The sequence below is a fragment of the Bradyrhizobium sp. 61 genome (assembly GCF_023073075.1).
GTDB lineage: Bacteria > Pseudomonadota > Alphaproteobacteria > Rhizobiales > Xanthobacteraceae > Bradyrhizobium > Bradyrhizobium barranii.
Window position 1 is genome coordinate 345229 of record NZ_JADPIU010000064.1, and the last position, 56288, is coordinate 401516.

The 56288-nt window shown below is 64.6% G+C and carries 55 protein-coding genes (2 of these 55 only partly in view); 14 read left to right on the forward strand and 41 right to left on the reverse strand.

Features of this window, described 5'->3' with window-relative positions; genetic code table 11:
• On the reverse strand, window positions 1–868 hold the 5' portion of the coding sequence (locus IVB46_RS23320; RefSeq protein ID WP_247308683.1) for an amidase family protein. 554 nt of this gene lie to the left of the window's left edge; the window shows 868 of its 1422 coding nt (coding positions 1–868); its start codon is at window positions 866–868; the stop codon falls past the left edge of the window.
• 124 nt (window positions 869–992) lie between these two features.
• Between IVB46_RS23320 and IVB46_RS23325 the strand changes: the two genes are divergently transcribed.
• Window positions 993–1880, forward strand: coding sequence for a LysR substrate-binding domain-containing protein (locus tag IVB46_RS23325; RefSeq protein WP_063984460.1), 888 nt, complete (start codon window positions 993–995; stop codon window positions 1878–1880).
• Window positions 1881–1892: 12 nt separating this feature from the next.
• Here IVB46_RS23325 and IVB46_RS23330 read toward each other — a convergent pair whose 3' ends face one another.
• From IVB46_RS23330 to IVB46_RS23400, 15 genes are all read right to left on the reverse strand, one after another.
• Complete coding sequence (locus IVB46_RS23330; protein WP_247308681.1) at window positions 1893–2828, reverse strand: carbohydrate kinase; 936 nt, start codon at window positions 2826–2828, stop codon at window positions 1893–1895.
• 5 nt (window positions 2829–2833) lie between these two features.
• Window positions 2834–4480 (reverse strand): FGGY-family carbohydrate kinase, encoded by a 1647-nt coding sequence (locus IVB46_RS23335; protein WP_247308679.1) that lies wholly within the window; start codon window positions 4478–4480, stop codon window positions 2834–2836.
• 38 nt (window positions 4481–4518) lie between these two features.
• On the reverse strand, window positions 4519–5292 hold the full coding sequence (locus tag IVB46_RS23340; protein ID WP_247308677.1) for an SDR family oxidoreductase: 774 nt from the start codon (window positions 5290–5292) through the stop codon (window positions 4519–4521).
• A 60-nt stretch (window positions 5293–5352) separates the two neighbouring features.
• Complete coding sequence (locus tag IVB46_RS23345) at window positions 5353–6360, reverse strand: ABC transporter ATP-binding protein (protein ID WP_071915494.1); 1008 nt, start codon at window positions 6358–6360, stop codon at window positions 5353–5355.
• Window positions 6361–6375: 15 nt separating this feature from the next.
• The gene (locus tag IVB46_RS23350; RefSeq protein ID WP_247308675.1) at window positions 6376–7206 is read right to left on the reverse strand and encodes a carbohydrate ABC transporter permease; all 831 of its coding nucleotides are present in this window, start codon (window positions 7204–7206) and stop codon (window positions 6376–6378) included.
• Window positions 7207–7210: 4 nt separating this feature from the next.
• A complete protein-coding gene (locus IVB46_RS23355; RefSeq protein ID WP_063984466.1) occupies window positions 7211–8083 on the reverse strand; it encodes a sugar ABC transporter permease in 873 nt (290 codons plus the stop codon).
• Between the two features lie 91 nt (window positions 8084–8174).
• Window positions 8175–9488 carry a sugar ABC transporter substrate-binding protein gene (locus IVB46_RS23360; protein ID WP_166351586.1) on the reverse strand — a complete coding sequence of 438 codons (1314 nt, stop codon included), beginning with the start codon at window positions 9486–9488 and terminating at the stop codon, window positions 8175–8177.
• A gap of 289 nt (window positions 9489–9777) precedes the next feature.
• Entirely contained in the window at window positions 9778–10728 is a 951-nt protein-coding gene (locus tag IVB46_RS23365) for a sugar-binding domain-containing protein (RefSeq protein WP_014496591.1), read from the reverse strand.
• A 6-nt stretch (window positions 10729–10734) separates the two neighbouring features.
• On the reverse strand, window positions 10735–11397 hold the full coding sequence (locus IVB46_RS23370; protein WP_247343534.1) for an HAD family hydrolase: 663 nt from the start codon (window positions 11395–11397) through the stop codon (window positions 10735–10737).
• A 74-nt stretch (window positions 11398–11471) separates the two neighbouring features.
• A complete protein-coding gene (locus tag IVB46_RS23375; protein ID WP_247308670.1) occupies window positions 11472–13391 on the reverse strand; it encodes a VWA domain-containing protein in 1920 nt (639 codons plus the stop codon).
• Window positions 13392–13401: 10 nt separating this feature from the next.
• Entirely contained in the window at window positions 13402–14214 is an 813-nt protein-coding gene (locus IVB46_RS23380) for a CbbQ/NirQ/NorQ/GpvN family protein (RefSeq protein WP_247308668.1), read from the reverse strand.
• A gap of 59 nt (window positions 14215–14273) precedes the next feature.
• Window positions 14274–15620, reverse strand: a complete 1347-nt coding sequence (locus IVB46_RS23385; RefSeq protein ID WP_247343536.1) for a cbb3-type cytochrome c oxidase subunit I — start codon at window positions 15618–15620, stop codon at window positions 14274–14276.
• A gap of 67 nt (window positions 15621–15687) precedes the next feature.
• Window positions 15688–16140: a cytochrome c gene (locus tag IVB46_RS23390; protein ID WP_247308666.1), complete on the reverse strand. Its 453-nt coding sequence runs from the start codon at window positions 16138–16140 to the stop codon at window positions 15688–15690.
• 111 nt (window positions 16141–16251) lie between these two features.
• Window positions 16252–16512, reverse strand: a complete 261-nt coding sequence (locus IVB46_RS23395; RefSeq protein ID WP_247308664.1) for a cytochrome C oxidase subunit IV family protein — start codon at window positions 16510–16512, stop codon at window positions 16252–16254.
• A 2-nt stretch (window positions 16513–16514) separates the two neighbouring features.
• The gene (locus IVB46_RS23400) at window positions 16515–17090 is read right to left on the reverse strand and encodes a cytochrome c oxidase subunit 3 family protein (protein ID WP_247308662.1); all 576 of its coding nucleotides are present in this window, start codon (window positions 17088–17090) and stop codon (window positions 16515–16517) included.
• A gap of 172 nt (window positions 17091–17262) precedes the next feature.
• Here IVB46_RS23400 and IVB46_RS23405 point away from each other — a divergent pair, with 172 nt between their 5' ends.
• On the forward strand, window positions 17263–17418 hold the full coding sequence (locus IVB46_RS23405; RefSeq protein WP_085965373.1) for a hypothetical protein: 156 nt from the start codon (window positions 17263–17265) through the stop codon (window positions 17416–17418).
• Between the two features lie 29 nt (window positions 17419–17447).
• Here the strand turns inward: IVB46_RS23405 and IVB46_RS23410 are convergent, their stop codons facing one another.
• From IVB46_RS23410 to IVB46_RS23490, 17 genes are all read right to left on the reverse strand, one after another.
• A complete protein-coding gene (locus IVB46_RS23410; RefSeq protein WP_247308660.1) occupies window positions 17448–18653 on the reverse strand; it encodes an ATP-binding protein in 1206 nt (401 codons plus the stop codon).
• 472 nt (window positions 18654–19125) lie between these two features.
• Window positions 19126–20316 (reverse strand): multiple monosaccharide ABC transporter permease, encoded by a 1191-nt coding sequence (mmsB, locus tag IVB46_RS23415; RefSeq protein ID WP_085399414.1) that lies wholly within the window; start codon window positions 20314–20316, stop codon window positions 19126–19128.
• Window positions 20313–21890 (reverse strand): multiple monosaccharide ABC transporter ATP-binding protein, encoded by a 1578-nt coding sequence (gene mmsA / locus IVB46_RS23420; RefSeq protein ID WP_247308658.1) that lies wholly within the window; start codon window positions 21888–21890, stop codon window positions 20313–20315. Before mmsA ends, mmsB begins: the two co-directional genes overlap by 4 nt.
• Window positions 21891–21991: 101 nt before the next feature.
• Window positions 21992–23065 carry a multiple monosaccharide ABC transporter substrate-binding protein gene (gene chvE, locus IVB46_RS23425; RefSeq protein ID WP_063984479.1) on the reverse strand — a complete coding sequence of 358 codons (1074 nt, stop codon included), beginning with the start codon at window positions 23063–23065 and terminating at the stop codon, window positions 21992–21994.
• 73 nt (window positions 23066–23138) lie between these two features.
• A complete protein-coding gene (locus tag IVB46_RS23430) occupies window positions 23139–24017 on the reverse strand; it encodes an SMP-30/gluconolactonase/LRE family protein (RefSeq protein WP_247309115.1) in 879 nt (292 codons plus the stop codon).
• Complete coding sequence (locus IVB46_RS23435) at window positions 24017–25093, reverse strand: aldose epimerase family protein (RefSeq protein ID WP_247308656.1); 1077 nt, start codon at window positions 25091–25093, stop codon at window positions 24017–24019. Before IVB46_RS23435 ends, IVB46_RS23430 begins: the two co-directional genes overlap by 1 nt.
• A gap of 2 nt (window positions 25094–25095) precedes the next feature.
• Window positions 25096–26022 carry a Gfo/Idh/MocA family oxidoreductase gene (locus IVB46_RS23440; protein ID WP_247308653.1) on the reverse strand — a complete coding sequence of 309 codons (927 nt, stop codon included), beginning with the start codon at window positions 26020–26022 and terminating at the stop codon, window positions 25096–25098.
• Entirely contained in the window at window positions 26019–26771 is a 753-nt protein-coding gene (locus IVB46_RS23445; protein ID WP_028150313.1) for a FadR/GntR family transcriptional regulator, read from the reverse strand. Before IVB46_RS23445 ends, IVB46_RS23440 begins: the two co-directional genes overlap by 4 nt.
• Window positions 26768–27748: a galactofuranose ABC transporter, permease protein YjfF gene (yjfF, locus tag IVB46_RS23450; protein WP_247308651.1), complete on the reverse strand. Its 981-nt coding sequence runs from the start codon at window positions 27746–27748 to the stop codon at window positions 26768–26770. The genes IVB46_RS23445 and yjfF overlap by 4 nt, the downstream gene beginning before the upstream one ends.
• A complete protein-coding gene (locus tag IVB46_RS23455) occupies window positions 27745–28737 on the reverse strand; it encodes an ABC transporter permease (RefSeq protein WP_071915511.1) in 993 nt (330 codons plus the stop codon). The genes yjfF and IVB46_RS23455 overlap by 4 nt, the downstream gene beginning before the upstream one ends.
• Window positions 28734–30278, reverse strand: a complete 1545-nt coding sequence (locus IVB46_RS23460; RefSeq protein WP_247308649.1) for a sugar ABC transporter ATP-binding protein — start codon at window positions 30276–30278, stop codon at window positions 28734–28736. Before IVB46_RS23460 ends, IVB46_RS23455 begins: the two co-directional genes overlap by 4 nt.
• Before the next feature lie 117 nt (window positions 30279–30395).
• Window positions 30396–31361: a galactofuranose ABC transporter, galactofuranose-binding protein YtfQ gene (gene ytfQ / locus IVB46_RS23465; protein WP_247308647.1), complete on the reverse strand. Its 966-nt coding sequence runs from the start codon at window positions 31359–31361 to the stop codon at window positions 30396–30398.
• 372 nt (window positions 31362–31733) lie between these two features.
• The gene (locus tag IVB46_RS23470) at window positions 31734–32906 is read right to left on the reverse strand and encodes a fumarylacetoacetate hydrolase family protein (RefSeq protein WP_247308645.1); all 1173 of its coding nucleotides are present in this window, start codon (window positions 32904–32906) and stop codon (window positions 31734–31736) included.
• 131 nt (window positions 32907–33037) lie between these two features.
• Entirely contained in the window at window positions 33038–34015 is a 978-nt protein-coding gene (locus tag IVB46_RS23475) for a HEAT repeat domain-containing protein (RefSeq protein WP_247308643.1), read from the reverse strand.
• A gap of 2 nt (window positions 34016–34017) precedes the next feature.
• Complete coding sequence (locus IVB46_RS23480) at window positions 34018–34251, reverse strand: ferredoxin family protein (protein WP_008141081.1); 234 nt, start codon at window positions 34249–34251, stop codon at window positions 34018–34020.
• 31 nt (window positions 34252–34282) lie between these two features.
• Complete coding sequence (locus IVB46_RS23485) at window positions 34283–36025, reverse strand: fumarate reductase/succinate dehydrogenase flavoprotein subunit (RefSeq protein ID WP_247308641.1); 1743 nt, start codon at window positions 36023–36025, stop codon at window positions 34283–34285.
• Between the two features lie 100 nt (window positions 36026–36125).
• The gene (locus tag IVB46_RS23490) at window positions 36126–36899 is read right to left on the reverse strand and encodes a ferredoxin--NADP reductase (RefSeq protein ID WP_247308639.1); all 774 of its coding nucleotides are present in this window, start codon (window positions 36897–36899) and stop codon (window positions 36126–36128) included.
• Between the two features lie 207 nt (window positions 36900–37106).
• Here IVB46_RS23490 and IVB46_RS23495 point away from each other — a divergent pair, with 207 nt between their 5' ends.
• The 5 genes from IVB46_RS23495 (at window position 37107) to IVB46_RS23515 (ending at window position 41735) form a co-directional block, all read left to right on the forward strand.
• Complete coding sequence (locus IVB46_RS23495; RefSeq protein WP_247309114.1) at window positions 37107–37403, forward strand: gamma-butyrobetaine hydroxylase-like domain-containing protein; 297 nt, start codon at window positions 37107–37109, stop codon at window positions 37401–37403.
• A 194-nt stretch (window positions 37404–37597) separates the two neighbouring features.
• On the forward strand, window positions 37598–38371 hold the full coding sequence (locus IVB46_RS23500) for a Crp/Fnr family transcriptional regulator (RefSeq protein ID WP_247343539.1): 774 nt from the start codon (window positions 37598–37600) through the stop codon (window positions 38369–38371).
• Between the two features lie 165 nt (window positions 38372–38536).
• Window positions 38537–39958: an ABC transporter substrate-binding protein gene (locus IVB46_RS23505; RefSeq protein ID WP_247308634.1), complete on the forward strand. Its 1422-nt coding sequence runs from the start codon at window positions 38537–38539 to the stop codon at window positions 39956–39958.
• Window positions 39955–40866: an ABC transporter permease gene (locus IVB46_RS23510; RefSeq protein ID WP_014496619.1), complete on the forward strand. Its 912-nt coding sequence runs from the start codon at window positions 39955–39957 to the stop codon at window positions 40864–40866. The genes IVB46_RS23505 and IVB46_RS23510 overlap by 4 nt, the downstream gene beginning before the upstream one ends.
• Window positions 40863–41735 (forward strand): ABC transporter ATP-binding protein, encoded by an 873-nt coding sequence (locus tag IVB46_RS23515; RefSeq protein WP_247308632.1) that lies wholly within the window; start codon window positions 40863–40865, stop codon window positions 41733–41735. Before IVB46_RS23510 ends, IVB46_RS23515 begins: the two co-directional genes overlap by 4 nt.
• Before the next feature lie 141 nt (window positions 41736–41876).
• Here IVB46_RS23515 and IVB46_RS23520 read toward each other — a convergent pair whose 3' ends face one another.
• The 7 genes from IVB46_RS23520 to IVB46_RS23550 all read right to left on the reverse strand — a co-directional run bounded on the left by IVB46_RS23520 (window position 41877) and on the right by IVB46_RS23550 (window position 48164).
• On the reverse strand, window positions 41877–42935 hold the full coding sequence (locus IVB46_RS23520; RefSeq protein WP_038941923.1) for a putative sulfate exporter family transporter: 1059 nt from the start codon (window positions 42933–42935) through the stop codon (window positions 41877–41879).
• 110 nt (window positions 42936–43045) lie between these two features.
• The gene (locus tag IVB46_RS23525; protein WP_063984492.1) at window positions 43046–43264 is read right to left on the reverse strand and encodes a hypothetical protein; all 219 of its coding nucleotides are present in this window, start codon (window positions 43262–43264) and stop codon (window positions 43046–43048) included.
• A 163-nt stretch (window positions 43265–43427) separates the two neighbouring features.
• Window positions 43428–44141, reverse strand: coding sequence for an ABC transporter ATP-binding protein (locus IVB46_RS23530; protein ID WP_247308630.1), 714 nt, complete (start codon window positions 44139–44141; stop codon window positions 43428–43430).
• A complete protein-coding gene (locus IVB46_RS23535; protein WP_247308627.1) occupies window positions 44138–44893 on the reverse strand; it encodes an ABC transporter ATP-binding protein in 756 nt (251 codons plus the stop codon). The genes IVB46_RS23530 and IVB46_RS23535 overlap by 4 nt, the downstream gene beginning before the upstream one ends.
• A gap of 2 nt (window positions 44894–44895) precedes the next feature.
• A complete protein-coding gene (locus tag IVB46_RS23540; RefSeq protein WP_247343541.1) occupies window positions 44896–45915 on the reverse strand; it encodes a branched-chain amino acid ABC transporter permease in 1020 nt (339 codons plus the stop codon).
• Entirely contained in the window at window positions 45912–46814 is a 903-nt protein-coding gene (locus tag IVB46_RS23545; RefSeq protein ID WP_063984496.1) for a branched-chain amino acid ABC transporter permease, read from the reverse strand. Before IVB46_RS23545 ends, IVB46_RS23540 begins: the two co-directional genes overlap by 4 nt.
• A gap of 90 nt (window positions 46815–46904) precedes the next feature.
• The gene (locus IVB46_RS23550) at window positions 46905–48164 is read right to left on the reverse strand and encodes an ABC transporter substrate-binding protein (RefSeq protein ID WP_247308623.1); all 1260 of its coding nucleotides are present in this window, start codon (window positions 48162–48164) and stop codon (window positions 46905–46907) included.
• A 173-nt stretch (window positions 48165–48337) separates the two neighbouring features.
• Here IVB46_RS23550 and IVB46_RS23555 point away from each other — a divergent pair, with 173 nt between their 5' ends.
• The 4 genes from IVB46_RS23555 (at window position 48338) to IVB46_RS23570 (ending at window position 53087) form a co-directional block, all read left to right on the forward strand.
• Window positions 48338–49831: an AMP-binding protein gene (locus IVB46_RS23555; protein WP_247308621.1), complete on the forward strand. Its 1494-nt coding sequence runs from the start codon at window positions 48338–48340 to the stop codon at window positions 49829–49831.
• Window positions 49828–50469: a TetR/AcrR family transcriptional regulator gene (locus IVB46_RS23560; protein WP_071915527.1), complete on the forward strand. Its 642-nt coding sequence runs from the start codon at window positions 49828–49830 to the stop codon at window positions 50467–50469. The genes IVB46_RS23555 and IVB46_RS23560 overlap by 4 nt, the downstream gene beginning before the upstream one ends.
• A complete protein-coding gene (locus IVB46_RS23565) occupies window positions 50466–52376 on the forward strand; it encodes an NAD(P)/FAD-dependent oxidoreductase (RefSeq protein WP_247308619.1) in 1911 nt (636 codons plus the stop codon). The genes IVB46_RS23560 and IVB46_RS23565 overlap by 4 nt, the downstream gene beginning before the upstream one ends.
• A gap of 75 nt (window positions 52377–52451) precedes the next feature.
• On the forward strand, window positions 52452–53087 hold the full coding sequence (locus IVB46_RS23570) for a DsbA family protein (RefSeq protein WP_247308616.1): 636 nt from the start codon (window positions 52452–52454) through the stop codon (window positions 53085–53087).
• Window positions 53088–53090: 3 nt separating this feature from the next.
• On the opposite strand, the gene ald is transcribed toward IVB46_RS23570, so the two are convergent.
• The gene (gene ald, locus IVB46_RS23575; protein ID WP_247308614.1) at window positions 53091–54206 is read right to left on the reverse strand and encodes an alanine dehydrogenase; all 1116 of its coding nucleotides are present in this window, start codon (window positions 54204–54206) and stop codon (window positions 53091–53093) included.
• 133 nt (window positions 54207–54339) lie between these two features.
• Here ald and IVB46_RS23580 point away from each other — a divergent pair, with 133 nt between their 5' ends.
• From IVB46_RS23580 to IVB46_RS23590, 3 genes are all read left to right on the forward strand, one after another.
• The gene (locus tag IVB46_RS23580; RefSeq protein WP_014496633.1) at window positions 54340–54819 is read left to right on the forward strand and encodes an Lrp/AsnC family transcriptional regulator; all 480 of its coding nucleotides are present in this window, start codon (window positions 54340–54342) and stop codon (window positions 54817–54819) included.
• Window positions 54820–54958: 139 nt separating this feature from the next.
• A complete protein-coding gene (locus tag IVB46_RS23585) occupies window positions 54959–55450 on the forward strand; it encodes a (2Fe-2S)-binding protein (RefSeq protein ID WP_247308612.1) in 492 nt (163 codons plus the stop codon).
• Window positions 55447–56288, forward strand: the 5' portion of a protein-coding gene (locus tag IVB46_RS23590) for a xanthine dehydrogenase family protein subunit M (RefSeq protein ID WP_247308610.1). It continues 175 nt past the right edge of the window; the window shows 842 of its 1017 coding nt (coding positions 1–842); it begins with the start codon at window positions 55447–55449; its stop codon lies beyond the right edge, outside the window. The genes IVB46_RS23585 and IVB46_RS23590 overlap by 4 nt, the downstream gene beginning before the upstream one ends.

A 56288-nucleotide genomic window follows, 5' to 3' on the forward strand; every position in this document is an offset into this window, starting at 1 on the left:
GGTCGAGGCTCGCCTTGAAGCTGGCCGCGACATCTGACGACACCGGGCGGCCGGGCGGCGACGCACAGAACAAGATCCTTTGCCCGCGCAGATCGCCGCGCGGCGCGGCGGTGCCGATGAAATCGGGCACGGGCACGCCGATCGACCAGGGATCGCAGGAGTCCTCACCGGCCATCGCCTGCATCATCAGCGCGGTATCGGCGACCGTGCGCGTGGTCGGCGTGACATAGGTCTGGTTACCGAAGGCGTCGAGCGCCTGGCTGTGCGCGATCACGCCGTTGCTCTGCTTCAGCCCGACCACGCCATTGCAAGCGGCGGGAATTCGCGTCGATCCGCCGCCATCGGTCGCAATCGCAAGGGGCGCGATGCCGCTCGCCACCGCCACGGCCGCGCCGCCGCTGGAGCCGCCGGAGGACCGCTCTGCACTCCAAGCGTTGCGGGTGCGACCGAACAAGGGCGAGTCGGTCAGGCATTTGCTGCCGAACTCGGGCGTCGTGGTCTTGCCGATCAGGATCGCACCTTCCGCGCGGAGTTTTGCTACCGCAACGGCATCCTCGGCCGGCACATTGTCCTTGTAGGGAACGGCGCCGAAAGTGGTCTTCACGCCGCCAGTGTTGACGATGTCCTTGACGGTGACGGGAAGGCCATGCAGCAGGCCAAGCGGCTCGCCCGCCATCACCTTACGCTCAGCCGCACGCGCCTGCGCCATCGCCTCGTCGCCGCAGAGCGTGATGAAACAGTTCAGCTCGGGCTGAAGCGCCTCGGCGCGCGCGAGCACGGCGCGGGCGATCTCGACGGGCGAAATCTTCTTCGTGGCAACGAGGCCGCGCAGCTCGGTTGCGGACAGCAGGCAGGGATCGCCGTTCATCGTCAAATCATCGCTCCGAAGCCGGCCCTCGTTGGCCGATGGCATTGACAGCGAGAATGACACTTCTGTTAACTCAGCGTCCAATACCATTTTAGTGGTCAACCCATACGTTTTCGGTATGCCAATGGATCTTCACCGGCTTCGCTACTTCGTCGCCGTGGCCGAGGCGCGCAGCGTCGGCAAGGCCGCCGAACGGCTGCGGATGGCGCAGCCGCCGCTGTCGGTCCAGATCCGCAAGTTGGAGGCCGAGGTTGGCGCGCCGCTGTTCCGCCGCGGCACGCGCGGCATGGATCTGACGGAAGCGGGCCAGGCCCTGCTGGTGCGCGCCGGCGAGGCGCTGGCGCTTGCGGCCGACGGGGTCGAAGCCGCGCGCGCAGTCGCAGCCGGCAGCCGCGGGCGGATTTCGGTCGGATACATGTTCGTGCTGGCGAACGCCATGCTGCCGCGCCTGATCCCCGAGCTGCGGCGATCCATTCCCGGCGTCGACCTCGACTTCGCCGAGCTCAGCGCCTCGACACGCGAGGCGCGGCTGCTCGACCGCAGCGTCACCGTCGCGCTGTGCATGCCGGCGATCCACCATCCCGAGATCCAGGTGGCGCGGATTGGCGCACAACCGTTCATGCTGGCGATGCCGAAGCGCTCGCCGCTTGCGCGCCTGAGCGCAGTGCCGATGGCACGACTCCAGGGCCGCCCGCTGATCGCGCTGCCGCCGCCGGAGCAAGACCCCGCCTCCTCCGCGGTCGCAGCCTTGCTGCGGCGGCATCAGATCGTGATGCCGATCGCGAGCCGGGTGGAGACGGTGCATTCGGCGATGAGCCTCGTTCTCGCCGGCGAGGGGCTTGCGATCCTGCCGGCCTGCGCGAAGCTCGGCGCGCCGCAGGGCATCGTGTTCAGGCCGCTGCGGGATGCCGCCGACTCCATCGATATCGCCGTGTGCTGGCGGCGGGATTCGCAGAGCCCGCTGATCCGCACCTTCCTCAAATGCGCCGAGAAGGTCGTTGCACGGCTGTGATGCGGACCCGGGCTAGACGCTCCAGGTGACTTCATGGCTCCACGGCGGATCGGCGCCCGGGCGGGTACAGGTCAGGCCGGCGCAATTGGCGGCAAAGGACAGCGCGCGGCGAAGCTCATCCGCGCCGATGTCTTTCAGCTGCTGCCGGCTGATGCGGCCCTGCTTGTGCAGGGCGAACAGGAGCGCAGCCTGAAAACTGTCGCCAGCGCCGATGGTGTCGGCGATCTCGACCTTCGGCGCCTGAACTTCGATCTGCCCTGCGCTCGCGTGCCAGGCAATGGCCCCGTTGTTGCCGCGGGTGATGACGACGAGGCTCGTGCCCTGCCCCAGCAACGCGTTCGCGCGCTGCTGATATGACTCCTCGCCGAAGAGATACGCGAAATCGATATCCGACATCTTGATGAGATCGGCTTGGCCTGCGAACTCGGCCATGCGCGCGAGATAGGCCGGCTTGTTCTTGACCAGATTGGGGCGGCAGTTCGGATCGAAGGAGATCGTCGACGACGCGCGCGCGTCCGCGATCAGGGCTTTCGTCTCGGCGGCGCCCTGGTCGTTCACCAGCGTGGTCGAGCCGACATGAACGGCCTCGATATTCGCGAACGGAATTGTGCCACGCCGGTAGGTCCAGTTCCGTGTCGCGGTTTCGGCATCGTAGAACGCATAGTGCGACTCGCCCGCGACGATGCGCACGAAGGCGAGCGTGGTCTGGCGGTCGCTGCGGGTGGCCAGCCCCAGCTCGACGTTCGACGCCGTCGCATGATCTGCGATCATTCGTCCGAACATGTCGGTCGAGACGCCGCCGACAAATCCTGTCGGCGCGCCCAGCCGCGCCATGCCGATCGCGACGTTGAGGCAGGAGCCGCCGACCGCGGGCATCACCGCCTCGCGCCCCTCGGTGTTTCGCGTCGGCACGAAATCGATCAGCGCATCGCCGCAGGCAATCAACATCCGCTTCAACCTCCGGCACCCTCGCGCATCGCTTCACGGCTGCCGCGATCGACCTCGCGCAGCAGCTTGTAGACCTCGCGCTTGCGGGCATGAAACGCGGCCATGCCGGGCGCGGTCGGCTCGCTCTTCCGTCCCAGCGCCGACATCTTCGCCATGGTCTCGCCGATCGAGGCATAGGCGCCGCCGGCCACCGCGCCGAGCATCGCGGCGCCCAGCAGCACGGGTTCTTTCGTTTGCGGCAGCGCGACGGTGAGACCGGTGGTGTCCGCCATGATCTGCCGCACCAGCGGGCTGCGGCTCGCGCCGCCGCCCATGATCATGATGCTGGAATGGACGCCGTGCGCGGCAAAGGCCTCGATCACCTCGGCGAGGCCATAAGCCAGACCGCAGAGGCCGGCGACGAACAGCCGCTCCATCGCACCAACGTCGCTGTCGAGATCGAGGCCCGCGATCACCGCGCGGGTGTCGGGGTCGGCGTAGGGCGAGCGGTTGCCGATGAATTCGGGAAGCACATGGACGTCGCGCGCGAGCAGCGCGGCGCGGCTGGCGTCACCGGCGCGCGCGATGATGCGCCGCTCGAGGTACTCGATGAGGTCGACGCCCTCGCTCCGCGCCGCCGCGCTCGCCTCGACATGGCCGGGATGCGACTTGAGGAGATGGTCGATCGCCGCGCCCGCAGCCGACTGGCCGCCTTCGTTGAGCCAGAAGTCCGGCACCATGCCGGAATAATAAGGGCCCCATACGCCGGGCACGAAGCACGGCTCCTTCGTCGTCGCCATGATGCAGGCCGACGTCCCCATGATGTAGGCGAGACGGTCGCTGACATCGCTCGTTCCGCCCGATCCGTCGCGTCCGCCGATCGCACCGATGCCGCCGGCATGGGCATCGATCAGCGAGGCGCCGACCGGCGTGCCCGGCGACAGGCCGAGCTCCGCAGCCGCAGCTCGGGTGAGGCCTTCGCCGAGCCGCGTGCCGGGCGCGACGATCTCGGTGCCGATGCGGGCGTATTTCTCGCTGACGAAATCGGAGAGGCCGATGCGTTTGAAGAACGGCGCGCTCCAGCCGCCGCCGTCGTGTGCGAGGTAGTTCCATTTGCAGGTGACGGTGCAGGTCGAGCGCTGCAGCGAGCCGGTCGCGCGCCAGGTCAGATAATCTGCCAGGTCGAAGAAATGACCGGCGGCATCGAAGTTCGCGCGCATGTGGCGCTTCAGCCACAGCAGCTTCGGCATCTCCATCTCGGGCGAGATCGAGCCGCCGACATAACGCAGCACCGCGTCCCCGGTCTCGTTGATCAGCCGTGCCTCGGCCGTGGCGCGATGGTCCATCCAGACGATGACATTGCGTTGGCGGTCGCCGGAGGCGCTGACGGTGACCGGCTCGCCTTGCCGATCGAGCACGACCAGCGAACAGGTGGCGTCGAAACCGATGCCGCCGACGCTGTCGGGCGCGATGGCAGCCTCCACCATCGCTGCCCGCACCGACTTTACGCAGGCGTCCCAGATGTCGGACGACGATTGCTCGACGATGTCGCCGGCCTCGTGCCAGATCCGGATCGGATGCTTGGCGGTGGCAAGGAGGGTGCCGGCCTCGTCAAACACCCCTGCCCGCGTGCTCGTGGTCCCCACGTCGACGCCGATATACGCTCGCGGCATTGTCGCTCCCGGTCGCTCTCGTCAGTTTTGACGCAAGCCTACCAGCAAGTGTAGCCGCCATCCACCAGCACGATGCTGCCGGTCATCAGGCTCGCGGCCTCCGAGGCCAGGAACAGCACGACGGAGGCGATCTCCTCGACCTGCCCCATCCGCGCCATCGGGGTTCCGCCGATCCAGGCGTCATACATTTTCGGGGTGCTTTTCACGAAAGCATTGAGCGGCGTGTCGATATAGGTCGGCGCCACCGCATTGACGCGGACGCCGCGCGCGCCCCATTCGGCGGCCAGCGACTTGGTCAAATGGTGCACGCCGGCCTTGGAGGCGTTGTAAAAGCACTGCTCTTGCGGCTTGTTGACGATGAAGCCCGACATCGAGCCGACATTGACGATGGCGCCGCTCTTGGCCTTCAGCATGTGCTTGCCGAATTCGCGGCAGCACCAGAAGGTGCCGTTGAGATTGACGTCGATGACGTTGAGCCAGTGCTCGTCGGTGACGGTCTCGGCCGGCGTCTCGCTGCGGGCGATGCCGGCATTGTTGACGAGGATGTCGACCTTGCCGTGGCGGGCGACGAGGTCGGCCGCGACCTCTGCCACGCGCTTGGTGTCGGTGACATCCATGATCGCCGTCTCGACGTCAAAACCCTTCGCCTTCAGGCTGGCCTTCGCGCTGTCAGCAACCTTGCTGTCCCGATCGCCGATGATGACCTTCGCGCCGGCTTCGGCCAGCGCTTCCGCGCAGGCGAGGCCAATGCCTTGCCCGCCGCCGGTGATGAATGCGGTCTTGCCGCTCAGCTTGAATTTTTCGAGGTACATGGTGGTCTTTCCGTCTCTTGCCGTCTCTTGCCGTTTCTTGCCGTTTCTTGCCGTTTCTTGTCAGCCCCGAAGCGCGTTGCCGCTCTCGTCGAAGCGATGGATGCGCGCGGGATCCGGCACCAGCGACACGTGGTCGCCGGCATGCAGGCTCAATTCGCCGATGTAGCGCGCCGTCAGCATGCCGAGCGGTCCGGCATCGACATACAGGAAGGTGTCGCTGCCCAGATGCTCGGCGACCGCGATCGTTCCCTGCCAGCCGCCGGCGCCGTCGCGCTCGATCTTGAGATGCTCCGGCCGCACGCCGATCGTCGCCGCGCCCTTCTGCAGAGCGTGCTCGCCAGTGACAAAGTTCATCTTCGGCGAGCCGATGAAGCCGGCGACGAAGAGATTGGCGGGCCGCTCATAGAGCTCCAGCGGCGAGCCATATTGCTCGATCTTGCCGCCGTTGAGCACGACGATCTTGTCGGCCATGGTCATGGCCTCGACCTGATCGTGGGTGACGTAGATCGCGGTGGTGCCGAGCTGCTTCTGGAGCCGTGTGACTTCTATCCGCATCTGCACGCGCAAGGCCGCGTCCAAGTTGGACAGCGGCTCGTCGAACAGGAACGCCTTGGGCTCTCGGACGATGGCGCGGCCGATCGCGACGCGCTGGCGCTGGCCGCCGGAGAGCTCACGTGGCTTGCGGTCGAGATAAGGCGTCAGGTTCAGCGTCGCCGCCGCCGCCTCGACCTTGCGGTTGGTCTCGTCCTTGGAGAGACCCGCCATCTTGAGGCCGAAGCCGATGTTGCCGCGCACGCTCATGTGCGGATAGAGCGCATAGGACTGAAACACCATCGAGAGCCCGCGCTTGGCCGGCGGCGTGTCGACGACGTTCTTGCCGTCGATCAGGATCTTGCCGCCGCTGACATCCTCGAGCCCGGCGATCAACCGCAGCAGCGTGGTCTTGCCGCAGCCTGAGGGACCTACGAACACCACGAAGGAGCCGTCGGCGATGTCGAGGTCGGCGCCCTTGATGATGTGCACGGGACCGAATGATTTCTGTACGTCCTGAAGTGTGATCTGACCCATGATCCGCCAGCCCCTTTACTTCACCGCGCCGAAGGTGAGCCCGCGTACGAGCTGCTTCTGGCTGAACCAACCGAGGACGAGAATGGGCGCGATCGCCAGCGTCGAGGCCGCCGACAGCTTTGCCCAGAACAGCCCTTCCGGGCTCGAATAGGAGGCGATGAACGTCGTGAGCGGCGCGGCGTTCGAGGTCGACAGATTGAGTGTCCAGAACGCCTCGTTCCAGGCCAGGATCAGGTTGAGCAGCATGGTCGAGGCGAGGCCCGGGATCGCCATCGGCGTCAGGACGTAGACGAGCTCGCGGCCGATGGTGGCGCCGTCCATGCGCGCGGCTTCGAGGATGTCGCGCGGGATCTCCTTGAAATAGGTAAAGAGCATCCAGATCACGATCGGTAAGTTACCAAGGCAGAGGATGAAGATCAGTCCAGCGCGGGAATCGAGCAGACCGAAGGTCTTGAAGATCAAATAGATCGGCACCAGCACGCCTACCGGCGGCATCATCTTGGTCGAGAGCATCCAGAGCAGGATGTCCTTGGTGCGTTTGGTCGGGGAGAACGCCATCGACCAGGCCGCGGGGATCGCGATCAGCAGCGCGATCAGCGTCGAGCCGCCGGCGATGATGATCGAGTTCAGCGCGTGATGCAGATAGTCGCTGCGCTCCTGTACGGTGGCGTAGTTTTCCGTGGTCCAGTGGAAGAACAGGAAGGACGGCGGAATCGCGAAAGCCTCGAGCTCAGTCTTGAAGCTCGCCAGCACCATCCACAGGATCGGGAAGAAGATCAGGAAGCCGAAGAACCACGCCCCGATCGTCGATACCACCACCCGCTGCGTCGTCGCCATCCGCGCCATGCTCTCATGCCTCCAGGTTGCGGCCGACGATGCGGACGAGGAAGAAGGCGACGATGTTGGCGATCACAACAGCAACGAGGCCGCCGGCGGAGGCACTGCCGACATCGAACTGGATCAGCGCCTGCGAATAGATCAGGAAGGCGATGTTGGTGGTCGACAGTCCGGGACCACCGCCGGTGGTGACGTAGATCTCGGCGAACACTGTGAGCAGGAAGATGGTCTCGATCAAGATCACCACTGTGATGGGACGCGCCAGATGCGGCAGCGTGATGTAGATGAAGGCCGAGAGCGCGCTGGCGCCGTCCATCTCGGCCGCCTCCTTCTGCTCCTCGTCGAGCGATTGCAGCGCGGTGAGCAGGATCAGCGTCGCGAACGGCAGCCATTGCCAGGCGACGATCAGGATCACCGCGAGCAGCGGCGCGTCAGTGAACCAGTCGATCGGCGTCAGCCCGAATACCTTGGCGAGCCAAGCGAACAGGCCGGACACCGGATGCATCAAGAGGTTCTTCCAGACCAGCGCGCTCACCGTCGGCATCACGAAGAACGGCGCGATCACCATCAGCCGCACGATGTTGAGGCCGATCACGGGTTGATCGAGCAGCACCGCGAGGGGGATGCCGAGCAGGATCGTCAGCGCCAGCACCGAGCCGACCAGCACCAGCGTGTTCCGGAGCGAAGCGAGGAAGGCGGGATCGGTGAGGAAGTAGCGGAAATTCTCCAGGCCGACGAACGCCTCGGAGCCGGGATCGAGCAGGCTGTAATGCAGGGTCGAGAAATAGATCGTCAGCGCCAGCGGGACGATCATCCAGATGAACAGGAGCCCGACGGCCGGGGTCAGAAGCGACCGCGCAAGGAACTGCGTCTGCCGGGTTGCCATTCTTGGCCTCTCCGCTGGAGAAAAAAGGCGGCCATCCGTCCGGGGCTGGCTGGTGGATGGCCGCAAGTGTGAGCTCAGGGAGAGCTCGGGTCTACTTGATATAGCCGGCGCGCTTCATCTCGCGCTCGGTCGCGGATTGCGCGGCGGTGAGCGCGGCATCGACCGTCATCGATCCCGCGAGCGCGGCGGAGAATTGCTGGCCCACCTGCGTGCCGATGCCCTGGAATTCGGGGATCGCCGCGTATTGCACGCCGACGTAAGGCACCGGCTTCACGGTGGGCTTGTTCGGGTCGGCCGCATCAATCGAGGCCAGCGTCAGCTTCGCGAACGGCGCGACTTTCAGATAGTCCTCGTTCTGGTAGAGCGAGGTCCGTGTGCCCGGCGGCACGTTGGCCCAGCCCTCCTTCGACGCCACGAGCTTGGTGTAGTCCTTGCTGGTGGCCCAGGCGATGAACTTTTCGGCGGCTTCCGTCTTCTTGGAGCCGGCGGGGATCGCGAGGCTCCAGGCCCACAGCCAGTTGGCGTTCTTGCCGAGCCCAGTGTTCGGCGCCAGCGCAAAGCCGACCTTGTCGGCGACCTTGGACTCCTTCGGATTGGTGACGAAGGACGCCGCGACCGTGGCGTCGATCCACATCGCGCACTTGCCGGCGTTGAACAGCGCCAGATTCTCGTTGAAGCCGTTCGAGCTCGCGCCGGGCGGGCCGGCTTCCTTCATCAGATTGACGTAGGTCGTGAGCGTCGTCTTCCATTCCGGCGTGTTGAACTGCGGCTCCCACTTCTCGTCGAACCAGCGCGCGCCGTAGGAATTGGCCATGGCCGATAGGAACGCCATGTTCTCGCCCCACCCGGCCTTGCCGCGGAGACAGATGCCGTAGGTGCCGGCGCTCTTGTCGGTGAGCTTCTTGGCGGCGTCGATGACGAAATCCCAGGTCGGCTTTTCCGGCATCTTCAGGCCGGCCTTCTCGAACAGGTCGGTGCGATACATCACCATCGAGCTCTCGCCATAGAACGGCGCGGCGTAGAGCTTGCCGTCGACGGAGACCGCGTCCCTGATCTTCGGCAGCAGGTCGGCGATGTCGTAATCGGCGCCGAGATTGGCGAGCGGCACCAGCCAGCCCTTCTTGGCCCAGATCGGCACCTCATAGGTGCCGATGGTCAAAACGTCGAACTGGCCGCCCTTGGTAGCGATGTCCGTGGTGACGCGCTGGCGCAGCACGTTCTCCTCCAGAGTCACCCATTTGACCGTGATGTCTGGATTTTTCTTGGTGAATTCGCTGGTCAGCCCCTGCATGCGGATCATGTCGCCATTGTTGACGGTGGCGATGGTCAGGGTCGTTTCGGCCATCACAGGGACGGCCAGCAACAGGCAAGACGCGCCGCAGACGGCGCCGAGGACGTGTTTCACGGTGACCTCCCTAGGATCGCGCTTCTGAGCATATGCCCACGCGTTGGGCGTATGTTCGGACGAGGTGCAGCGCTTGTCAAGCAGGCGCGCGGGCGTTCCCGCAACTTATGAGTGCTGCGGTGCGGGAGGGGATGAAGATGTTGCCTCGCCCACGGCTGTCATGCCCCGCGAAAGCGGGGCATCCAGTACGCCGTGTCGTGAGTTGGTTTCGCACCGGATAGGCCGCGGCGTACTGGATCATCCGCTTTCGCGGATGATGACATCGGCGCAAGCGGCCGTAGCGCCCGCCCTACCGCTCCAAAATCGCCCTTGCCGTCGCCTCGTCCGTGATCAGGCCGTTGATCAGGTGCCCGTTCAGCGCGGCCGCGATCGCCGGCACCTTGGCCGCACCGACCGCGGCACCGATCGTGGTGGTCTTGGCCGGCACCTCCGGCGGAATGCTGGTGAGGCGCTTGTTGGTGCCGGCCTTGAGCAGGCGGCCCTTGGAATCATAGGCCCAGCCAGTGATTTCGCCGATCGCCCCCTGCCGCATCATCTCGAACAATTCGTCGCGGGTGACGAAGCCGTCGATGTGGATTTGCGCCTTCTGGTCCATCTGACCGATGCCGACGAGGCGCAAGTCCGCCTTGGCGGCGACCGCCTTGACCTTCGCGATCGGCTCGATCCGCACCATCTTGTTGCGCTCGTCTTCCGACGACATCAGGAACGGCAGCGGCATCGGATAGTGCCGCGCACCGGTGCGGTCGGCGAGCCGGCCGACGGTGTCGTAGAAGCTCGCCGAACCGTCGGCGGAGATGTTGCCGACCAGCGAGACGATCTGGTGGTTGGGCCGGTCGATCGGCGTCACGCGCTCGACCGCGGCGCGTACCGCCCTGCCCGTGCCGAGCGCGACGATGACGGGCGTTTCCGAACGCAACGTCGAATCCAGCAGATTGGCGCAGCGCTCGGCGATGCCCGCCGTGGCCTGCGGCGCGGCAGGATCGGCCGGCACCACCTCGCAATGGCTGAGGTCGAAGCGCGCCTTCAGGCGTGCCGCCAGTTCCATGCAGGCGGCGATGGGATGTTCGAGACGGAAGGTGATGAGACGTTCGGCGAGGCACAGCGAGACCAGCCGCTGCGCGGAGGCGCGCGAGACCTGGAGCATCTTTGCGATCTCGTCCTGGGTGTGACCGGCAATGAAATAGAGCCAGCCGGCACGCGCGGCATCGTCGAGCCTAGACTTTTCGTTCTCGACGGCCATGGCGGCCTATGCCTCCCAGAAATCGCTCATTTGCGCGAAGACCCGATCGGCCCCGGCGCCGGACAATATAGCCTGCCCGTCGCGCCCGCGATAATGGCTGCCGCCGACAAATCCCCAGACGGTCATGCCGGCAGCCTTCGCGGCCAGCACGCCACTAACACTGTCCTCGATCACCAGCGTGTGCGCGGGTGTCGCGCCCATTTTCTCCGCCGCGTGGAGAAAGAGATCCGGCGCGGGCTTGCCGTGCGTGACCATCTGCGCCGTGTAGATCCGGTCGCCGAAATGGGGCGCGAGACCGGTCACCCTCAGTGACAGCGCGACGCGGTCGAGATCACTCGACGAGGCCACGCAACTCGGCACGCGCAGGCCGGACAGGACGGTATCCGCATCGGGAATCGGATGGAGCGCCTTCTCGAAGGCGATCAGTACGCGCGACTTCAGCCGGACGGGAAAATCGGCCGGCACCGCCTGGCCGAGTTCGCGATAATGCTGCGTGACCGCGCTCGTGCTTCGTCCGAGAAACAGCTCGAGCGCCTGCGCAAGTGTCAGCGATATCCCAAATCCGGACAGCTCGTCTACCAAGCACTGGCAGCTCAAGAGTTCGCTGTCGACGAGCACGCCGTCGCAGTCGAAGATGACGAGATCGGGCCTTTGCTGGCTTCGGTCCATCCGGCCATTCGATCATATACCCATGCTTTGAGCAATAGTTCACCCGGTGGAGGACATATGCGGGTTCTCCGGGGTCAATGGGCGACCTGTCGATAGATCGCCGGCAGCGCCGCAGGCAGTCGACGGATGTTGCCGACGATGGCGTAGCCGCTGCGGCCGAACAGCGTCGGGACGTAGGATTGCGCCGTCGCATCGACCGTCACGCCGAAGACCGCGATGCCGAGCCGCCGCGCCTCATGCACGGATTTGCGGGTGTCCTCGACCGCAAAGCGCCCCTCATAATGATCGACGTCGTTCGGCTTGCCGTCGGTGAGAACGAGCAGCAACTTCTTGCGCTGCGGCTGGCGCGCCAGCTCGGCCGAGGCGTGACGTACCGCCGCACCAATCCGTGTGTAATAGCCAGGCTTCAGCGCGCCGATCCGGCGCTCGATCGCGCCACTCATCGGCTCGCCGAAGGCCTTGACCGTTTCGAGCCGCACCCAGGAACGCCGGCGCGAGGTGAAGGTGAGGATACTGTGGTGATCGCCGCAGGCCGACAGGCCGTGCGCAAGCACCAGCAGCGCCTCCTTCTCGACGTCGAGCACCCGATAACCGTCGACCCAGGCATCCGTCGAGAGCGAGACGTCCACGAGCAACGTGACGGCAAGATCGTCCCCTCGCGGTAGCATCGCTACATGGACCCGATCGAGACCGCCCCCGCCACTTCCGGCGCGGAGATCGCACCGCGCGCGCACGAGCGCGTCGAGGTCGAGGTCGTGGCCATCGGCCTGGGCGCGCATCAATTCATGACGCGGCCGCAACACCTCGAAGCGGCGGCGCACCTGGCGGATGTGCCGACGCATGGCGTCATCAGGCCTCCAGCCCTCACCCAGCTCGGAGGCCGCACCCGCGAGCACGCGGCAATGATCGGGCAGATAGGAGCCGCTGCGATAATCCCATTCGGGATAGCTCAGGTCCGCGTTCAATGGCGAGGCATCGAGGGCTTCCGGCGGCAGGTCGAGATCGAATTTGAGCCGGCTCGCCGGCTTGCCGCTGCGGGGGCTGAGCGTGATCTCCTCGAGGTCGTCGGCTGCCTTCTGCGCATCCTCGTCCTCACTGTCGTCAGCCGGGCGGTCGACATTGATCATCTCGGCCATCGCGAGGATCTTTTCAAAGCGATTGAGCACGAAAGGATCGCGGCGATCGGTACCGTCTTCGCGCTCGCGGACGGCGAAACGCTTGCGATCGTCCGATGGCACTGGCGCAGCGGTCGGCACGCACGCGTCGTCACCCGCATGTGCGGGCGACAGCGCCCGTGTCCAGCAATCGCCCCAGAGCGGGCATGGCAGGATCGAACGATAGCCGGGCGGCGCCTTGTCCGGCAGCGGCCCCGTCCCCATCATCGCCGGCCACAGCTTTCCCACCGGCGGCGTATCGGCGCCGAGCAGAGCGAGCATGATCTGCTCCAGGTCCTGCTCAATGCGCGGCAAAGGCCGGTGCGGCCGCGCCATGGCCGTGGCCGCGGCCAGCCGGGCGTAGTCCTCGGCAAGGCCAGGACATTCCGTCAGCACAAGCACCGCGATCTCGCTGGCCCGCCGCAGCATCAACAGATCGCGCCGCAACGGATCGGCCTCGGCTATCGCTTCGACCGGTGCAAAGGCAAACCACGCGGCCAGCCACCGGTACAGCGCGGCATTCAGCCCGCGATCGGCGAAGATCGCGATGCTGTCGGGCAGGAAGATCGTCGCGGCATCGCGCCCGGGTTGCGCGAGCCGCTCGTCGCCGAGCCCGATGCGCTGCCGCCATCCGAGCCGATGCCCAGTCCGGCGGGCACTCGCGCTCGCGATCTGCACGCCCGTCTCCCCGCCAAGCGCGCGGAACATGATCGCGATCCGGCTGCGCACCTCCGCGAGCGACACCGCGTGTTCGGCATGGGCCGGATAGCTCGCGGTGCCGCCGACCAGACGATGCCAGGCGCGGCCGACGGTTTCTTCAAGCTCGAGGAAATCGAGCATCGCATCACCCTCAGGAGATCACGGCGCGTGCGACGTCGAGCAGCGCCGCCTTGACGTCTGCGTCATCGGTGAGCGGTTCGATCATGCCGGCCAGCACCGCATCCGTAATTGAGGCTCCGGCCGCAATCAGGGTGGCGCAATAGACGACGAGACGGGTCGAAACGCCCTCCTCCAGGTCGTGCCCCTTCAGCGCGCGCAGCCGGCCGGCCAGCAGGACCAGCGGCCGCACATAGTCGGGCGCGAGCCCACTCTCGGCCGCGACCACCGCGATCTCCTGCTCCGGGGCTAAGAAGCCGAACTCGATGGCAACGAAGCGCTGACGCGTCGACGGCTTCAACGCCTTCAGCAGCGTCTGGTAACCGGGATTGTAGGAGACTACCAGCATGAAGCCCTTCGGCGCGACCAGCTCCTCGCCGGTGCGCTCCAGCGGCAGGATGCGGCGGTCGTCGGTGAGCGGATGCAGCACCACCGTGACGTCCTTGCGCGCCTCCACGACCTCGTCGAGATAGCAGATGCCGCCTTCCCGCACCGCGCGTGTCAGCGGACCGTCGGTCCATACGGTGTCGCCGCCCCTCAGCAGGTAGCGGCCGGTAAGATCGGCGGCGGTGAGATCGTCGTGGCAGGCGACGGTGTGAAGCGGCAATCCCAGCCGTGCTGCCATGTGAGCGACGAAGCGCGTCTTGCCGCAGCCGGTCGGTCCCTTCAACAGGACCGGGAGCTGATGCCGCCAGGCGTGCTCGAACAGCGCGCATTCGTTGCCGCTCGGAACGTAAGCCGGGAGCACGAGCGCGGGTGCCGACAAGGCGTGAAGTGCTGCTGTCATGGTTCTTCTCCGGAAATCATTCTGGAACGGCGGCCGCGACTTGCGCGGCCGCCTTGTGTTTATTCGGCCGGTTGCAGGGCGCCTGGGACAGTCGCCTGCTTCTCGCGGCCGGGCACCAGTACCGCCCAGACGAACATCAATGCCGAGATCGCGACGAACACGCCGGAGCCGAGCCGCACCCAGTAGAAGAAGGCAAGCTGGTCCTGCACGTCCATGTAACTCTGGCCAAGTACGCGCTGGAGATGGACCTGAATCACGCCGGCAAAGGTCAACGCGAAAGTCATGGTCATCATCGCCGTGCACATGATCCAGAAGCTGGTCATGCTGAGCCACTGGTTATAGGGCGCACGTCCCTTGATCTGCGGGATCGCATAAGCCATCACCGACAGGTTCAGCATCACATAGGCGCCGAAGAAGGCGAGATGGCCATGTGCGGCGGTGACCTGCGTGCCGTGGGTGTAGTAGTTCACCGACGACAGCGTGTGCAGGAAGCCCCAGACGCCGGCACCGAGGAACGCCATCACCGAGCAGCCGACCGACCACAACAGCGCGGCGCGGTTCGGATGCTTGCGGCCGGCCTTCCAGGTCATCTGCACTGTGAAGATCACCATGGTGAAGAAGGGCGCGACCTCGAGCGTCGAGAACAGCGAGCCGATCCACTGCCAGTAACCTGGCGCGCCGATCCAGTAGAAATGGTGGCCGGTGCCGAGAATGCCCGAGAACAACGCAAGGCCGATGATGACGTAGAGCCACTTCTCGACCACCTCGCGGTCGATGCCGTTGAGCTTGATCATCAGATAGGCGAGCACGGACGCCATGATCAGCTCCCAGACGCCCTCGACCCAGAGATGAACGACGTACCACCAGTACATCTTGTCGACCGCGAGATTGGCCGGATTGTAGAAGGCGAACAGGAAGAAGATCGCAACGCCCCACAGGCCGAACAACAGGATGTTAGTGACCGTCGTCTTGCGTCCCCTAAGCGCCGTCATCGTCACGTTGAACAGGAACATCAGGCAGACGACCACGATGCCGACCTTGATGATGAAAGGCTGCTCGAGGAATTCGCGGCCTTCGTGGTAGTGGAAGAGATAGCCGACCTCGGCCACACCGGCTGCGCCGAAGAACATCCAGAACTGGATCTTTGCGAGCAGCGGGCTGTAAAGCTCGGTCTCGGTTTCCTCAGGCAGCAGAAAGTAGGTCGCGCCCATGAAGCCGATCAGCGACCACACGATCAGCGCGTTGGTGTGGATCATCCTGACGATGTTAAACGGCAGCAGCACTGACAGCGTGTTGGGCAGGACGTAGATGGTTCCAGCAAGCAGGCCAAACAGGACCTGCGCCAGGAACAGCGTCAGCGCGCCGTAGAAATACAGCATCGCGACTTTCTGGGTTTGATATTTCATTTCGGGTTCTCTCTGTCTTGAAAGAGGCAAGGTCTTGAAAGAGGCAAGGCCCTGAAAGAGGAAGGCGTCAGCCGGCCTTGTTCGGCGGCCACTCCTGGCGCTTGATCTTGCTGGTCCATTGCAGGAAGTCGGCGAGATCGTTGAGCTCCTGGTCGGTGAGGTTGAACTGCGGCATCTGGCGCCGGCCCTCCGCGCCCGAGGGCTGCGATTGCATCCAGGCCTTCAACGTCTCGCGCGCACCGGCTGGATCCTCATTGCCGCCCCAGCGATCCCAGACATTGCCGACTTCGGGGGCGAAATAGGCGCCCTCGCCCAGCAAGGTGTGGCAGTTGATGCAGGAGTTCTTCTCCCAGACATGCTTGCCGCGCGCGACCGACGTCGTCAGCGTCGAAGCGTCCGTCGAAGTCGTCGCCATATAGTAGTGGCTGTGCGCCGTCAGCCCGATGAAGATGGCGAAGAAGAAGGCCGAGCCGCCGTAGAAGACGTTTCGAGCCGCCGACTTGGTCAGGCGTTCAGCCATTGCCAGTCCTTTCCGTTGTGAGTCCAGTCGTGAGGAAGCAGTGATGCTGTATTTTGCTTGATGGCGCGGACGGGTCTTTGTCCGGGCGCAATCAACGCTGCGTTGGCGGCGTCAGACCAATGCGATGACGGCGGAGGCGAGCCAGGCAACCAGCACCACGATGAGGATCCATGCGCTCACCAGACCGCGCCAGAGCGCCGGCACCGCCCGAAGGTCCATGAAATCGAGCGCGATTCGGTGGCCCTTGATGGCGGCAAGGACCAGGAGAAGTGCATTGGCGAGCAGCGGACGCGGCATTAGCGGCGGAAGCAGGATCGTCGCGAGCGCGAGGCCGATCAGCACGAGCCAGGTGATGTCGAGACGGCCGGGCATGATCAGCGCACCAGATAGAGGATCGGGAACATGACGATCCAGACCAGATCGACCATGTGCCAGAAGGCGGCGCCGGTCTCGACGCCCGAGATCTCGGCGCGGCGGCAGACCACGGCGAGAATCACGATGCCGAGGCAGACGTGCAGGAGATGGAAGCCGGTCAGGAGGAAGTAGAGCGTGAAGAACGGGCTGGTTTCTAGGCCGATCCCGCGACCGATCTCTTCGGCATATTCGGTCAGCTTGATCGCGATGAAGAGGCCGCCGAGCGCCATGGCAATCAGTAGCCAGCGGCGCGATGCCCGCTTTTCACTGGCGCGCGCAGATCTGGTCGCCCTTGCCGCGGCCCAGCCGCTGGTCACCAGCACGATTGTGTTGAGGCCGGCGAGATTCGCGTTGAGCGCCGCCTGCCCCGCCGCGAACACAACGGGATGGATCGCCCAGGCAACGACGAAGGCGCCGAGGAACAGGCCGAAGGCGACGAGCTCGCTGAAGATCAGCACCCAGATCATGGGATCGCCGGGGAGATCTTCCAAGATTCCCCAGCCGGTTCCCTGTTGTTCGCAATCGGCCGCAGACATCGTCTTTCCGGATCAGGACACCGGCCAGACTTAGCTCAACCGTCCAGTTCGGAATTTGTCGCAGGACAAACTGGGGGGCCACCGGCGGAGATGTTTGCGCCGACGCAACGTCCCGCTCGCCGGAGCGCGGTACGAACAGACTCAGGGTTCGCAAAGAGCGGTGAGCAATGACATGAGCGATGCACAGATCGGGCTAATGACCGCGACACCCATCATCATCGCCTTCGCCATCGCGCTCCGGCGCATGGGCGTGCTGTCGACGGTGGCGACGGTATCGGCGGTGAGCCTCTCCGTCGCGATCGCGACGGTGCTGTTCACGACGCAGTAGCCGGGCACTACCGATGAGGAAAAGATCCGCTATCGCCGGTCGGGCGCCATTCTCGGCAGGATGAGCTGAAACCGCGTCCCCGCGCCGGGCAGGCTCTCGAGCCGGAGCTGCCCACCCAGCCGGTCGACGACGATGCTGTGCACGATATGCAGACCGAGGCCGCTGGCGCCGTCGTGCCGGCGCGTGGTGAAGAATGGGTCGAAGGCCCGCCGTTCCACATCGGGAGCCATGCCGCAGCCGTCATCGGCAAACAGCAGCTCAACGTGGTCATCATTGACCGCACGGAGCGAGACGTTGATCGTCCCGGTCTCACCATCGGAGAACGCGTGCGTCATCGCATTGACTGCGAGGTTGGTGAGCACTTGGCCGAAAGGCCCGGGATAGCTGTCCATGGCGAGATTCGTTTCGCAGTGGAGGCTGAACGCGATGTCGCGCACCCGCAACTGCCGCTCGAACTGCGACAGAACCTGGCCGGCCAGCTCGCCTGCGTCGAAGCTGCGCCGAAGCGACTCGGTCTGGTCAGCCGCCACCTGCTTGAAGGATTGCACCCGCTCGGCGGCGCGACCGAGATTCGTGACCAGCTGCGCCGACGCATCGCTGACCAGTCCCAGAAACCCTGTCAGTGTCGAGCGCTTGAGATTACCCCGCGCGACCTCCGCCGCGAACTGCTCCGCCTTGCGCTGGAGCGTCGATGCCACCGTCAGACTGCTGCCGAGTGGCGTGTTGATCTCGTGCGCGACACCGGCAACCATGCGCCCGAGCGCCGCCAGCTTTTCCGCCTCGATCAGGGTGTCCTGGATATCGCGCAGATGGCGAAGCGCGGTCTCAGCGGCGTCCCTGGCGCTGCGAATCTCCCGCTCGGCGCGCTTGCGTTCGGTGATCTCCTCCGCCGCCACATTGACCGCGACAATCTCGCCATCCGGCATTCGCAGCGGGTGCCAATAAGTAACCCAGGAACGCTCCTCGACCTGATCGGCCCGCTGTCCCGCCACCTCGATACCGATCACGGGCTCGCCCGTCGCGACGATCGAGCGCACAATCTGCTCGACGGAATCCGCCAGGGCCGGCACGCAGTCCCTGACCGTATGTCCAAGATGGCCTTCGACGGATATGCCGCAGATCTCGGTCAGACGCTGGTTGATCAGCAAATAGCGGCAGTCCGGCGACAGACAGGCCAACCCGATCGGGGCGGTGTCGTAGATCAGCTGCAACGCCGGCAAAGTCGAGACCAGCATCAACTCCGAAGCCGGCGATGACCTCACTGTACTCGTCACTCAGGTTCCCCGTGGTCCCTTGCGTCGACCACATGAGATTAGCACGGAATTGACGATCGGTTGATCTAGATCAAGAAGACGCGCCGGCGCCTCTCGTTCCGAGGCTCTGGCGTGAATCGCCTCGTTCAAAACAGAACAAAGGCCCCGATCAATAAACCTGCAGCAAAGGAGCCTAGCCCGAGGGTGCAGACGGAAACGATGCGCAAGAGGATGCGAAGCCGGCCCTCAAATTCATCGTCTGTCATCTCGTGGATATGAGCCGCCACTGGTGCTGCCCTGCCCGTGCCCTGCTCGGCCCCCCCCGGATCTAGTCCCCAAATCATGGTCATCGCGAGGCATCGGTTCCGGTCGCGATGCCGTGATCGAAATTGACGAAAATGGTAGTCGCCTGGCGGGGCGGCGCCAGAGCCTCCCCCGCGACGTGATTTTGCGCCTACCGCCGCTGGTTATACACGTCGATGCACACCGCGCCGAGCAGCACCAGGCCCTTGATCACCTGCTGATAGTCGATGCCGATGCCGAGGATGGACATGCCGTTGTTCATCACGCCCATGATCATGGCGCCGACCACGGCGCCGCCGACGCGCCCCACCCCGCCATAAGCCGAGGCGCCGCCGATGAAGCAGGCGGCGATGACGTCGAGCTCGAAGCCGAGGCCGGCCTTGGGAGTTGCGGTATTAAGGCGAGCGGCAAAGACGAGGCCGGCGAGCGCGGCCAGCACGCCCATGTTGACGAAGGTGAGGAAGGTCAGCCGCTCGGTCTTGATGCCCGACAGGCTTGCCGCCTTGGCGTTGCCGCCGACCGCATAGATCTGCCGGCCGATCACGGTGCGGCGGGTGACGAAGCCGTAGAGCGCGATCAAGGCGCTCATGATCACCAGCACGTTCGGCAGGCCGCGATAGGTCGCGATCAGGTAGGTGAAGTAGAGCACGGCGCAGGCCAGCACCACGCTCTTGCCAAGGAAGAACGCGTAAGGCTCGACCTCGATGCCGTGCGACTGCTCGCGCGCGCGGCTCTTGGCGCTGGCATAGACCAGCCCCAGCGCCAGCACCGCCCCGATCAGCATCGAGGTCGGATGCAGCGTGCCCGCTTCGGGCAGGAACTCCGGAATGAAGCCCGACGACAATTTCTGGAAGGTCGGCGGAAACGGCCCGAGCGACTGCCCCTGCAACACCGCGAGCGCAAGTCCCTTGAACACGAGCATGCCGGCCAATGTCACGATAAAGGACGGTATCTTGAAATAGGCGACCCAATAGCCCTGCGCCGCGCCGATCGCAGCGCCGACCACGAGGCAGGCGATGAAGGCGAGCGTATAGTCGACCTTGTACGTCACCATCAGCAGGGCGGCGACCGCACCGACGAATCCCGCGACCGACCCCACCGAGAGGTCGATGTGGCCGGTGACGATCACGAGCAGCATGCCGAGCGCCATGATGACGATGTAGCTGTTCTGGAGTACCAGATTGGTCAGGTTGAGCGGCTGGAGCAACGTGCCGCCGGTCATGACCTGAAAGAACAGCATGATCGCTATCAGCGACATCAGCATGCCGTAATTGCGCAAATTGTTCTTGATGAAGCTGCCGTGCCGGCGCTCCTCGGGCAGCGACACCGTCTTGTCGGTCATGGCTGCAATCCTCCCATCTCCGCGGCCTCAGGCACGCCGTTTCCGTTGCTTCGTTCGTTGCGCATGATGGCGCGCATGATCTTCTCCTGCGTCGCCTCTGCGCCCTTGAACTCCCCGACGAAGGCGCCGTCGTTCATGACGCAGATGCGATCGCAGATACCGAGCAGCTCGGGCATCTCCGAGGAGATCACCACGACGCCGCGCCCGGCCTCCGCAAGCTCGTTGATGATACAGTAAATCTCGTATTTGGCACCGACATCGATGCCACGGGTCGGCTCGTCCAGGATCAGGACTTTGGGATCGGTCATCAGCCATTTCGACAGCACCACTTTCTGCTGGTTGCCGCCGGAGAGCTGGCCGGTCTCCTGGTACACGTCGGAGCAGCGGATGCGCATGCGGCTCCGGTAGTCGCTGGCAACCTTCAGCTCGGCGATGTCGTCGATCACCCGGCCGGGTGCGACCTGGTCGAGGCTGGCGAGCGTGATGTTCTTGCGGACATCATCGGCCAGGATCAAGCCCAGCTGCTTGCGGTCCTCGGTGACATAGGCAAGGCCGGCGTCGATCGCAGCCGCGACGCTCGGCAGCACGATCTCCCTGCCCTCGAGCCGGATCCGGCCGCTGATAGTGGTGCCCCAGGAGCGGCCGAACAGGCTCATGGCAAACTCGGTGCGGCCGGCGCCCATCAGCCCGGCAATGCCGACGACCTCGCCGCGCTTCACGCCGAAATTGACGTTCTTGATCACCTGCCGCTCGGGATGAATGGGGTGATAGACCGACCAGTTCTCGACGGTCAGGACAGGCGCGCCGATCTTCGCGCTGCGCTCGGGAAAGCGATGGGCGAGATCGCGGTTGACCATGCTGCGGATGATGCGGTCTTCCTGGATCGGCTCGCTGCGGCAGTCGATGCTGTCGACGGTGCGGCCGTCGCGCAGCACGGTGATGTGGTCGGCGACCTTGGCCACCTCGTTGAGCTTGTGCGAGATCAGGATCGAGCCGATGCCCTGCTCGCGGAAGGCCATCAGGCGTTCGAGCAGCGCGGCGCTGTCGGCCTCGTTGAGGCTCGCGGTCGGCTCGTCCAGGATCAGCATCCGCACCCGCTTGGACAGCGCCTTCGCGATCTCGACCAGCTGCTGCTTGCCGACGCCGAGATCCGTGATCAACGTATCGGGCGATTCCTTCAGGCCGACCTGCGCCAACAGCTCGCGCGTGCGCCGGTAGACCTCGTCGCGATCGATGACGCCGAATTTTGACGGCGGATGCGACAGGAAGATGTTCTCCGCGATCGACATCAGCGGGATCAGCGCCAGCTCCTGGTGGATGATGATGATGCCGAGCGCCTCGGAATCGTTGATGTCGCGGAAGCGGCGCTCCTCACCCTCGAAGACGATGGTGCCCTCGTAGCTGCCGTGCGGATAGACTCCGCTGAGCACTTTCATCAGTGTGGATTTTCCGGCACCGTTCTCGCCGACAAGCGCGTGGATCTGCCCGGCCTCGACCGAGAAGTTCACGTCACGCAGAGCCTGCACACCTGAAAAGCTCTTGCTGACGTTGCGCATCTCCAGCATAGCGGTCATGATTTCACATCCCTCGATCGCTGCTAGTTCACCTCTCCCCGCTTGCGGGGAGAGGGAGAAGAGGCTCTCCCCGCAAGCGGGGAGAGGGGAAAGAAAGAAGCTTACTGGAACTGCGACTTCTTGTAGTAGCCGCTGTCGACCAGAGTCTTCTCCCAATTGTCCTTGTAGACCACGACCGGCTTCAAGAGATAGGACGGCACCGTCTTGGCGCCGTTCTCGTAGGTCTTGGTGTCGTTGACGGTGACCTGCTTGCCGGCGAGTGCGGCGTCGACCATGTCGGCGGTCACCTTGGCGAGGTCGCGGGTGTCCTTGAAGATGGTTGAGTACTGGTCGCCGCGCAGCATCGCCTTGATCGAGGGCACCTCGGCGTCCTGGCCCGAGATAACAGGCATCGGCTGACCGGCGCTGCCATAGCCGACGCCCTTCAGCGAGGAGATGATGCCGATCGACAGGCCGTCATACGGCGACAGCACAGCGTTGACCTTCTTGTTGCCGTAGTAGGCGCTGAGCAGATTGTCCATGCGCGCCTGCGCGGTGGCGCCGTCCCAGCGGAGCGTCGCGACCTTGTCCATGCCCATCTGGCCGGAGACGACGACGAGCTTGCCGCTGTCGATGTACGGCTTCAGCACGCTCATCGCGCCGTTGTAGAAGAAGTAGGCGTTGTTGTCGTCGGGCGAGCCGCCGAACAGCTCGATGTTGAACGGGCCCTTGCCGTCCTTGAGGCCGAGCCCCTGCACGAGCGATTCCGCCTGCAGCACGCCGACCTGGAAATTGTCGAAGGTCGCGTAATAGTCGACGTTCGGCGTGCCGCGGATCAGGCGGTCATAGGCGATCACGGTGATGCCTTTTGCTTTCGCCTGCTTGAGCACGTCGGACAGCGTGGTGCCGTCGATCGCGGCGATCACCAGCGCTTTCGCACCCTTGGTCACCATGTTCTCGACCTGCGAGAGCTGGTTCGGGATGTCGTCCTCGGCATATTGCAGGTCGGTGTTGTAGCCGCGCTCCTTCAGCACCTTGACCATGTTGTTGCCGTCGTCGATCCAGCGCGCCGACGATTTCGTCGGCATGGCTATGCCGACCGTCGCCTTGTCCTGGGCGGAGGCGGTGACGCCTGAGGCCATCGTCGCTGCGCCGGCCAGCGCCAGCGCGAGGAATGTCGTCTTCAGTTTCAGCATGTTTTACTCCCTTGGGTGTCAGACTGTTTCTTCGTTTCGTCGAGAGGGTTGGTCGTGTGCGGCTTCGAGCCTCCTATGCGAGCGTGACGTCAGGCTCCGCGCGGCCACGCGCGGATGCCTGCAACAGGAAAGTGCAGCCGGCTTGCGGATCGGCAGCGCGCGCCGCCGCGTCCATATCCTGCCAGGCCGAGGTGACGAGGAGGCGTGACAGATCAGGGCCGACGAAGGCCGGGCAGCTCGACTGCTTTGCCGGCACGCGCAGCGAGCGCAGGCGCTCGCCTTGCGGAGAGTAGACATCGATCCGGCCCGCACCCCAGCAGGCGTTCCAGATCCGCCCGTCGGCGTCGCACACCGAGCCGTCGAGGCCCCCGATGCCGGTGTGGCGCAACAGAACGTCCGGCTCGCCTCGCGGCAAGCCGGTCGCCGGATCAAGCGGAACGGCGTAGAGCACGGCGCGCGCGGTGTCGGCGAAGTAGCCGGTCGCACCGTCCGGTGAAAAGCAGATCGAATTGGGAATGGTGATGCGGGGGAACAGCATCGAGATCTTGCCGCGATGGAACGCGTAGATCGCGCCGGCTCCTGCTTCCGCATTGCGGCCCATGGTGCCGATCCAGAACGTGCCGGACTGGTGCACACGGGCATCGTTGGAGCGCGTCGCGGGATTGTCGGCTTCAAGCGGACAGACCAGCGTCAACGCGCCGCCGGCGAGCTCGCGGATGTAGAGGCCGTCTTCGGCGACGATCAACTGGCGCTCGGCGTCGATGCGCCCGAGACCGCTCGCCATCCGGCCGAGCGCGTGGACGCGAATGCTGCCGCTGTCGAGATTCGCCTCGAACAGCCGCCCCTCGCGGATATCGAACCACCAGGCCGTGTCGGTGGCCAAATCGTAGGTCGGCCCCTCGCCGAGATGGCATGGATCGTCCGAGAGAACCGAGGTCGGCACCTCTTCCATCATGGCGTCCTCACTCCAAAGCGATAGACCGTGTGATGGCGGTAGACCTCGCCGGGATTGAGGCGCGGGCTCGGGAAATCCGGCCGGTTCGGCGCATCCGGCCAGATGTGCGGCTCGAGACACATGGCATCCGACTGCCGGATGAGCTTGCCGCCCTTGCCCGAGATCGTGCCGTCGAGATAGTTGCCGGAATAGACCTGAAGGCCGGGCTGATTGGTCAGGAGCTCCATGATGCGCCCCGAACGCGGCGCCTCCAGCCGGGCCGCGAGAGCAAGCTTGCCGTCACGCCCGAGACAGTAGGTATGGTCGTAGCCCTTGCCGTTCTGCAATTGCTGATCGCGCTCGCGGATGCGCGCGCCGACGGCCTCGCCGTCGCGGAAGTCGAACGGCGTTCCGGCCACCGCGCGCGGCGGCTCAGGCAACGGAATGGCGGTGGGATCGATGGCAAGGAAATGCTCGGCGGCGACCGTCAGCTTGTGGTCGAGAATGGGCGTGCCTGAGCTCGCGCCTTCCAGATTGAAGAAGCTGTGATTGGTCAGGTTGACGATGGTCGGACGGTCGGTTCGCGCCTCCATCGTCAACGACAGCTCGGCCGGGCCAGTGACGCGATAGGTCAGGCGCACGTCGAGCCGGCCGGGATAGTTTTCTTCGCCATGCCGGCTCGAATAGGTGAGCGTGACGCCCGGCTCCGCGCCGTCGTCGATGGCGGCGATCTCCCAGAGCTTGCGATCGAACCCGTCGAGGCCGCCATGCAGCGCATTCGGACCGTTGTTGACCGGAAGCTGCACCGTTTCGCCGTCCAGCGAAAATCGTCCGTTGGCAATGCGGTTGGCGTAGCGGCCGACGGTGGCACCGAAGAACTTTCGTTCGGCGAGATAACCGGCGAACGCGTCATGGCCGAGCACGACGTCGTCGTAACCGCCTTTGGCGTCCGGTGCGATGAGCGCCTGGATCACTGCGCCATGGGTGATGATGCGGGCTTCGAACCCGCCCTCCCCGCGCAGCACGATGCGCTCGACGTTGCGGCCGTCCGGCAGCGTTCCGAAGATGTCTTTTGTTATTTTTGAGCCAGCCATGTTCAGTCCACAAACGGTTCGACGATGTTGCGCTTGCCGAGCAGGAAGGCATCGGCAACGAGACGCAGCGGCGCCAGGTCGACGTCGCGTGCGCCGGTCGCGGTGAGCTTGACGAAGCGCCCGTACAGCTCGCGATATTCCCGATCGGGCGCCTCGGCAACGGTCTTGCCGTCGATCGCCATGCGCCGTCCGCCGCCGGACAACGTCATTTGGCCCTGGTCCGTTTCGACGAGGATATCCCAACTCTGCGGCCCGGTCTGGCGGAAATCGAATTCGGCGGTCACAGGCAGGCCGCCAATATCGGTCAGCGTCAGGTTCGCGGCGATCGGGGCCTGGCAATTGGCTGGAAAGGCCAGCTCGGCCGCGGTGACGAACACCGGACGGGGCAGAATACGGGTCAGGATCGAGAGCGCGTTGATGCCAGGATCGAACACGCCGAGCCCGCCCGGCTCCCAGATCCAGCCCTGCCCGGGATGCCAGACGCGAACGTCTTCCTTCCAGTTGATGTGCACAGACTTGATCTGCCGCGTGAGAAGCCACTCGCGCGCCGGCTCGACCGCGGGCGCATAGCGCGAATGCCAGGTCGCAAACAGCGTTCGCTTGGCCTCCTCCGCCATCGCGATCAGCGGGTCGAGCTCGGCGACGCCGGTGCCGGGCGGCTTCTCCAGCATCACGTGCTTGCCGGCAGCGAGCGCTGCGGCGGCCTGGGCACGCCGTACCTGCGGCGGCGTGCAGAGCGAGACGGCATCGATCGGCGGTCCCTTTTCCAGCAATTCCTCGATGGTCGCAAAATGCGGCACGCCCGGCAGCGATGCGTTGCGGCTCGCGACGGCCGCGAGCGTCGCGCCCGCCGTCGCGGCAATCGCACCGACATGCTGGTCGCGCGCGATCTTGCCGAAGCCGACGATGGCAATGCGAAGTTCGGTCACGCTTTTTCTCCAATATCCGCGGACGGCAGCGCCTCGGCCTCGTGGCGGCGCATACCGTTGTGAATGACATAAACCATCGCTTCCGAGGCGGTCTGGGCGTCGCCGGCGGCGATGCCATCGACGATCTTCTGGTGCCAGAGCAGCACGGTGTCACGGTCCTCCGGCTCGACCGGTGCACTGAGCAGGAAGGAGGCGCGCAGGGCGGCCTCGATGACGTGGCCGATCGAGCGCATGAACAGATTGCCCGATGCGCGCGCCACCGCAACATGGAGCGCGAGGTCGGCGTCGGCAAAGCCGACGGAATCGGAAGCCTCAAACCGCATGCGGTCCATGCAACGACGGAGCTCGGCGAGGTCGTCCTCGGACCGCTGCGCCGCCGCCAGCATGGCCGCGCGCGGCTCGACCGCGAGGCGAATCTCGGCGAGGTCGTTGAGGAAGCGCTTGTCGATGCCGGCGTCCAGATGCCAGGCCAGCACGTCGGCGTCGAACATGTTCCAGGCGGCGCGCTCGCGCACGACGGTCCCAACGCGGGCCTTGGTGGTGAGCAAGCCCTTGGCGACCAGGGTCTTCACGCTCTCGCGCAGCACCGGTCGCGACACGCCGAACATCGCAATCATCTCGGCATCACCAGGCAGGCGCGTTCCCTCGGCGTAGCGGCCGGCGATGATGTCGACGCCGATCGAGCGGGCCACTTCCGCATGGTTGGAGTGAGCCCGGCGCGTCGGGATGACGACGATGCGCGACGTCATGTGGCTGCTCCTGCGCGCTTCGCCGCCGGCCGCCGCGCGAGCGCGACCAGCCCCTGCTGCAAGGCGATGAAAGCGAACAGTAGCACGCCGGTCGCTATCTTGGTCCACCAGCTCGACAGCGTTCCGTCGAAATTGATGTAGGTCTGGATCAGGCCCTGGATCAGCACGCCGAGGAAGGTGCCGATCACCGAGCCCTGCCCGCCCGTGAGCAGCGTGCCGCCGATCACGACGGCCGCGATGGTGTCGAGCTCGACGCCGACCGCGGAGAGCGAGTAGCCGGCGCTGGTGTAGAAGGAGAACACGATGCCGGCGATGCCCGCGAGCAGGCTCGACAGCATGTAGATCCTCACCGTCATCTTGCCGACGGCAACGCCCATCAGGCTCGCGGTCGCCCGGCTGCCGCCGAGCGCGTAGACATTGGCGCCGAACCGGGTGAGATGCAGCAGCAAGGCGCCGCCGATCACGATCACGAGCATGATGATCGCGATCGCCGTCAATCGCCCTCCACCGGGCATCCGCAGCGCGAAGTCCGACACGGTGGAATAGACCGGCGCGGTGATCGGCACCGATTCCGTCGAGAGCAGGAAGCTCGCGCCACGGGCCAGGAACATCCCCGCCAGCGTCACGATGAACGGCGGCAGGTCGAAGACGTGGATCACCGCGCCCATCGCCGCTCCGAAGGCCGCCGAGAGCGCGAGGATCGCGACGAAGGCAAGCAGCGGCGGCACGCCCCAGCGCTCGATCGCAAGCGCCACGAACACCGTGGTGAAACCGATCACCGAGCCGACCGAGAGGTCGATGCCGCCGGAGATGATGACGAAGGTCATGCCGGTCGCGACGATGCCGAGAAAGGCGTTGTCGGTGAGGAGATTGCCGACCACGCGGGTCGAGGCGATGTTGGGAAATTGCACGGCGCAGAGCGCAAAGCCGGCAATGAGCACGATGGCGGTGATGAGGACGGGCGGCAGGCCTTTCATGCTTTGGACCTCCGCAGCCGCGCGGCGATCCCGGCAATCCCCGAAAATTTCGGCGATTGCAGCAGCAGCACCGTCATCACCACAACAGCTTTGACCAGCAAATTGAACTCCGGTGGATAGCCCGACAGCAGAATGCCGGTGTTCATGGTCTGGATGATCAACGCACCGAGCACGGCCAGCACGAGGCTGAAACGGCCGCCGAACAGGGAGGTGCCGCCGATCACCACAGCGAGGATGGCGTCGAGCTCGAGCCAGAGGCCGGCATTGTTGGCATCCGCGCCCATGATGTCGGCCGCCGCGATCACGCCGGCGAGCGCCGCGCAGATGCCGCACCAGACGTAGACCGCCAGGATCATCGCACGCGTGCCGACGCCGGCAAGCTCGCTCGCCCGCGCGTTGCCGCCGGTCGCCTCGATCAGCAGTCCGAGCGCCGAGCCGCGCACCACCGCGCCGGTGAGAATCAGCATGCCCAGGGCGATCACGACCGGCATCGGCACGCCGAGCACCGCGCCATTGCCAAGCCAGACCAGATCCGGCGAGGAGAAGGTCACGATACGCCCCTCGGTAATGAGTTGCGCGATGCCGCGTCCTGCCACCATCAGGATCAGCGTCGCCACGATCGGCTGCATGCCGAGCACCGCGACGAGAAATCCGTTCCACAATCCGCAGATCAGGCCAGCGCCGAGCGCGGCCGCGAGGACCACGGCCAGACTATGCGTGTCGGCAAGGCTCGCCGCGATCGCGCCCGAGATGGCCATGACCGCACCGACCGACAGATCGATGCCGCGCGTCGCGATCACCAGCACCATGCCGAGCGAGAGCAACGCCACCGGCGTGCCGCGGTTGAGCACGTCGATCAGACTGCCGAACAGCCGGCCGTCCTGGAGACGCAGATCGAAGAATTGCGGCGACACGATGCGATCGACCGCCAGGATGACGATCAGCGCGAGGATCTGGGCAAGGCCGCGGCGCGGCAACAGCGCTGTCATGCCCGGCCCTCATGTGCGACAGCCGCGCCATCGGCGGCGATGGCCGCGAGGATGTTGCCGACGTCGATCGCCTCGCCCGCGAGCTCCTCGACATGGGCGCGGTCGCGCAACACGACGACGCGGTCGGAATAGGTCACGATCTCATCCAGCTCGGAGGAGATCACGAGCAGCGCCAGCCCGTCGTCGCAGAGCTCGCGGATCAGGCGGATGATCTCGGCATGCGCGCCGACGTCGATGCCGCGGGTCGGCTCGTCCAGCACCAGGAGGCGCGGCGAGGTCGCGAGCCAGCGCGCCAGCAGCACTTTCTGCTGATTGCCGCCGGACAGCAGGCCCACGGCGCGCTCCGGATCGGGCGGGCGGATGTCGAGCATCTTGACGTAGCGGCCTGCGATCTCGTCCTGTTCGCGGCGCGACAGCGGCCGGTGCAGGCCGCGCTTGGCCTGGAGCGCGAGCACGATGTTCTCGCGCACGGTGAGCTCGGCGACGATGCCGTCGGTCTTGCGTTCCTCCGGGCAATAGCCAAAGCCGTGGCGCACGCCGTCGCGCGGCGACTGCAGCCGCACGGGCGCCCCCTCCACCCTCGCCTGCCCGCCATCGGCGCGCTCGGCGCCGAACACCAGCCGCGCCGTTTCGGTCCGGCCCGAGCCGAGCAGGCCGGCGAGACCCACGACCTCGCCATGGCGCAGCTCGAGATTGAACGGCGCGACATAGCCGGCCTTGCCATAATTCTCGAAACTTGCGCAGACCTCGCGCACCTGATGCTCTCCCGCCGACGCGCGGGCGCTGGTGGTCTCGGCCAGCTCACGGCCGAGCATCATCCGGATCAGTTCGAGCCGCGGCAGCGGGGCGGTCTCGCGCTCGCCGACCAGGCGGCCGTTGCGCAACACCGTGATGCGGTCGGAGATCTCGTAGACCTGATCGAGGAAGTGACTGACGAATACGATGCCGATGCCGCGCTTGGCGAGCTGACGCATGATGCCAAAGAGAATCTCGACCTCGTGACGGTCGAGGCTCGCTGTGGGCTCGTCCAGGATCAACACGCGCGCGGAGAGATCGACGGCCCGCGCAATCGCGGTGACGTGCTGAACGGCGACGGAATAGCTGCCGAGCGGCGCGGCGACGTCGATATCGAGGCCGAAGTCCGTGAGAAGCGCCTTGGCGCGACGCCGCATCTCGCCTTCACGCACGATGCCGAAGCGCATCGGCTGTCGGTCGAGGAACAGGTTCTGCGCGACCGAGAGATTCGGCAGCAGATTGACCTCCTGGTAGACGGTGGCGATACCGGCCTGGAGCGCGGCCTTGGCCGAGCGCGGCGCGACCTCCTCGCCGCCGAGCCGGACAATGCCGGCATCGCGAGGGAATACGCCGGTGATCACCTTGATCATCGTGGATTTGCCGGCGCCGTTCTCACCCAGCAGCGCATGAATCTCGCCGGCACGAAGCGTGAAGTCGACCTCCTGCAACGCACGCACAGCACCGAAGCTTTTGCTGATCCCGCGCACCTCCAGCAGGGAAGGAGCAGGATCGGGGCTGTTCTCCATAACGACGTCACTCCCACCGGCGTCCGCTTATGCTGCGGACACCCAGCCTATTCGTTCGCGCAGCGGTTTCGAAGGGGGCTGCCGGACCACGGGGGAGCGGTCCGGCGCTGCGCCGCCTCAGTAACCGAGGCCCTTCTTGCTGTCGTAGATCTTCTGCGGATCGTCGGCCGCTGTATAGAGCTTGGAGTCGGTCTGGATCCACTTGGGCGGAACGGTGCCCTTGTCCTTGAAGGCCGCGATGGCATCGAGCGCGGGGCCGGCCATGTTCGGCGTCAGCTCGACGGTGGCGTTGGCTTCGCCGGCAGCCATGGCCTTGAAGATGTCCGGGACCGCATCGATCGAGACGGTGAGGATCTCCTTGCCCGGCTTGAGGCCGGCTTCCTTCATCGCCTGGATCGCGCCGACCATCATGTCGTCATTGTGCGCGTAAACGGCGCAGATCGACTTGCCGCCGCCTTCGGCCTTGATGAAGCTCTCCATCACCTCCTTGCCCTTGGCGCGGGTGAAGTCGCCGGTCTGGCTGCGCACCACCTTGAGGTTCGCATGCTTGGCGATGGCGGTGTCAAAGCCCTTCTTGCGGTTGGCGGCGACGCTGGCGCCGACCGTACCCTGCAATTCGACGACGTTGCAGGCCTTGCCGCCGACGGTCTTGGCCAGCCAGTCGCCGGCAACCTCGCCTTCATGCACGCTGTCGGAGGTCACGGCGGTGAGATAGAGCTCCTTGCCGGAGGGATCGATGTCGCGGTCGAGCAGCACGACCGGGATCTTGGCCTCCTTGGCTTCCTTCAGCACCGAGTCCCAACCGGTCGAGACCACAGGTGCAAGGAAGATCGCATCGACGTTCTGCGCGATGAAGGAGCGGATCGCCTTGATCTGGTTCTCCTGCTTCTGCTGCGCGTCGGCGATCTTGAGATTGACCTTTCGCTTGGCAGCCTCCTGCTTGGAGACCGACGTCTCGGCCGCGCGCCAGCCGGATTCCGATCCGATCTGCGAGAAGCCGATGGTGAGCTCGGCGGCGTTGGCCGGCAGCGCGAGCAGCAACGCGGCCGTGGCGCTGGCCGCAAAGAGGGCTTTGAGGATCATCAGGCGTGTCTCCCAAAAGACGTGTCTTAATGTTGTCTCGGGGGCCTGTTGGTAACATGGCACCCGAAGACGCCCTTTCCGGGCGACGGGAGGCACTATTTCACGGAAAATCGGTTCCGACTAGTAATATTATCTGACTATTTGCACGGAACCGCGCGTCGGCGAGATGGACGGTCCTATGACACGCCCAGCGCGATTTTGTTCCCGAGATGCAACGGGGAGATGAAGGAAATGATGGGGGATCGGCCGACGCCACATCGTCATGGCCGGGCTTGTCCCGGCCATCCACGGCCTTGGCATGCGGTACGAAGAACGTGGATGCCCGGGACAAGCCCGGGCATGACGTCCTCCAACAATTCGCCTTCGCGAAAACTAAATCAGCTTCCGTTGCGCGAGGTTCTTCATCAGCGCGCCGATTCCAAAAGTCCAGGGCTCGCACTCGTCGCTGGTGCGCATGCGGTTGATGAGCTTGCCGAGCTGGGGCGCTGCGATCGTGACGATGTCGTCGCGCTTGTGGGTGAACCCCTGCCCCGGCGCATCGCGATCCTTGACGGGGGCGAACATCGTGCCGAGGAACAGCACAAAGCCGTCGGGGTATTGATGGACCTTGCCGATCGTCTGCTCGACGAGGTCCGTGGGATCGCGGCTGATCATGCTGATCGAGGAATGGCCATCGAGGACGAAACCGTCCGCGCCCTTCACGTTCAGGCTGATATCGAGCTTGCGGGCGTCGTCGAGTGTGAAGCTGTCGTCGAACAGGCGCAGCAGCGGGCCGATCGCGCAGGAGGCGTTGTTGTCCTTGGCCTTCGACAACAGCAGCGCCGAACGCCCCTCGAAGTCGCGCAGATTGACGTCGTTGCCGAGCGCGCCGCCGACGATCTTGCCGCGGCTCGACACGAACAGCACGAGCTCGGGCTCGGGATTATTCCAGGTCGACTTCGGATGCAGGCCGGCATCCATGCCGGTGCCGACTGACGACAGCGTCGGCGCCTTGGTGAAGACCTCGGCATCCGGACCGATGCCGACTTCGAGATATTGGCTCCAGGCGTTCTGATCGATCAGCACCTGCTTCAAATGCATCGCCTGGTCGGAGCCCGGCTTGAGCTTCGACAAATCGTCGCCGATCAACCGCGTCACTTCTTTCCGGATCGCTTCGGCCGAGGCCGGATTGCCCTTGGCGCGCTCTTCGATGACGCGCTCCAGCATCGAGATGGCGAAGGTGACGCCGGCGGCCTTCAGGGTCTGGAGATCGAGGGGCGCAAGCAGCCACGGCTTTTTCGGATCGCGCCCATCTGGCGCCGTGTTGGCCACGATCGCTTCGAGATCGCCGATGCGCTCGCCCTTGACCGCGGCGAGCGCCTTGGCCGGATTGTCTTCCTCGCAGAGCGCGCTGACGGTCGGAAACCTGGCGGTGACGTCGAAGACGCCGTCTCCACGGACGGCGACAACGGCCGGGCCGTTCGCCTGCGGCAGCCAGACGCGGCCGACCAGCGTCCCATTCGTTCCATCCTCGGGGAGAAGATCTCTAACAGACAGTGTCGTCATGGCCGCGTCCTCGCTCTTTCTCGGATCGGCCACGCTGAAATAGCAGCCGATCCCATTGGCGAAGACCAATAAACGTCTGGCAGGGGAAGTCCAGACCGGCCGCGAAAGTCGCTATGCCCCTGCCCGGGCCTTTATGCGCCTGCTCGCGCTTTGCGCGCCGCGATCTGCTGGAGCGCCCAACGCGCGTTCTTGCGAACGTCAGGGTCGGCATCGTCGGCGATGACCGCCAGGAACGCCTCACCGTCGGGATGGGCGATCTCACCGAGCGCGGCGGCCGCCTCCTTCCGCAAATTGGCCTGGTCGTGGTTGATGCAATTGCCGATCGGGCGTACCGCGCGCTCGATCTTCATCTTGCCGAGGCTGCGGATCGCCTTCAGCCGCACCTGCCAGAACTCGTCGGCGAGCGAGCCGACAAGCTGATCGGCCGCGAGCGAACCGTTGACGTTGAGGCCCAGCGTTTCCGCGGCCATCTCGCGCACCATCCAGTCCGAGTCCTTCAGCCCGCGTGTGATCGTCTCGGCCGCGGGCTTCAGCTGCGAGAAGGCCAGCGCGCTCACTGCGGCGCGGCGGACATGGGCGTCAGGATCGTTGATCAGCGCGGTCAGCGCGGGGATGGATTCCTCCAGCTTGAGGAAGCCGATCACGCCGATCGCCTGCACGCGAACGGCCGCATCTTGATCCAGGAGCGCTTCCAGCGCCGGCTTCAGCGTGTCCTTGCAGCGCAGCTCCTTCAGCGCGCGCAGCGCGCCCATGCGGACGAAGGCGTGGGCGTGCTTGACCAGCGGAAGAATGACTTCAGCGCAGGCGGGATCCTTGAATTCGGCCATGCTGTCGGCCGCGGCCGCCGCCACGATTCTTTCGGGATCGACCAGCAGCTTGACCAGCCCATTCGCGGCCTCCGGCCCGTCGAACTCGCCAAGCGCCATCGCGACCTGCTGGCGCACGCCGGCATCGGGATCGGCGACCATGTTGGCGAGATGCGCGACGGCTGCGGGATCGCCGGAGTGACCGAGCGCGATGATGGCGACGCGGCGCTCGGCGGGATCGGCAGCTTGCAACCGCTCGTCGGCGTCTTCGAGGTCGTCATAGGACTCGAACGGGCTCGACATGATCACCTCAACAGATAGGGAATATTGACGGTGACGGCGCCGGTCGGGCAATCGGCCTCGCAAGGCATGCAATACCAACACTCGTCATAGGCCATGTAGGCCTTGCCGGTCATGTCGCTGATGCGGAGCACGTCGAGCGGGCAGACGTCGACGCACACGGTGCAGCCCTTGTCGGCGATGCATTTGGCGTCGTCGACGACCACCGGAACGGATGTCTGATAGGACGCGAGAGGCATTTTATGTCTCCTGTTGCGATGTTGCGGTGGATCAGGCGGAGGCGCGGATGCGCTGCTTGTCGTAGAGATCCTTCTCGTCGTCGGCGATCGGCACGACATAGGGCTCCACGGCGCGCTTCTCGCTGGTCATCTTGCCGTTCTGCTTGGAGAGCAGCGTGTGGCAGAACCAGTTCTCGTTGTCCTTCTCCGGGAAATCCGTGCGCCAGTGATAGAGGCCCCAGCGGCTCTCCTCGCGGTACAACGAGGCGTGCACCGCCATGTCGGCGCAGTCCATGATCGACTGCACTTCGAGCGCCCGAAGCAACTCGTGCGCGTTGCGCGCGATCATCCGCTCCTGCATGTCCTGCCGCGTCTCGGCGAGGCGGCGCATACCGAGCTCGTATTTGCGCGTGACCTTCGGCGGCTGGAGATAGTCGTTGACGAGGCGGCGGGTCTTGTACTCGACCTGGTTCGGCGGAATGCCGTCCTCGCGTTTGGTCGGCGCCAGCACGCGGTCGTGCTCCCTGGCGACATCGGTCGCATCGAACTCCGCAAAGTCGTGGTTGTCGGCGAACTCCATGGCGTCGATGCCGGCGACCGAGCCGTTGGTGAAGGCGCCGAGCATGTAATTGTGCGGCACGCTCGCCATATCGCCGGCAGCGTAGAGGCCGGGAACGGTGGTGCGGGCATTGTCGTCGACGAACACACCGGAGGCGCTGTGGCCGGAGCAGAACCCGATCTCGGAGATGTGCATCTCGATCGACTCGCTGCGATAATCGACGCCGCGCCCCTGCTGGAACAGGCCGCGCGTGGGACGCTCGACCTTGTGCAGCGTGGATTCGATCTCGGAGATGGTGTCGGGATGGAGATGCTTGAGCTGGAGGAACACCGGGCCCTTGCCTGACAGCAGCTCGTTGTAAAACTCCAGCATCATCTGGCCGGACCAGTAGTCGCATTCGATGAAGCGCGATCCCTCGTTGTTGGCGGTAAAGGCGCCGAAGGGACCGGCGACATAGGCGCAGGCCGGGCCGTTATAATCCTTGATCAGCGGATTGATCTGGTAGCATTCGAGGTTCGCCAGCGCGGCACCGGCGTGATAGGCCATGGCATAGCCGTCGCCGGAATTGGCGGCGTTCTCGTAGGTGCCGAACATGTAGCCGGAGGTCGGCAGACCAAGCCTGCCGGCGGCGCCCATGCAGAGGATCACGGCCTTGGCCTTGATCACCAGGATCTCGGCGGTGCGGGTGTTGACGGAGATCGCGCCGGCGATACGGCCGTCGGACGATTTGAGCAGCCGCGTCGCCATGTAGCGGTTGGAGATCAGGATGCGGGCGCGGCGGAGCTGGCGGTAGAGCGCCTTCTTGACCGTCTCGCCGTTCGGCATCGGCAGAACGTAGGTGCCGATGTGGTGCACCTTCTTGACGGCGTAGTCGCCGTTCTCGTTCTTGAGGAAGCGGATGCCGAAACTGTCGAGCTCTTCGATGATCTTGTAGCAATTCTGGGCGTATTTATAGACCGCCTTCTGATCGACGATGCCGTCGTTGGCGATGGTGATTTCCTTGGTGTACTGCTCCGGCGTCGCGTAGCCGGGGATGACGGCGTTGTTGAGCCCGTCCATGCCCATCGAGATCGCGCCGGAGCGCTTGACGTTGGCCTTCTCGAGCAGGACGACATTGGCCTTCGGGTTCTTCAGTTTTGCTTTCAGCGCTGCCATCGGGCCGGCCGTGCCGCCGCCGATGACGAGCACGTCGCAGGAAACCTCCGAAAGTCCGTCGACGATCTCATCTAGTGCCATCACTTGCTCCTGGTTCGCCGGTCCGGCGCCTTCGCATCAGATTTGTTCAGGTGGTTGTCCGGCGATAGCAATTAGTTGTCGCCGGGACGCGATTTGCGCCTCAGCGCTCGACGAAGGCCTTTTCAATGACGAAATGGCCGGGCTGGCTGTGGTTACCCTCGACAAAGCCGCGCGCGGCAAACATCGCGGGGAGTTCCTCGAGCATCGCCGGGCTGCCGCACAGCATGATGCGGTCGGTCTCGATATCGAGACCGGATTGGCCGATGTCGTCGAACAGCTGATTGGAGGAGATCAGATCGGTGATGCGGCCGCGATTCCGGAACGGCTCGCGGGTGACGGTCGGGTAGTAGACGAGCTTGTCGCGGATCAGGGGGCCGAAGAACTCGTGATTGCGCAGGCCGTCGACAAGGTGCTCGCCATAGGCAAGTTCCGAAACCTGGCGGCAGCCATGGGCGAGCACGATGGTCTCGTAATTCTCATAGACGTCGGGGTCCTTGATCAGGCTGGCGAAGGGCGCGAGGCCCGTGCCGGTCGAGAGCAGCAGCAGGCGCGTTCCCGGGATGAGGTTGCCGGTGATCAGCGTGCCCGTCGCCTTCCGGCCGACCAGGATGATGTCGCCTTCCCGGACCTTCTGGAGGCGCGAGGTCAGCGGACCGTCCTGCACCTTGATCGAGAAGAATTCGAGCGCCTCCTCGTGATTGGCGCTCGCCATGCTGTAGGCCCGCATCAACGGCTTGCCCTCGACTTCCAGCCCGATCATCGCGAACTGGCCGTTCTGGAAACGGAAGCCCGGATCGCGCGTCGCGGTGAAACTGAACAGCGAGTCGGTCCAGTGCCTGACCGACAGAACCGTTTCCTTCTGAAATGCGCTCATGGTCTCTCCTTGGCCATCGATGGCGCACAAGGTTTCGGAGAGAGCGGAGTCCGGCAATTCGGAAGTGAAATTCCCGGTCGATTAGTTTCACATTTGGTGGGCGGTGACTGAAGAGGAGGCAGACGGCCACGCGTCCGCGCTGGCAATTAGTTGCTATTCGTGCGCGCCCGCGCCGACATAGAAGGAAGCTGGAGGTTCGTCATGACCATGACCTTGGTGGCGCCGACTGTGGCGGCCTATGAAGCCAGCGCCGATCTCGCGACGCTCGTCGTCCGCACCACACAGGACGATGTGGTCGGAATCGCTGCCGAGCAGCTCCGTCTCTCCTGCAAATGCGCTCACTGCACTCGCGCCCGCTTCGACGATCGCTTCCCCGAACGCTTTCCCGGCATCGCCATCACCGAGATCGGCGATCTCGGCTACGGGCTGAACATCTCGTTTTCGGATGGGCATAACAGGGGGATTTATCCGAAGCCGTATTTGCTGAGCTTGGTGGGGCGGTAGGGGTTCGACCGTTCCCCTTGCTCCGTTGTCATTCCCCGCGAAAGCGGGGAATCCAGTACGCCGCGGCCTATCCGTAACCCATTGCTGCCTCTGGAATACTGGGTCGCCCGGTCAAGCCGGGCGACGACAGCGGAGTAAAGCTGGCACGGACATTGCTCCTCTTTAGAACGATTTGAACGTTCCGGAGGCAAACGATGTTGCAGGCGGCCAATGTGGTTCGCGGGACGGTTCCCGCAACGGTCCGGCCTGCCGGAGGCTCCTCGCTGCTGCTGACCGAGAACCAGCAATGGATCGGCGGACCGCCACCGCTGATGGACAAGCTGTCACCGCGCGAGCGAGAGCTGGTGCTGAAGCAGGGCCGGCGAAAGGTGCTCAACCGCGGCCAAACGCTGTTCAGCCAGGGCGGCAAGCATGACGGCATCTGGCTGATCGAGAGCGGCCGCATCCGCGTCTTCTACACTTCGCCGCTCGGACGCGAGATCACGCTGGCCTATTGGCATGTCGGCAATTTCGTCGGGGGGCCCGAAGTGTTCGAGGGCACCGTGCATCAATGGTCCGGCGTCGCATCCAGCAATTGCAGCGTCGTGCATCTTCCCGGAAAGGAATTGCGGTCACTCGCCGTGGAGATCCCGAACCTCGCCATCGGCCTCATTGAAGGCCTCACCTTCAAGGGCAAATGCTATTCGGCGCTGGCGCAGATGCTGGGAACACGCTCGATCACCCAGCGCCTCGCGCACCTGCTGCTGCACCTCGTCGAACTCGACGGCGTCGAGGATGCCGACGGCCGGGTGATCGCGGCGGCCTTCACCCATGCCGACATCGCCCACATGGTCGGCGCTACCAGGCAATGGGTCACGATCAGCCTGAAACGGATGCAGGAGAAGGGAATCGTCGTCACCAAGCGCTCGCAGATCGTGGTGTGCCGGGCCGACGCTCTCGAGGAGATGCGCGGCCAGAGCGGCGACTAGGGTCGATGCACAGGCAAGTGGCTTTATAGTGCAGGACTGCCCAAGGAGTATGCAATCAGCTTTTCCCGGCAACTAATCGACTGCGGCGGTCACTCCGGATTTGCCCTGCCCGCGGCCTCACCCAATCATGGCAACCACAGCACATCCAACCGAATGAGGATGAGAATGGTCCGCCATCTTCCCACGCTCTCGATCGCGATGTCGGTGACCTCGCTGGCGCTTCTGATCGCGCAGCCGGCCCTGGCGGAAACCGTCACGCTCGGCATTGGAACGCAGGACACCACGACCAACACGGTGACCGCCGGCGTCGTCATCCGGCAGCTGCATCTCCTCGAGAAATATCTGCCGAAGGACGGCAAATACGCGAACATCAAGTTCGAGCTGGAGTGGCAGAATTTCACCTCCGGCCCGCCCGTCACCAACGCGATGATGGCGAACAAGCTGCAGATCGGCATGATGGGCGACTATCCGCTGATCGTGAACGGCTTCACCTTCGAGAGCAATCCGGAGAGCAAGAGCCGCCTGATTGGCGTGGCCGCCTACAGCCTGTCCGGCTCGGGCAACGGGCTCGTCGTCCACAAGGACTCGCCCTATTACGATCTCGCCGATCTCAAGGGCAAGCTCGTCAGCGTGCCGTTCGGCTCCGCCGCGCACGGCATGGTGCTGAAGGCGATGCAGGACCGCGGTTACGCCTCCGACTTCTTCCAGCTCGTCAGCCAGAGCCCGGAGGTCGGCTCGACCAATCTGCAGGAGAAGAAGATCGACGCGCACGCCGACTTCGTCCCCTTCGCCGAGCTGTTGCCGTTCCGCGGTTTCGCGCGAAAAATCTTTGACGGCGTCGAGACCAATCTGCCGACCTTCCACGGCATCGTAGTCCGCACCGATTTCGCCGAGAAATACCCTGAAGTCGTCGTTGCCTACTTCAAGGCGCTGATCGCCGCCAACCAGTGGCTGCGCGACGATCCCAAGCTCGCCGCGGAAAAGATCCAGGAGTGGACCGGCATCAACAAGGAAGTCGTCTATATCTTCCTCGGTCCTAGCGGCAACATGACCACCGATCCCACAGTGAAGCCGGCGCTGATCGACGCGGCCGCGACCGACGTCAAGGTGCTGCAGAATCTCGGCCGCATGAAGGAGTTCGATCCGAAGAAGTGGGTGGATGATTCCTACATCCGCAAGGCCTATGCCGAGATGAAACTCGACTATGACACCCAGCTTGCGAGCACCAGGAATTACGAGATCACGGGCGAAGACTCGTTCTGCAAGAAGCCGATCACCGACCCGCGCAAGGCCGGCGAGGTCTGGGTCGACGATGCCGGTATCCTGCCGTTTGCGTCCGCAGCATGCACGTTAGGGGCCTATGCCGACTTCAAGGCCAAGGGCAAGAAGATCAACGTCGCCTACGTCTTCGACACCACGCGCGGCATCAAGCTGTTCGCCGACCAGGCCTTCTTCGCGGTCGGCAACGGCGAGGTCGCGCCGTTCCTGCTGAAGAAGGACGCGGAAGGCTATGCCGCCAAGATCGGCGGCAAGGTGCTCGGCTTCGACGACGCGGTGAAGGCTGCGGTCGGCGGAGGCAAGACGTGAGCAGTCCCGCCCTCGTCAGACATCCCGAGGACAGCATGCCGGCAGCAACCGCAATCGCCGAGGCGGGCCCCGTGCCCGCCCCTTCCCCGCCCGCGACACCACCTTCCTTCGGCACGCTTGCGCTGCGCTGGTACCGGCTCAATCGAGCGGGGCTACGCGCGACGGCGATCGGCATCATATCGCTGCTCGCCTTCCTGCTGGTCTGGCACCTGCTCACGACCTATCGCGTCGTGTTCTTCGTGCGTTTCACCAATGTGCCCTCGCCGCTCGCGGTCTATGCCAGCTTCACCAAGGCGATCCACGATCCCAAATTCCTGCTGCACATCCTCTTGAGCTGCCGGCGCATCTTGTTCGGCTTCTCGCTCGCGGCGGTGGTCGGCGTGCCGCTCGGCCTGATCATGGGCCGCTTCAAGCTGGTGCACGAGATCATCTTCCCGGTCGCCGAGGTGCTACGGCCGATCCCGGCAATCGCCTGGGTGCCGATGGCGATCATGCTTTGGCCGACCAACGAGCAGAGCATCGTCTTCATCACCTTCCTCGGCGCATTCTTCCCGATCCTGGTCAACACGCTGCATGGCATGTCGCTGGTCGATCCCGTGCTGGTGCGCGCCGCGCAATGTCTCGGCGCGCGAGAACGGTCGATCTTCCGCGAGGTGTATTTTCCGGCGTCGATGCCGCACATCTTCACCGGCCTCACCGTCGGCATGGGCGTGGCCTGGGTGTCGCTGATCGCCGCCGAGATGATCTCGGGCCAATACGGCATCGGCTACTTCACTTGGGAGGCCTATTCCCTTGTCCAATATGCCGACATCGCGCTCGGCATGATCGCGATCGGCGTGCTTGGCCTTGGATCGAGCCTGCTTATCAGGGGCGCCGGGCAGTTGGTGATGCCGTGGAGGCTGAAATGAACGAAATCCTGACCAAAGCACCGCAGGGCCATATCGAGGTCAGGAATTTCTCCCTCAGCTATGAAAGCATCGAGGGGCCGGTTCAGGCCGTCACCGACACGCAGATTCATGTGAGGCCCGGCGAGTTCGTCTCGATCGTCGGGCCCTCCGGCTGTGGAAAGTCGACGCTGCTCAATGCTGTCGCGGGATTCCTCAAGCCGACCACCGGTGTAGTCACGGTCGACGGCGAGCGGGTCAACGGCCCCAGCGCCGAGCGCGGCATGGTGTTTCAGCAATATTCGCTGTTTCCGTGGAAGACGGTGCGGGAGAACGTCGAGTTCGGCCTGAAGATGCGCGGCATGGCGCGCTCCCAGCGCGAGCGCGCGGCGCGCACGCTGCTCGGGCTCGCGGGGCTCGAAGCGTTCGAAAAACATTATCCGGAAAAACTCTCCGGCGGCATGAAGCAACGCGTCGGCATCGTCCGCGCGCTCGCGACGGGACCGAAGGTGTTGCTGCTCGACGAGCCCTTCGGCGCGCTCGACGCGCAGACGCGCGTCATCATGCAGCAGATCCTTACCAACATGTGGCAACGGCTGAAGATCTCGGTGCTGTTCGTCACCCACGACATCGATGAAGCCATCTTCCTCTCCGACCGCGTCTACTGCATGACCGCCCGCCCCGGCTCGATCAAGGCGGAAATCCCGATCCCGCTGGAGCGGCCGCGGCAGCAATCGATGATGATGTCGTCGGAGTTTTTGGCGCTCCGCCGCGGGCTGATGTCGCTGATCCGTGAGGAGAGCCTGAAGGCGATGGGCGGCGAGATCAGCGACATGGGCATGCAGGGGCTGAACATCGAGCTGCATGGGCATTCGCTGGCGGATGTGATTTGATTCACCTCGCCCCGCTTGTGGGGACGACGATCTCGTAGGGTGGGCAAAGCGAAGCGTGCCCACCATCTTGGTCGCACGCTGAGCCGAACGGTGGGCACGTCGCTTCGCGCCTTTGCCCACCCTACGGCACCATGTTCCCCCTCACTTGAACCAGTGCACCAGCGCGATGCTGATCCCGAGCAGCAGCATCAGCGACAGTGTCACGGCGGCCGTCACCCGGCCCCCGACATTCGCCAGCACCTTCACGTCGACGCCGAGGCCGAGCGCGGCCATCGAGACCACCGTCAGGAAGCTCGTGATCTTCGTCACCGGCCCGACCACCGTGCCCGGCACGATCTCCAGCGAGCGCAGGGTCGCCAGCGCAAGGAAGCCGAGGATGAACCAGGGGACCAGGCGGAAGAAGCCGACATTGGATTTCTTGGCGCCGGTCTGCCAGCGCGAGGCGACCAGGGAGAGACCGACGACGACGGGTCCGAGCATCAGCACGCGCATCAGCTTCACCAGCGTGCCGATCTGCGTCGAGACGAGCCCGGCCGGGACCGTTGCCGCAAGCACCTGCGGCACGGCGTAGACGGTGAGGCCTGCGAGGATGCCATATTGCGTGGCCGACAATTGCAGCAGCGGAATCAGCAGCGGCAGGCCGAGGACCATCATGACGCCGAGGATCGCCGTAAAGGAAATCGAGGACGCGATCTCGTCGTTGTTGGCGCCGATGATCGGCGCGACGGCGGCGATCGCGGAATTGCCGCAGATGGAATTACCGCAGGCGATCAGGATCGAGAGCCGCGTCGACAGGCCCAGCATGCGACTGAGGCCGAAGGAGACGCAGAGCGCGATCACGACGACCGCGGCGATCGATGCCAGCAGTGCCACGCCGGAAGCCGCGATGGCGGCGAAGCTGATCGAGGCCCCCAGCAGCATGACCGCAACTTCGAGCAGCTGTTTGGCGCTGAAGGCGATACCGGCCTGCCAGCGCGGCGCCGGTTTCCAGAAGCTGCGCAGCGCCATCCCGAGCAGGATCGCCATCACCAGCGCTTCGACATAGGGGTGCTCGAAGACACCCAGCTCGGCCCGTTCGAGCAAGGCCGAGATACCGGCCACGGCGATGCACAGGAGGATTCCCGGAATCAGCGCCGCAATACGGCTCACGACAGTGGTTGGCTTGGCGTCGGCCGGGTTGGATGCTTGATTCTGCGACACAAATCTCTCCCAGAGGAGAAATATTTATACGCAGTGCTGGCCGATTGGGGAATAAGTTTTCAGCATATCAGGGCCGAGGGAAGTTCTATCCTCAGCCCGGAATAATCGGCTCAGAAGATCAGGCTTTTGGCGAGCGAGGCGACGCGGCTGAAGCTGTCATAGACGCCCGGCTCGAAGAAGGCCGCACGCGCGAGCACGATGCCCGCGACCAGCGACCAGAACACCGTGGTGCCGGCCCGCAGCAGGAGCTTTGACGCGCGCGATCGCGGCTGGGTGTCCGTTGCGGACACCAGCTGCTCGCCGAAGGGCTCAAATCCAGTGCGTTCCATGACCGTCAATCCATCAAATTCTGAATGGAATGTCGTCGTTTCGGCCCCAAACGGCAATGGAAGCGATTGGCGTTTTTGGCCCTCGACGGGGAAACTCCTTCCGTCTGACGAACCCGAGGCAATAGTTTTCTTCTTTGGGCCGGTTTGGCGGTCCGGAACCCGGTTAAAGCGCCAGATAGCGGCGACGGATCGCGTCGTTGGCCTTCAGTTCGTCGATCCCGGCGGCATAGACGATCTGGCCCTTGTCGATGACAGTGGCGTGGCTCGCCAGCCCGAGGCAGAAATGCATGTTCTGCTCGGCGATCAGGACGGTCGATCCGAGCTGGCGGAGCTGCCGCAACAGCTCGCCGATCCGCTGCACGATGATCGGCGCGAGGCCCTCGCTCGGCTCATCGAGCAGCAACAGCGCCGGGTTGCCCATCAGCGTGCGCGCGATGGCGAGCATCTGCTGCTCCCCGCCCGAGAGACGTCCAGCAATGCGATGGCGGAGCGGCTCCAGCAGCGGAAAGACGTCGTAGATGCGCCTGATCGGCCACTCGTCCTGGCCTTCCGGCCCCTTCTTGCGACCGATGACGAGATTGTCCTCGACCGTGTGCTCCGGAAAGATCTGGCGATCCTCCGGCACGAAGCCGAGACCGGCGCGCGCGATATGGTGCGGCTTCTGGCCCGAGATCACCGCGCCGCGCAGGCTGATCCTGCCCCGCCGCGGCGGCGCCAGTCCCATGATCGCTTTCATGGTCGTCGATTTACCCGCGCCGTTGCGCCCGAGCAGCGCCATGGTCTCGCCCTGCCGCACCGAGAGGCCGACGCCGAACAGGATCTGGCTCGTGCCGTAGTAGACGTCGAGATCGGCGACTTCGATAATGGTCGCGCTCATGCGGCGGCCCCCGCATGTTCGGTGCCGAGATAGGCCTCGATCACGGCGCTGTTGCTTCGGATTTCGTCGGGCGTGCCGGTCGCGAGGATGCGGCCGTAGCAGAGCACGACGATCTTTGGGGCGATCTTGAACACGATGTCCATGTCGTGCTCGATGAAGACGACGGTGATTTTCTGCGTCTCCCAGAGCTCGCGCACCTTGTCGATCATGCGCCAGCGCTCCTCCGGGCCCATGCCGGCAGTCGGCTCGTCCAGCAGCAGCACCTTTGGCTCGAGCACCAGAGCGAGCGCAATGTCGAGCAGCTTCTGGTCGCCATGCGACAGCGTCGCGGCGGTGCGGTTGCGCTTGCTCGCCAAGCCCAGCAGCTCCATCACGTGCTCGGCGCGGTCGCGCGTCTCGGGCAAGGGAAAGCGCTTGTGCAGCACCGCGGACGTACGCTGATCGGCGCTGACGGCGGCGAGCATGGTCTCCTGCACCGTCAGCGATTTGAAGATGCTGGCGACCTGGAAGGCGCGGCCGATGCCGTGGCGAACGATCTCCGGCGGCGAGCGGCCGGCGAGATCGATGCCGTCGAGCAGAACCTGACCAGAATCCGGCCTCAAGGCACCCGTAATCAGGTTGAAGAACGTGCTCTTGCCCGCGCCGTTCGGGCCGATCACCGCCGTGAGCGAACCGTCGGGGAAGTCCAGCGTGACGTCGTTGGTCGCCTTCACGCCGCCGAAGGATTTTGCGAGGTTGCGGATCTCGAGCATCGCTAGCGCCCCTCGCGCGCGTCACGCCGGTGCGCGAACCAGTCGGCGACGAAATCCAGCAGGCCTTTGCGCAGGCCCAGCGCGAAGAACAGGATGACCACGCCGAGCACGATGCCGTGATATTCGGTGAAGCGCGTGACGGTGTCGTTGAGCAGAAGCAGCAGCACGGTGCCGACCATCGGCCCCAGGAAGGTCGAGACGCCGCCGAGCATGTTGATGAAGATGCCCTCGCCCGAGATCGTCCAATAGGCGAATTCCGGATAGGCGCCGGAGACGAACAGCGCCATCACCATGCCGCCCATCGACGCAAACAATGCCGCCAGCACGAAGACTGTCAGCTTTGCCCGCCAGACGTCGATGCCGAGAAAGCTCGCGCGCGCGGCATTGTCGCGGATCATGCGCAACGTGTAACCGAACGGCGATTGCGCGATCTGGCGCATCGCGAGCAGGCCGAGGATGAGAAGCGCGCAGCTCGCGACATAGAGATGAACGTGGTTCGCAAGATTGATGCCGAGGAATGTGGGGCGCGGAATGCCGCCACGCAGGCCCTGGTCGCCGCCGGTGAAGGAGGCCCAGGACAGGATGGTCGAGTGGATCAGCATCTGAAACGCGAGCGTGACGAAGGCGAAATAGATATCCTTCAGCCGCACGCAGATCGCGCCGATGATTGCGGCGATTGCCGCCGTGATCGCCAGCGTCGCGACGAAGGCCACGGGAATCGGCACGCCCAGCTTCTGCATGATCAGGCCAAAACTGTAGGCGCCAAGGCCGAAGAACATGCCGTGGCCGAACGAAGTCAGGCCGGTGTAGCCGACGAGCAGATTGAGCGAGGTCGCGAACAGACCGTAGGCCGAGCAGCGGATGACGAAATCGAGCAACGCCTTGCTGCCGGTGAACAGCGGCAGGCTCGCCAGCACCGCGAAGGCAATCACGGCAATCAGCACGTCGCGATAGCGTTGCAGTGCCGCACCGCTACGCACCGGCACCAGCGTTTCGGCGCGTCCGGCCTCGAGCTCGGTCATGCCGCCTCCTTGCCGAACAGGCCGGTGGGCTTGGAGACCAGCACGATCACCATGAACAGGTACATCAGGCCTTCCGTGAACAGGGGAAAGCCGAGCGAGCCGAAGGACCTGATAAGGCCGAGCAGCAGCGCGCCGATCAGAGCGCCCAGGATCGAGCCCATGCCGCCGATCACGGTGACGATGAAGGATTCGATCAGCACCGAAAATCCCATGCCGGGGGTGAGCGAACGCACGGGCGCCGCGAGCGCGCCGGCAAGGCCAGCCAGCATGCCGCCGAGCGCGAACACGCCGCCATAGATCAGGCCGGTATTGATGCCGAGCGCCGAGACCATACCAGGATTATGTGCCGCCGCCCGGATCACCTTGCCGATACGGCTGCGCGACAATCCGATGCCGAGCACGATCGCCACAACGAGCGCGACGCCGATCAGCAGCAGGTAGTAAGGCGGCACCACGCCGCCGGCGATGAACAGCGGCATCACCTGGAACGCCGCGGGCATGCCCATCGACTTGAATTCCGGCCCCCAGATGATGCGCACGACATCGTCGAAGATCAGCACGAACGCGTAGCAGACGAGCAGCTGCATCAGCACGTCGGCGCCATAGACGCGGCTCATGAAGACGCGCTCGAAGATCAGACCGAGAATCGCGGTGCCGGCCGCGCCCGCGAACATCGCCAGCGCGAAGCTCCCGGTGAGCTGATAGGCCGTCATCGCGAAATAGGCGCCGAACATGTAGAAGGCGCCGTGGCTGAAATTGACGACCTTGAGCACGCCGAAGATCAGCGTCAGCCCGACCGCGACCAGGAACAGGAGCATGCCGATGATGAGGCCGCTGGTGGTTTGCGTCACCAGGCAGGCGGAACTGGAGAGGCAGCCGGCGAGCGCGTCGAGATCCACGGGAGCACTTTCATTGCGACGCGCCAGACTTGGCGCGGAGAACCAAATAAAAACGGCGGAGACGGTCGACCGTCCCCGCCGTATGTCACATCAGGTGTAGCCCTTGCTCTTCTTCCACTCGGCCTCGAGCTCGAAGATGGTCTTCCAGTCGCCGGCCTTGACCTCGGGCACATAAGGCTCCTGCGGGATCGTGGTGCCCCAGCCGATGGCGTAGCCGACCAGCGTGTGGTCGTCGCCGCGCATCGTCACGGTACCGTCGGCGCCGAACGGGCACTTGATGGTGAGGCCCTTCAGCACCTCCGCGATCTTCTTGCCGTCGGTGGAGTTCGCCTTCTTCGCGGCCTCAGCGAGGAACATCACCGCCGTCGCGTTCTGCCACGACCAGTTGGTCGGATATTCGTTGTACTTCGTCTTGTAGGCATCGCCCCAGGCCGCGTTCTCCGGCGTGGTCGGGAAGGTCTTGATGTAGCGGTTGCCGGAGTGGATGCCCTTGGGCAGGTTCTTCACCACGGTAAGCGCGGTGTAGTCGGCCATGTTGACCGCGAACACCTCCATCTGGCCGAACATCGCGTAGATGTTGGCCTGGTCGATATAGGAGGTGAGATCGCCGCCCCACAGGCAGGAATACAGCGCCTGCGGCTTGGCCTGGAGGATCTTCGTCACGACTTCGGTGTAGTCGGGCTGGAACAGCTTAGGCCAGGACTCGCTGATAATTTCGACGTCAGGCGCAAAGCGCTTCAGGTACAGCGTGAACTCGCCGGTCGTGTCGCGGCCATAGGCATAGTCCGGCGAGCAGGTCGCCCATTTCTTCAGGCCCTTGGCCTTCGCGATCGAGGCGGCATAGCTGCCGCCGACGATGGAATCGTGGATGCCCTGGCGCACGCAGCGGAACGCGTTCGGGATGTGCTGCTTCGGATCAGCCGTGAGCGAGGACGCCTCCGAACAGGTATGGACGCAGAGCACACCGAGATCGCGCGCGACTTCGTGAACCGCAAACGATCCGGACGACGCCTCGCCGTCGATCAGCCACTCGCAACCATCGGTGTTGACGAGCTCGCGCGCGACGCGGGCGGCTTCCTGCGGCTGCCCCTTGGAGTCGCGGATCACCATCTCGATCTGACGGCCGGCAAGTCCGCCGGCGGCGTTGACCTTGTCGACCTCGAGCATCACCGCATTGCGCGACGACGTGCCGAGCTGCGCGACGCGGCCCGACAGAATCGTCGGCATGCCGATCTTGATGGTCTTGGCTTGCGCGCGCGCCACCCACGGTGCGGCAACACTCATCGCACCGGCGCCCATCAGCGCCAGCGTTGAACGGCGGCTGATGCCCGGCATGCGGGTTCTCGTCATTTTCCCCTCCCTCTTTCGGGTCGGCGTTTCCTGGTCCCTTGCCGGAGATCGTCTCGTCTCCGTGTTCCCAACAATTTCAGAGGCAGGGGGGTGACGTCAAGCCAAAGATGAATTACGAGTCATACTTCATCAAAGGAGGAAACGAGGCCGGTAATCGGCCCAAATCCCGCAAAATGATCAATCTTTCGAGCTTCATCACCTTTCATGCCCGGCGCACGCCGGACCGGCCCGCGCTGAAATATCGCGGCGAGGAGATCTCCTACGCCGATTTCGATGCGCGCATCCGGCAAGCGGCCGGCTGGCTCGCCGCGCAGGGCATCGGCGCGGGCGACGTCGTGGCCGTGCTGATGAAGAACAGCGCGGCGTTCCTGGAGCTCGTCTTCGCCACCAGTCATCTCGGCGCGGTGTTCTTGCCGATCAATTTTCGACTTTCGCGCGACGAGGTCGGCTACATCGCGGGCAATGCCGGCGCGCGGTTGTTGATCGTCGATGAGGAACTCGCCGCGAATGCAGCGGGCGCGAAAATTGTCGTGCTGAACGAAGTTGCGCAGCAAAGCATCACGCACCTCGCGGGCGAGGCCGTGCCCGCGCCGATGCACGTCCGCGCACCGTCCGACCTGATGCGGTTGATGTACACCTCGGGTACGACCGACCGCCCCAAAGGCGTGATGCTCACTTACGATAATTTTTACTGGAAGTCCGCCGACCAGACGATCGCGCTCGGCATCGGTGCCGAGACCCGACTGCTCGTTGTCGGCCCGCTCTATCACGTCGGCGCGCTCGACCTGCCCGGCATCGCCGTGCTCTGGCATGGCGGCTTCGTCCGCATCGAACGCAATTTCGAGCCGGAGACCGCGCTTGCGGCAATCGCGGAGGACAAGCTCAACGCGGCATGGTTCGCGCCCGTGATGACCACGGCGATGCTCACCTGCCCCACCCGCGATCGCTACGACGTCTCCAGCCTGAGATGGGCGATCGGCGGCGGCGAGAAGACGCCGGAGGTGCGCATCCGCGCGTTCTCGGAATTCTTCCGCAATGCGCGCTACATCGATGCCTATGGCCTCACCGAGACCGTCGGCGGCGACACTTTCATGGAAGCCGGCCGCGAGATCGAGAAGATCGGTTCAACCGGGCGCGCCATCGCCCATGTCGAGATCGAGATCCGTGACCAGGACGGCAAGACGCTGCCGCCGAACGTCAATGGCGAGATCTGCCTGCGCGGACCGAAAATCACGCGCGGCTATTGGAAGGATCCGGAGAAGACTGAAACCGCGTTCTTCGGCGACTGGTTCCGCAGCGGCGATGTCGGCTATCTCGACGAGGAAGGCTTCCTGTACCTGACCGACCGCAAGAAGGACATGATCATCTCGGGCGGCGAGAACATCGCCTCCTCCGAGGTCGAGCGCGTCATCTACGATTTGCCCGAGGTGCGCGAAGTCGCCGTGATCGGGCTGCGCGATGCGCGCTGGGGCGAGCGGCCGGTCGCGATCGTGGTGCTGGCCGAAGGCGCGAGCCTTGAACTATCTGCCCTCACCGAGCACTGCCGTACGCACCTGGCGAGCTTTAAGGTGCCGAAAGAGCTCGTCATTCGCGAGAGCCTGCCGCGTAATCCGAGCGGAAAGATCCTCAAGCGCGTGCTGCGCGCCGAGCTGGAGACCTCTGAATGACGCAAGCGAATGCCAAGGTCACAAAGCTCAACCGCGTCGAGCGCAACGCCTGGACCAAGCAGAAGATCTTTGACGCCGCGACCAAGGTCGTCGGCAAGCATGGCTATGCCGAAGCCTCCGTCGCCCGCATCACGGAAGAAGCCGGCGTCGCGCAAGGCACCTTCTACAATCATTTCGAGAACCGCCAGGAGCTGCTCGACCAGCTGCTGCCGAAGATCGGCCTCGACATGGTCGAGTTCATCCGCGCACGCACCGGCACCGCCGATGCCGCGCGGCAGGAGATCGCCCGCTTCTCCGCCTTCTTCGACTTTATCCGCGAGGTGCCGGAGTTCCTGCGCATCCTCAACGAGGCCGAATTCTTCGCGCCCATCGGTTACCAGAAACATCTCGACAACATCTCGGTTGCCTATGTCCGCATCTTGCGTCGCGCACGAGCGGCCGGCGCGATCGAGGATTACAGCGACGAGGAATTCGAGGCCATCGTCCACATGCTGATGGGCGCGCGCGGCTATCTCAGCCGCCGCTACTCCTATTCGGCCGGCGGCGTCACCGCCGTGCCCGACCACGTCATCTCCGCCTATCGCAAGCTGATGACGCGCGGCCTCTTCAGTGCATCCGGAGATCAGGACACGCCATGAACATCGCATCTCCACAAAAGCCGCTCGATATCGTCTCCGCGATCGCCGAAGGCGATATCCGCTGCCTGCTGATGGTGCTGGTGCACATGACCGGCGATGAGCGCTGGCTCGAGCCGCCGTACTTGCCCAAGCGCGACATCCGCCTCATTCCCGATCCGGAGGCCGGCGTGCCCCGGGAGGTCCAGGACGAGATCCGCGCCGCGGTGGTCAAGCTGTTTGCCGACGGCACGCCAAAACCCGTCATCACCGATCCCGGCGAAGCGCTGCTGCTCAAGATGATGCGCGCCTGCCTCGGCGAGAACGTCGCGCCGGAATATGCACCGCTGATGCGCGAGGAGATGGGGTTTGTGGCGCGTGAGCCGCAGTGGACGCAGCGTCCTTCCGACGAGAAGCTTGCCGGCCAGCATGTCCTGATCGTCGGCGCCGGCGTCTGCGCCATCGCGCTCGGCGTGGCACTCGGCCATCTCGGCGTCCCCTACACCATCGTCGAGAAGAACGCCGAGCTCGGCGGCACCTGGTGGATCAACCGCTACCCCGGCTGCGGCGTCGATACGCCGAACCATTCCTATTCCTACTCGTTCGGCTCGGGCAATGCATGGACGCGCTATTTCTGCCAGCGTGAAGAACTGCTCGGATATCTGCTGAAGGTCGCCGAGGAATACGGCATCCGCAAGCATCTGCGCGTCAATACCGAGCTGACAGCGTCGCGCTGGGACGAAGGCAAGCGGCGCTGGATCTCGACGCTGAAGACAGACAACGGCGAAGAGACCTTTGAATCCACCGCGCTGGTCTCGGCCATCGGCCAGCTCAACGATCCCTCTCGCGCCCGCTTCAAGGGCGAGGAAGGTTTCAAGGGCACGATCCTGCATTCGGCCCTGTGGTCGGACGACGTCAATCTCGAAGGCAAGCATGTTGCCGTGATCGGCACCGGCGCGACATCGATGCAGCTGGTGCCGTCAATCGCCGGCCGCGTCGCCTCCGTCACAGTCTATCAGCGCAGCGCGCAATGGGCGCGGCCCGTTAAGGGCTATTCCGATCCGATCAGCGACGGCGCGCGCTGGCTGCTCGCGCATCTGCCGTTCTATGTGCAGTGGTACCGCTTCAACATGTTCTGGCGCTATGGCGACGGCCTATTGCCGTTCCTGCGCAAGGACCCGGCCTGGCCGCATCCGGAGCGCGCCGTCAACAAGGGCAATGACCGGCATCGCCAGGAGCTGACCGATTTCATCCTCACCGAGCTGAAGGACCGGCCCGACCTGATCGCCAAATGCGTGCCGACCTATCCGCCCTATGGCAAGCGCATCCTGCTCGATAACAACTGGTTCAGGACGCTCACGCGGGACAATGTCGAGCTCGTCACCGACACGATCGATCATTTCGATCGCGACGGCATCGTCACCGCTGACGGCGAGCACCGCCCCGCCGACATCATCGTCGTCGCCACCGGTTTCAAGGTGACGGAGATGGCCGCACGCCTCAACATCAGCGGCCGCGGCGGCAAGGATCTGCGCGAGGCCTGGGCCAACGACAATCCGACGGCGTTCCTCGGCCTCACCGTGCCGGACTTTCCGAACTTCTTCTGCATGCTCGGCCCGAACTCCGGCCCCGCCCATGGCGGCAGCGTCATCTTCCAGTCGGAATGCCAGAGCCGCTATATCTCCGCCTGCCTCACCGACATGATCGAGCAGGACGTCGCCGCCATCGACGTCCGTCAGGACGTGCTCGACGACTACGTCCAGAAGGTCGATGCCGAGCACGAGTCGATGATCTGGACCCATCCCGGCATGAGCACCTATTATCGCAATTCGAGCGGCCGCGTGTTTTCGGCGATGCCCTGGCGGTTCGTGGACTACTGGCGCATGACGCATGATCCGGATCTGGGGCAGTATCGGCTGACGAAGGGGTAGGTCGTGATCGGTTGATAGCGCCACGATGACGGTGCACCTTCTCCCGCAGGGGAGAAGGAAGAAAGAGGAGCGCCAATGCCCAAGCCGCTTGTCCGCATCTACACCGACTACAAGAGCCCCTACGCGTTCGTGGCCAACAGGCGCCTGTTCGAACTCGAGGAGACGCACGGCGTCGAGCTCGAATGGCTGCCCTATACGCTGCGCGTCGCCGAATTCATGGGGACGGTCGAGGAGCGCACGCCGCATTTCTGGCGCAAGGTGCGTTACGCCTATATGGACGCGCGGCGCTATGCCAATGCGCAAGGGCTCGTCATGAAGGGGCCGCGCCGGATCTATGACGCCTTCTATTCCAGCGTTGGAATGCTGTTCGCACAGCGGCTCGGCTTCTTCCGCCCGTATCACGACACGGTGTTCCGCAGATTCTGGAGCCATGAGCTCGAGATCGACGATCTCGCCGCAATCACGGACGTCATCACCGCGTGCGGCGGCTCGGCGAGCGAGTTCGAAGCCTACGTCAACGGCCCTGCCCGCGCCGAGCACGACCGCATTATCGACGAGGCCGAAGCACTCGGCGTGTTCGGCGTGCCGACCATGGTATTCAACGGCGAGCTGTTCTGGGGCGGTGATCGCATCGACATGCTGATCGAACGGATCGAGCGTCCGGAAACGATCGAGGCCGCGCTCGGCAGCCGCCACCGCAAATCAGTGTAGCCGTTACGCCGCAAGTCCGCTCTCAACCGGGGCAAATTCCAGCCCGAGGCTCTCGGCAACGGCCTTGTTGGTTATGCGGCCACGATGCACGTTCAGTCCGTTGCGCAAATGCGGATTTTCGAGGACTGCAGCAAAGCCCTTGTTGGCGAGCAACAAGCCGAACGGCAGCGTTGCGTTGTTCAGCCCCTGGCTCGACGTCACCGGCACCGCGCCCGGCATGTTGGCGACGCAATAATGCACGATGCCGTCGACCTGATAGGTTGGATCGGCGTGCGTGGTCGGATGCGAGGTCTCGAAGCAGCCGCCCTGGTCGATCGCGACATCGACCAGCACGGCGCCCGGCCGCATCGACTTCAGCATCGGGCGCGTGACGAGCTTTGGTGCACTGGCGCCCGGTACCAGCACCGCCCCGATCACGACGTCGGCAGCGAACACCTCGTCCTCGACCGCCTCGATGGTCGAGAAGCGGGTGCGCACCCGCCCGAGAAAGACATCGTCCAGCTCGCGCAGACGGGGAATCGAGCGGTCGATCACAGTGACTTCCGCACCGAGGCCCGCCGCCATGCGCGCAGCCTGCGTTCCCACCACGCCGCCGCCGAGCACGACGACGCGCGCTGGCTGCACACCGGGCACGCCGCCGAGCAGCACCCCGCGGCCGCCGGCCGATCGCTTGAGCGCGGCGCCGGCGGCTTCGACGGCGAGGCGGCCGGCGACTTCGCTCATCGGCGCAAGCAGGGGGAGGTGACCGGCCGCGTCGGTGACGGTTTCATAGGCGATCGCAGTGCAACCGGAAGCGAGCAGGCCCTTGGCCTGTTCGGGATCCGGCGCAAGATGGAGATAAGTAAACAGGATCTGGCCTTCGCGGAGCTGGGCCCATTCGCTCTTCTGCGGCTCCTTCACCTTCACGATCATGTCGGAGCCGGCGAAGATGTCGCGGGCGCTCTCGGCAATCGTGGCCCCTGCCCGCCGATAGACCTCGTCGGACGCGCCGATGCCGCTGCCGGCGCCGGTCTCGACAGCCACCTGGTGACCGGCCACGACATATTCGCGGACGGCACCTGGGGTCAGCCCGACGCGATATTCCTGCACCTTGATCTCCTTGGGCACACCGACGCGCATTTTGGGCTCCTTTTGATTCACCTCACGATCGTAACGACGTGGCCGGTTTGGTTTCGTGCAAATATCCGCTAGCTTCGACCTCCCCGCGCCGGTTTCCGGCGTGCAAACGCCCTTTCACGCTGGAAACGACACCTTGGCCCTCGACCGGAAAGACCTCGCCATCCTCGCGGAACTCACCACCAATGCGCGGGCCAGCCACACCGAACTCGCCGCCAAGGTCGGCCTATCGAGCACGGCGCTGGCGCGGCGGCAGAAGGCGCTGGAGGACGACGGCTACATCCAGGCCTACCAGGCCGCGCTCGATCTCGCGCAGTTCGGCCTCACCACGACGGTGCTGGTCCGCATTGCGCTGGAGAGCCAGAGCGACGAGGCGCTGAAAGCGTTCGAGGCGGAGGTGGTGAAATGCCCGTCCGTCGTGCGCTGCTTCCTGATGTCGGGCACCGACGACTACATCCTGATCGTGCTCGCCCGCGACATCCAGGATTTCGAGCGCATCCATCGCACCGAGCTGTCGCGCCTGCCGCGCGTGGCGCGGGTCCAATCGAGCTTCGCGCTGCGCGAGATCGTCAACCGCGCGGTGCCGACGGTGGTTTTCGGCGAAGCCAAGCGCTGACACTGTGTCGCGGGCGCCATAATTCCCGGCAGGGAACCAAGCGGCCGGTTGTAAGTTGGAGGCCATTGGCGGAGGCAACGGTGCCTCCTCGTCAGCTCGGCTGACGTCTCGGCTCAGTCGCCGTCGCAGGGAGCAGGACATGAGCGATGTCACGCACGAGATTCCCGAACGCATTCCAGTTCATATCGTCGTCAATGGCGTCGGCCACACGCTCGATCTCGTGCCCTGGACCACGCTTCTGGATGCCCTGCGTGACCATCTTGCGCTGACCGGCACCAAGAAAGGCTGCGATCATGGCCAATGCGGCGCCTGCACCGTGCTGGTTGACGGTCGGCGCGTCAATTCCTGCCTGACGCTCGCCGTCATGAAGGACGGCGCCGAGATCACGACGATCGAAGGGCTTGCCAAGGACGGAACGCTTCATCCCGTGCAACAGGCGTTCATCGACCACGACGCCTTTCAGTGCGGCTATTGCACGCCGGGACAAATTTGCTCGGCGGCGGGCCTTCTGGCCGAAGGCCGCGCCCGGGATGCCGACGAGATCAGAGAGCTGATGAGCGGAAATCTCTGCCGTTGCGGCGCCTATCCGAACATCGTCGCCGCGATCCAGCAGGCAATGGGCCGGTCATGAACAACTTCCAGTATTCCCGCGCCACCGACATCGCCGATGCGATCCGCCAGCTGGCCGCCGATCCCGGCGCCAAGCTGATTGCCGGCGGCACCAATCTGATCGATCTGATGAAAGAAAATGTCGAGCGGCCCTCCCGGCTGATCGACATCTCCCGCCTGCCGCTCCGCGACATCGAGGAGACGGCCGACGGAGGCCTGCGCATCGGCGCCTTGGTACCGAATTCGGACCTCGCCTACCATCCGCTTGTCGAGCAGCGCTACCCCCTACTCGCCGGCGCCATCCTCGCCGGCGCTTCCGCGCAATTGCGCAATATGGCCTCCGTTGGCGGCAACCTGATGCAGCGCACGCGCTGCGCCTACTTTTATGACACGGCGACACCCTGCAACAAGCGAGAGCCCGGCAGCGGCTGCTCGGCAATCGACGGCCTCAACCGCAACCACGCAATCCTCGGTACGAGCGCGTCCTGCATCGCGACCAACCCCTCCGACATGAGCGTCGCACTTGCTGCGCTCGGTGCGCTCGTGCACATCGCAGGTCCCTCCGGCCAGCGCACGATCGCATTGACCGATTTCCATCGGCTCCCGGAGGACAAACCTCATGTCGATACAAATCTCGGCATCGGCGAGATCATCGCGGCCGTCGAACTTCCCAAGCATGGCTTTGCCCGTAACTACAGCTATCTGAAAATCCGCGACCGGCTGTCCTATGCTTTTGCTTTGGTCTCGGTCGCGGCCGCGCTCGAACTGGATGGCAACGCGATCAGCGAAGCCCGCCTGGCGCTCGGCGGCGTGGCTCACAAGCCCTGGCGCAGCCTTGAGGCCGAAGCGGCGTTGCGCGG

Coding starts and splice junctions, on each gene's coding strand:
- IVB46_RS23385 (WP_247343536.1), bottom strand. CDS start 15,620: ATGAAATATCAAACCCAGAAAGTCGCGATGCTGTATTTCTACGGCGCG.
- IVB46_RS23365 (WP_014496591.1), bottom strand. CDS start 10,728: ATGGCCGTCGAGAACGAAAAGTCTAGGCTCGACGATGCCGCGCGTGCC.
- IVB46_RS23570 (WP_247308616.1), top strand. CDS start 52,452: ATGCCCAAGCCGCTTGTCCGCATCTACACCGACTACAAGAGCCCCTAC.
- IVB46_RS23555 (WP_247308621.1), top strand. CDS start 48,338: ATGATCAATCTTTCGAGCTTCATCACCTTTCATGCCCGGCGCACGCCG.
- ytfQ (WP_247308647.1), bottom strand. CDS start 31,361: ATGATCCTCAAAGCCCTCTTTGCGGCCAGCGCCACGGCCGCGTTGCTG.
- yjfF (WP_247308651.1), bottom strand. CDS start 27,748: ATGAAAGGCCTGCCGCCCGTCCTCATCACCGCCATCGTGCTCATTGCC.
- IVB46_RS23410 (WP_247308660.1), bottom strand. CDS start 18,653: ATGCTGGTCTCGACTTTGCCGGCGTTGCAGCTGATCTACGACACCGCC.
- IVB46_RS23530 (WP_247308630.1), bottom strand. CDS start 44,141: ATGAGCGCGACCATTATCGAAGTCGCCGATCTCGACGTCTACTACGGC.
- mmsA (WP_247308658.1), bottom strand. CDS start 21,890: ATGACCGCTATGCTGGAGATGCGCAACGTCAGCAAGAGCTTTTCAGGT.
- IVB46_RS23435 (WP_247308656.1), bottom strand. CDS start 25,093: ATGGCTGGCTCAAAAATAACAAAAGACATCTTCGGAACGCTGCCGGAC.
- chvE (WP_063984479.1), bottom strand. CDS start 23,065: ATGCTGAAACTGAAGACGACATTCCTCGCGCTGGCGCTGGCCGGCGCA.
- IVB46_RS23345 (WP_071915494.1), bottom strand. CDS start 6,360: ATGGGTCAGATCACACTTCAGGACGTACAGAAATCATTCGGTCCCGTG.
- IVB46_RS23445 (WP_028150313.1), bottom strand. CDS start 26,771: ATGACGTCGCGCATCGTCGTCATCCCGACGCGCCGGGCTCACTCCAAC.
- IVB46_RS23390 (WP_247308666.1), bottom strand. CDS start 16,140: ATGGCTGAACGCCTGACCAAGTCGGCGGCTCGAAACGTCTTCTACGGC.
- IVB46_RS23540 (WP_247343541.1), bottom strand. CDS start 45,915: ATGACCGAGCTCGAGGCCGGACGCGCCGAAACGCTGGTGCCGGTGCGT.
- IVB46_RS23350 (WP_247308675.1), bottom strand. CDS start 7,206: ATGGCGCGGATGGCGACGACGCAGCGGGTGGTGGTATCGACGATCGGG.
- IVB46_RS23355 (WP_063984466.1), bottom strand. CDS start 8,083: ATGGCAACCCGGCAGACGCAGTTCCTTGCGCGGTCGCTTCTGACCCCG.
- IVB46_RS23460 (WP_247308649.1), bottom strand. CDS start 30,278: ATGGAGAACAGCCCCGATCCTGCTCCTTCCCTGCTGGAGGTGCGCGGG.
- mmsB (WP_085399414.1), bottom strand. CDS start 20,316: ATGACCGACAAGACGGTGTCGCTGCCCGAGGAGCGCCGGCACGGCAGC.
- IVB46_RS23505 (WP_247308634.1), top strand. CDS start 38,537: ATGGTCCGCCATCTTCCCACGCTCTCGATCGCGATGTCGGTGACCTCG.
- IVB46_RS23550 (WP_247308623.1), bottom strand. CDS start 48,164: ATGACGAGAACCCGCATGCCGGGCATCAGCCGCCGTTCAACGCTGGCG.
- IVB46_RS23380 (WP_247308668.1), bottom strand. CDS start 14,214: ATGACAGCAGCACTTCACGCCTTGTCGGCACCCGCGCTCGTGCTCCCG.
- IVB46_RS23485 (WP_247308641.1), bottom strand. CDS start 36,025: ATGGCACTAGATGAGATCGTCGACGGACTTTCGGAGGTTTCCTGCGAC.
- IVB46_RS23330 (WP_247308681.1), bottom strand. CDS start 2,828: ATGTTGATTGCCTGCGGCGATGCGCTGATCGATTTCGTGCCGACGCGA.
- IVB46_RS23335 (WP_247308679.1), bottom strand. CDS start 4,480: ATGCCGCGAGCGTATATCGGCGTCGACGTGGGGACCACGAGCACGCGG.
- IVB46_RS23560 (WP_071915527.1), top strand. CDS start 49,828: ATGACGCAAGCGAATGCCAAGGTCACAAAGCTCAACCGCGTCGAGCGC.
- IVB46_RS23500 (WP_247343539.1), top strand. CDS start 37,598: ATGTTGCAGGCGGCCAATGTGGTTCGCGGGACGGTTCCCGCAACGGTC.
- IVB46_RS23340 (WP_247308677.1), bottom strand. CDS start 5,292: ATGTACCTCGAAAAATTCAAGCTGAGCGGCAAGACCGCATTCATCACC.
- IVB46_RS23325 (WP_063984460.1), top strand. CDS start 993: ATGGATCTTCACCGGCTTCGCTACTTCGTCGCCGTGGCCGAGGCGCGC.
- IVB46_RS23370 (WP_247343534.1), bottom strand. CDS start 11,397: ATGGACCGAAGCCAGCAAAGGCCCGATCTCGTCATCTTCGACTGCGAC.
- ald (WP_247308614.1), bottom strand. CDS start 54,206: ATGCGCGTCGGTGTGCCCAAGGAGATCAAGGTGCAGGAATATCGCGTC.
- IVB46_RS23395 (WP_247308664.1), bottom strand. CDS start 16,512: ATGCCCGGCCGTCTCGACATCACCTGGCTCGTGCTGATCGGCCTCGCG.
- IVB46_RS23455 (WP_071915511.1), bottom strand. CDS start 28,737: ATGACAGCGCTGTTGCCGCGCCGCGGCCTTGCCCAGATCCTCGCGCTG.
- IVB46_RS23585 (WP_247308612.1), top strand. CDS start 54,959: ATGAGCGATGTCACGCACGAGATTCCCGAACGCATTCCAGTTCATATC.
- IVB46_RS23525 (WP_063984492.1), bottom strand. CDS start 43,264: ATGGAACGCACTGGATTTGAGCCCTTCGGCGAGCAGCTGGTGTCCGCA.
- IVB46_RS23495 (WP_247309114.1), top strand. CDS start 37,107: ATGACCTTGGTGGCGCCGACTGTGGCGGCCTATGAAGCCAGCGCCGAT.
- IVB46_RS23535 (WP_247308627.1), bottom strand. CDS start 44,893: ATGCTCGAGATCCGCAACCTCGCAAAATCCTTCGGCGGCGTGAAGGCG.
- IVB46_RS23470 (WP_247308645.1), bottom strand. CDS start 32,906: ATGACGACACTGTCTGTTAGAGATCTTCTCCCCGAGGATGGAACGAAT.
- IVB46_RS23430 (WP_247309115.1), bottom strand. CDS start 24,017: ATGGAAGAGGTGCCGACCTCGGTTCTCTCGGACGATCCATGCCATCTC.
- IVB46_RS23490 (WP_247308639.1), bottom strand. CDS start 36,899: ATGAGCGCATTTCAGAAGGAAACGGTTCTGTCGGTCAGGCACTGGACC.
- IVB46_RS23375 (WP_247308670.1), bottom strand. CDS start 13,391: ATGCTCGATTTCCTCGAGCTTGAAGAAACCGTCGGCCGCGCCTGGCAT.
- IVB46_RS23400 (WP_247308662.1), bottom strand. CDS start 17,090: ATGTCTGCGGCCGATTGCGAACAACAGGGAACCGGCTGGGGAATCTTG.
- IVB46_RS23405 (WP_085965373.1), top strand. CDS start 17,263: ATGAGCGATGCACAGATCGGGCTAATGACCGCGACACCCATCATCATC.
- IVB46_RS23565 (WP_247308619.1), top strand. CDS start 50,466: ATGAACATCGCATCTCCACAAAAGCCGCTCGATATCGTCTCCGCGATC.
- IVB46_RS23475 (WP_247308643.1), bottom strand. CDS start 34,015: ATGTCGAGCCCGTTCGAGTCCTATGACGACCTCGAAGACGCCGACGAG.
- IVB46_RS23480 (WP_008141081.1), bottom strand. CDS start 34,251: ATGCCTCTCGCGTCCTATCAGACATCCGTTCCGGTGGTCGTCGACGAC.
- IVB46_RS23515 (WP_247308632.1), top strand. CDS start 40,863: ATGAACGAAATCCTGACCAAAGCACCGCAGGGCCATATCGAGGTCAGG.